The organism is Aestuariivirga sp. (genome assembly GCF_037139295.1).
In the GTDB taxonomy this organism is placed as follows: Bacteria; Pseudomonadota; Alphaproteobacteria; order Rhizobiales; family Aestuariivirgaceae; genus Aestuariivirga.
The window spans coordinates 1-55,095 of record NZ_JBAXGR010000011.1; the positions used below are offsets into that span (position 1 = coordinate 1).

Here is a 55,095-nt window from a genome sequence, read left to right on the forward strand (position 1 = left end):
CCCCTGAACAGCCGGCTGTTCGGCCGGAGCGGGGGCGGGATTTACCGCCGCAGGCGGTTCGGCAGGCTTCGGAGCCTCAGGCGTCACAGCCGGCTGTTCAGGGGCTTTCGGAGCTTCGGGAGCCGGAGCGGTTGCCACCACATCCGGCTTGTGGCCCATCCACTGATCCCGGGTCAGGCCGGCGACGGCTGCCGCCGCAACGATGCCGAGGCTGGTGAGGACCACAATCGGGGTCTTGTTCTGCATGCTTCTTGCGTTCCCAATAACGTCCCGCCCGAGGCGGGTTAGCCCCTTCGCGGGGAGGTTTCCTTGCCCTTCATAAGCCGCTGTTCCCTTTTAGGCAAAGATTTGCGAAGGGAACAACCAGCACGCGGCGGCACAAACCGCAGCGATTCGGACCAGTTCAGGAGACCTTACATGAGCCCAGCCCGTAAACTTTGCGTCTACTGCGGATCCGGCAACGGCCGGAACCCGGCCTACATGGCCGCCGCGCGGACGCTGGGGAAAGCCATGGCGGACGCCAATATCGGCCTCGTCTATGGCGGCGGCAGCCTTGGGTTGATGGGCGAAGTCGCCCGCTCGGTTCTTGAGAACAGTGGCCACGTGACCGGCATCATCCCCGAGTTCCTGGCCAACCGCGAGCGCATGCTGACGGATGTCAACGAGCTCGTCGTCACCGCCGACATGCATGAGCGCAAGATGACCATGTTCGCGCGGTCGTCCGGTTTCGTGGCGCTGCCGGGCGGCCTCGGCACCCTGGAAGAGCTTGCGGAAATCTCGACCTGGGCGCAGCTCGGCCAGCACCACAAGCCGATCACCCTGTGCAACATCGAGAATTACTGGCAGCCGTTGGTGACGCTGCTCGACCACATGCGGGCCGAGCGCTTCATCCGCGAGGGGCTGGAGTTCGGCATGGACGTGGTGAGCAGCGCCGAGGATGTGGTGCCGGCCTTCGAGCACAGGCTCAAGTCGACGCCCGAACTGGTGCCGGACCAGCCGCTGCTCAACAAGATGTGAGGCTCAGGCGGCCTTGCGCCGCCGCCAGTCATCACGGATCGCCGCAGCCGAGAAGATGGCCAGTGCTGACCAGATGATGATGAAGGACACGAGCTTCAGCGGGCTCATCGGCTCGTGGAAGATGAACACGGCCGTGAGGAAGACCAGCGACGGCGAGATGTATTGCAGGATGCCCGCCGTCGAATAGCGGATGCGGCGGATCGAGGCGGTGAACAGGATCAAGGCCGCCGCCGTCATGGCGCCGCAGCCCATCAGCATCAGCGTCGAATAGGCATCGGTGCCGAAATGCGCCTGGCCTTTCGACATCAACCACCATTCGGCAATCAGCAGCGGCGGCGTGACGATGGCCGTCTCGACAAGGAAGCCCTGGGTGGGGCCGACGGGGATCGTCTTCCGCAGGAAGCCATAGAGGCAGAAGGTGGCGGCAAGCATCAGCCCGAGCCACGGCACGTGGCCCAGTGCCCAGGTCTGGATCAGCACTGCGATGGTGGCCATTGCGAGGGCCACCTTCTGGGGCGTGGTGAAGCGCTCGCCCAGGAAGAGATAGCCCATCAACACGTTCAGGAGCGGGTTGATGAAATAGCCGAGGCTCGATTCCAGCGTGCGGCCCGCCTGGATGGACCAGACGTAGAAGCCCCAGTTGAAGACGATGAGGCCGGCGGTGAGCGTGAGGATGGCAAGGTGCTTCGGGTTTTTGACCGCACGCCAGACGTCCTTCCATTGTCCCATGTACCAGACGACCGCCGCCGCGATGGGCAGCGCCCAGACGCCGCGGTTGACCGCGATCTCGATGGGCGAAATGTAGCGGATCTGGCCGAAATAGACGGCCATGCCGCCCCACACGAGATGCGCGCCGATGGCCAGCAGCAGGCCGATTTCGACACTGCTCAGCGAACGGGCGGCGGGTTTCTCATGGGCCACGGTCATGGGGGCCGTTTAGACCCCTCCACTGGTGTGGCGCAAACCCCGGCGGGGCCTTGGCCACATGTGCAGGGTGCATGACTCAGTCCGCCGTCACGCCCTCGCGCACCAGCTTGTAGACCAGCGCATCGGACAGCGCCTGGAAGGAAGCGTCCACGATATTGGGAGAAACACCGACGGTGAACCAGCGGTTGCCCTTGCCATCGCGACTCTCGATCAGCACGCGGGTGGTTGCCCCCGTGCCGCCATTGAGGATGCGCACCTTGAAGTCCGAGAGTTCCATGTCGTCGATGAAGCGCTGGTACTTGCCGAGATCCTTGCGCAGTGCCACGTCCAGCGCGTTGACCGGGCCGTTGCCTTCGCCCGCGTTAAGATAGATCTGGTCGTCGACCTTCACCTTGACCACGGCTTCCGAGATCATCTCCTTGTCGCGCTCCTCGACGATGACGCGGAACGAGATGACATCGAAATACTTTGGCACGCTGCCAAGCGCCCGGCGGGCGAGCAGCTCGAAGGAGGCATCAGCACCATCATAGGCATAGCCCAGCGCCTCGCGCTCCTTCACGTCGCGCAGCAGGCCATCGAGGCGCGGGTCGTCCTTGGAGACTTCAAGCCCGGTGCGCTGGAGCGCCGCGATGAGGTTCGACTTGCCGGCCTGGTCAGAGACCAGCACCTGGCGGCGATTGCCGACCGACTCGGGCGGCACGTGCTCGTAGGTCTCGGGCTCCTTCGCGAGTGCGGAGGCATGGATGCCGGCCTTGGTGGCGAAGGCACTCTTGCCAACGTAAGGCGACTGCTTGTTGGGCGAACGGTTGAGCAACTCATCAAAAGCCCGCGAGATGTGGGTGAGCCGCTGCAGGCGTTCAGCATCGATGCCTGTCTCGAAACGTTCCGCGAAGTGCTGCTTGAGAATGAGTGTCGGGATGATGGACACGAGATTGGCGTTGCCGCAACGCTCGCCGATGCCGTTGAGCGTGCCCTGGATGTGGCGAACGCCTGCATCGACGGCGGCCAGCGAATTGGCCACTGCCTGTTCGGTGTCATTGTGCGCATGAATGCCGAGGTGGCTGCCCGGCACGTGGTTGGTGACGTGGCGGACGATGGCGCCCACTTCGCCCGGCAGCGTGCCACCATTGGTGTCGCACAGGACGACCCAGCGGGCGCCGGCCTTGTAGGCAGCCTCGGCGCAGGCGATGGCATAGGTGGGATTGGCCTTGAAGCCATCGAAGAAGTGCTCGCAGTCGATGAGCACTTCCTTGCCCGCGGCCTTCGCGGCCTCCACCGTCTGACGAATCGACTCGAGGTTTTCCTCGTTGGTGCAGCCCAGCGCCACGCGCACGTGATAGTCCCAGGACTTGGCCACGAAGCAGGCGGCTTTCGACTTGGCCTGCAGCAGCTGCTGGAGGCCGGAGTCATTCGAGACGGAGCGCCCTGCCCGCTTGGTCATGCCGAAGGCGGTGAAGGTGGCGCGCGTCTTGCGCTCGGTGGCGAAGAGTGCCGTATCGGTGGGGTTGCCGCCCGGATAGCCGCCTTCGATGTAGTCCACCCCCATCTCGTCAAGCAGGCCCATCACAACGAGCTTGTCTTCGAGCGAGAAGTCGACGCCCGGCGTCTGCTGGCCGTCGCGCAGGGTCGTGTCAAACAGGTAGATGCGTTCGCGGGCCGGTTTCGGGTTACTCATGACACGTGTCCTGCACTGTTGCCGTCACCCCGGCGAAAGCCGGGACCCCGCTTTTGGCGGCAACCCAGCGGAAAGCTGGGCCCCGGCTTTCGCCGGGGTGACGGAATTTGGGGTGGTTGAGGGTAGGCGCCCCGAAGGAACAGGAGGTCACCGCTTCACCTCCCAGCTGGTCGTGCCGTCCTTGTTATCCTTGATGGCGATGCCCATGCCTGCGAGCTCATCACGGATGCGGTCGCTCTCGGCCCAGTTCTTCGCCTTGCGGGCATCGAGGCGGGCGGTGATGAGGGCATTCACGGCCTCCTCGTCAACCGTAGCCTCCGCCTTGGGCGAGACGAGATTGCCTGAGAAGCCGAGCGCCCTTAGCGTTTCGCCGAGTTCGTTCTGGCGGCCTGGCTTGTCCAGCGCGTGAAGCTCGGCGATGGCCTTGGGCGTGTTGAGATCATCCATCAGGGCATCGAGCACCGAGGCGCCGATCTTCGCCTGTTCGGCGTGAACAAGGCCCGCATTGTTGAAGAAGCTTTCCAGTGTGCGCCAGCTTTCCTCAAGGCTCTTCAGCGTCCAGTCGATGGGCTGGCGGTAATGCGTGCGCAGCATGTTGAAGCGCAGCACGTCGCCCGGCCAGTCTGCCAGCAACTCGTTGATGGTGAAGAAGTTGCCAAGGCTCTTCGACATCTTCTGGCCTTCGACCTGCAGGAAGCCGTTGTGCATCCAGATATTGGCCATGACGGGCGTGCCGAAGGCGCAGCGCGTCTGGGCGATCTCGTTTTCATGGTGCGGGAAGATGAGGTCCAGCCCGCCGCCGTGGATGTCGAAGGTTTCGCCGAGATAGCGGTTGCTCATGGCGGAGCATTCGATGTGCCAGCCGGGACGGCCGCGGCCCCACGGGCTGTCCCAGCCTGGCTCGTCATCAGAAGAAAGCTTCCACAGCACGAAGTCGGCCGGGTTCTTCTTGTGGGCATCAACGGCGATGCGGGCGCCGGCCTGCTGGTCCTCGAGGTTCCTCTGCGAGAGCCGGCCATAGTCGGGCATGGAGTCGACGCTGAACAGGACCTCGCCCGCCGCCTGATAGGCGTGGCCGCGCGTGATGAGCATCTCGATCAGCGTGATCATCTGCGGGATGTTGTCAGTGGCGCGCGGCTGCACGGTGGGTGCCAAGCAGCCCAGCTTCTCCACGTCCGCAAAGAACTGGTTGGCGGTCTTCTCGGTCACGTTGCGGATGGCGTCGTTCAGCGGCAGGCTGGGGAAGTCACGCAGGGCCCGCGCGTTGATCTTGTCGTCGACGTCGGTGATGTTGCGGACATAGGTGACATGCGCCTCGCCATAGACCTGGCGCAGCAGCCGGAAGAGAAGATCGAAGACGATGACCGGGCGCGCATTGCCGATATGGGCGAAGTCGTAAACCGTGGGACCGCAGACATACATGCGCACGTTCTTAGGATCGAGCGGGACGAGCTCTTCCTTGGTGCGGGTCAGCGTGTTGTAGAGGCGCAAAGACATGAGGGTCCTCAAGGCTTGCCGGCCCGGGTACGCTTTGTCTTGAATTCAGGTCAAAGGGCGCCCTGCCAGCGGATGTGAGCTAGCTGCAAATAATGCCGCAGAGGGCGGCGATGGCGGGCTTCAGGGTCATTTCGAGGCGCAACATGCGTCAGGAGGGCCAAAAGGTCAAGGGTTTGGGCATTTTGCGGGCGTGCCATGCCGTTTGCGCCCTATCGGCGCAAGGGCCACATGGTTAATGCTTCGGCCGGGAATCGGGTCGGCAACGTGGCGCAGCAGAAGGTCGGTCAGGCGGGATTGTGGATGGCGGGCTGGCTGACGGCCACGCTGGGCATGACAGTGGCCGGGCGGCAGCTGGCGCAGGAGGTTTCTGTCTTCGAGGTGATGCTGCTCCGGAGCGTCATCGCCACCATCATCCTCACGCCCCTGGTGATGCTGAACGGCGGGCTGAAGAACCGGGTGTCACAGCTGAAGCTGCATGGCATCCGCAACATCGTCCACTACGGCGGGCAATATGCGTGGTTCTCCGCGCTGCTGCTGATCCCGCTGGCCGAGGTGATCGCCATCGAGTTCACCATGCCGCTGTGGATCGCCATCCTTGCCGCCGCCTTCCTCGGCGAACGGCTCTATGGCTGGAAGATCGCGGCACTCATCGTGGGCTTCGGCGGCGTGCTGATGATCGTGAAGCCGGGGCTGACGCTGAACGTGGGCCACCTCGTGGCGCTGTTGGCCGCCCTGCTCTTCGCGGTTTCCGTGACGCTGACCAAATACATCACAAGGCGCGACACGGCACTCACCGTGATCTTCTTCATGTTCACCATGCAGACGGTGATCGGCGCCATCCCTGCGTGGATGACCTGGGTGTGGCCCTCGGCGCAGGCGATGCCCTTCGTGGCGGTGGTGGCGCTGGCGGGAACGGGTTCGCACTATTGCCTATCGAAGGCGCTCTCGCTGGCGGATGCCACCGTGGTGATGCCGATGGACTTCCTGCGGCTGCCGCTGAGCGCGCTGCTGGGCTACGTGATCTACAATGAGGGACTGGACTACTGGTCGCTCGCCGGTGGGGTGATGATCCTCGCGGCCAACACCATCAACATCTTCAAGGCCAGCAGACAATGACCAACGCCGAACATCGGCAGCACCAGATGGGACTTCTGCTCGTCGCCGCGGCGGCGATGTGCTGGTCGACGTCGGGCCTGTTCGTGCGCGGGATCAGCGCCGACCTGACGACCATGCTGTTCTGGCGCGGCATCTTCTCCGGCACCGCGGTGTTTGCGCTGTTCCTGCTGATGGAGCGTGGGCGGAGCCTGGCGATCCTGCGTTCGCTGCGCTGGCCCGCACTCGGTGTGGCACTGCTTTCGGCCGCCGGCATGATTACCGGCATCGGCTCACTGCGCTACACGAGCGTGGCCGATGCCATGGTGATCTATGCGACGGTTCCCTTCATGACGGCGGCACTGGCCTATGTGGTGATTGGCGAGAAGCCGTCACGCTCCACCCTCATCGGCAGCACGGTGGCGCTCCTGGGCGTTGGCGTGATGCTGTGGGGGGCGAAGATGGGCGGCAGCCTGTTCGGCCAGTTCCTCGCCGTGCTGATGACGATGTCCATGGCGGGCTTCACCACCATCATGCGGAAGTACCGCAACGTGCCCATGCTGCCCGCCATGGCGGCGTCCGCCTGGATCTGTTCGTTCGCCTGCTTCTGGTTTGCCGCGCCCATGTCGATCACGCCACATGACTTCCTGCTCTGCGTGGCCTTCGGCATCGTGCAGAACGCGGCGGGCCTCGCGCTCTACACCTTCGGTTCGAAGCGCGTGCCCGCGGCGGAGGCGACACTGCTGGCGGCATTGGAAGTGCCGTTCACCCCGCTGTGGGTGTTCGTGTTCATGGGCGAGACGCCGGCGATCCAGACGCTGGTGGGCGGCAGCATCGTGCTCGCCGCCCTGTTCATGCACATCGTGTCGGAGTTCCGCCGCAGGCCGGCGGCGATGGCGATGCCGGCGTCGGTCTAGGCGAACGACTTGGCGGTCTGGCCGAAGAGGATTTTCTTCTCCTCGTCGGTCATCGGCTTCTGATAGGACGGATTCACCGCCGCATAGACCTTGGCGACCGCAGGCCTGGCCTTGATCGCCTCGAACCAGCGCTTGAGGTGCGGGAACTCGTTCAGGTCCTGACTGTAGCGCTCGTAAGGCACGACCCAGGGGTAGGACGCCATGTCGGCGATGGAATAGTCACCCGCGAGATAGTCCCGGTCGGCGAGGCGCTTGTTCATCACGCCATAGAGGCGGTTCACTTCCTTGGTGTAGCGGTCGATGCCGTACTGTATCTTCTCCGGCGCATAGATGGCGAAGTGCCCCGCCTGGCCCGACATGGGACCAAGTCCGCCCATCTGCCAGAACAGCCATTGCAGCACGTCCGTTCGGCCGCGCAGGTCCTTCGGGATGAAGTGCCCGGTCTTCTCGGCGAGATAGAGGAGGATGGCGCCGGATTCGAACACCGATACCGGCTTGCCGCCGTCGGCGGGTGCCGTGTCGATGATGGCGGGTATGCGGTTGTTGGGGGCAATTGCCAGGAACTCCGGCTTGAACTGGTCGCCCTTGCCGATGTCGACGGAGTGGAGATTATAGACGAGGCCCGCTTCCTCGAGGAAAATCGTGACCTTGTGCCCGTTAGGGGTGGGCCAGTGGTAAAGTTCGATCATGTCCGCTCCGCTCAATCGTAACTGTGAGTGTAACAGTTAGGTCGGGTGCGGAGGGGTTTCAACCCCCGGAAATCACGGTCACCAAAAAGGATGGCCGGGACGAGCCCGGCCATGATGAATGCAGAAATGCTGGGCTGATTATTCCGCAGCCTCGACGATGTCGTCGTCGTCCGTCTTGGGGCGCGAGGCCATTTCCTTCTTGATCTCCTCAGCGACGAGGAAGGCGAGTTCCAGCGCCTGCGCCGCGTTGAGGCGCGGATCGCAGAAGGTGTGGTAGCGGTCGTTCAGGTCCTCGTCACGCAGCGCCCGGAGGCCGCCGGTGCATTCGGTGACGTCCTTGCCGGTCATCTCGACATGGATGCCGCCGGCATGGGTACCCTCGGCCTGGTGCACGCCCATGAAGCGGCGCACTTCGCCCAGAACGGCCTCGAAGGGGCGGGTCTTGTAGCCAGACGTCGACTTGACCGTGTTGCCGTGCATCGGGTCGCAGGACCAGACCACGACCTTGCCCTCGCGCTTCACGGCGCGGATCAAGTCGGGGAGGTGCTTTTCCACCTTGTCGGCGCCGAAGCGCGCGATGAGGGTGAGGCGTCCAGGCTCGTTCTCGGGGTTCAGCTGGTCGATGAGGCGGATCAGTTCATCCGGCTTCAGCGACGGGCCGCACTTGAGGCCGATCGGGTTCTTCACGCCGCGCATGAACTCGACATGGGCATGGTCCGGCTGGCGGGTGCGGTCCCCGATCCACAGCATGTGGCCGGAGGTGGCGTACCAGTCGCCAGACGTCGAATCCACGCGAGTCAGCGCCTGCTCGTAGCCGAGCAGAAGTGCCTCGTGGCTGGTGAAGAAATCGGTGGTGCGCAGCTGCGGTGCGGTATCGGCATTGATGCCGCAGGCGCGCATGAATCCGACGGCTTCCGTGATGCGGTCCGAGATTTCCTGGTAACGCTCGTAGGCGGGCGAATCCTTGAGGAAGTCGAGCGTCCACTTGTGGACATGCTCGAGGTTGGCATAGCCGCCCTGCGCGAAGGCGCGCAGCAGGTTGAGGGTGGCCGCCGACTGGCGGTAGGCCATGATCTGGCGCTCGGGATCGGGGCGGCGGGCCTCGATCGTCTCTTCGGCGCCGTTGACGATGTCACCGCGGTAGATCGGCAGCTCAACGCCGCCGATGGTCTCGGTGGGCGAGGAACGGGGCTTGGCGAACTGGCCCGCGATGCGGCCGACCTTCACCACCGGCTGGCCGCCTGCGAAGGTGAGGACAACGGACATCTGCAGGAAGACGCGGAAGAAGTCGCGGATGTTGTCGGCCGAATGTTCGGCGAAGCTTTCGGCGCAATCGCCGCCCTGCAGCAGGAAGCCCTTGCCTTCGGCCACGCGGGCGAGCTTGCGCTTCAACTTTCGGGCCTCGCCCGCGAAGACCAGCGGCGGATAGCCGGCGAGTTGATCCTCAACCGACTTCAGCTTGGCCTGGTCCTGGTAATCCGGCACCTGCACGACCGGGAAATGCCGCCAGCTGTCAGGTGTCCAGTTCGTCGTCATTTTCTTTACTCCAAAGGGGGACAACCCCCTTACCTATGGTGAAATCGGCTTGGCCTATACACGGCTTGGCAGTAGGATTCCAGCCCAGGCGAACAGGCCAGGTCGGCATGCTGGAATACCTCTACCTTGCGCGATGGGATGATGCCTTCGGCTTCCTGGCCTCCGGCAGCCCGCCGGTCTATGTACGGCTGGTGGGCCTGAATGCCCTGTTTCTGGGGTTCTACGCGATCCGGAAGGCCGCCGGGGCGGCCCCGATGTCTGCCGGCATGTCGCTTTTCGTCCAAGCCGCCGTGCTGGGGGCCAATCTGATGGTGCTTTACCAGCCGGAGGTCGAGAGCTTCCTGGAGGGCCTCAGCTACCGCTATTGACGTGCTCCGCAAAGGCTGCCTCGGCGGAGCCATAGGGCTGCTGGCGGGTGACGTTCCAGTAGCGCAGGTCGGTAAGCGGGATTGCCTTGCCCGTGGCGGTGCAGCGCACGAAATTGCCCTCCCGGACCACCTGGAAATCGGCATCCATGTAACGGATCACGGCCTCACGCCGAGGCTGCTGGGGATCGAGCACATTCATGGCTGCCAGATAACTCTCTTTTGCGCCGTTTTGAAGATGCCAAAATTTTGGACAGGGTGCTGGGCTTGCGTGTAGATTCTACACCATGACCCATGAAAATCTCCTCGATACCTATGCGAAGCTCGCCATCCGGACCGGACTGAACCTCCAGAAGGACCAGCAGCTTGTGATCACCGCACCGCTCGACGCGCTGCCGCTGGTCAGGCGCATCACCGAACAAGCCTACAAGGCGGGTGCGAGCCTCGTCACCACGATCTATGCCGACGACGAGACAACGCTCGCGCGCTACCAGCATGCGCCGCAGGGGGCCTTCGACGTCGCACCCGGCTGGCTGTTCAACGGCATGGCGGAGGCCTTCCGGGGTGGCGCGGCCAGGTTGGCAATCGCTGGCGAGAACCCCGCCCTGCTGTCCGGACAGGACCCCGACAAGCTTTCCCGCGCCAACAAGGCACGCTCCAGGGCCTATCGCCCTGCCCTCGAACTGATCACTGGCTTTGCCATCAACTGGTGCGTCATTGCAGCTGCCACGCCTGCATGGGCCAAGTCAGTGTTCCCCGGCGTCCCTGAGGCAGAAGCGGTCGACCGCCTGTGGAAGGCGATCTTCGCCTGCACCAAGGCTGACCTGCCGGACCCGATCGCAGCCTGGGAAAAGCACAATGCCGATCTTGGTCGCCGCACGGAATTCCTCAACAAGCGACGTTACAAGGCACTGAAGTACAAGGGCCCCGGGACCGATCTCACGATCGGCCTCGCCGATGATCACACGTGGAAGGGCGGCGGCGGCAAGGCACTGAACGGCGTGTTCTGCAACGCCAACATCCCAACGGAAGAAGTGTTCACCGCGCCCCACAAGGACAGGGTGGACGGCATCGTGTGCTCGTCGAAGCCGCTCTCCTACCAAGGTTCGCTGATCGACGGCATCAAGGTGCGCTTCGAGCGCGGCCGGATCGTGGAAATGACGGCGGAAAAAGGCCAGGACGCCTTCCGCAACCTCATCGACACCGATGAAGGTGCCGCACGCCTCGGCGAAGTGGCCCTCGTGCCGCATTCCTCGCCGATCTCGAAGAGCGGCATCATCTTCAACAACACGCTGTTCGACGAGAATGCCGCGAGCCACATCGCGGTAGGCCAATCCTATACCGAGAACATCCGCGACGGCTCCAAGCGCTCGAAGGAAGAACTGGCGGCACTCGGTGCCAACTCAAGCCTCGTTCATGTCGACTGGATGATCGGCTCCGGTGAACTCGATGTTGACGGCATTGCCGCCGATGGCACGACCGAGGCGCTGATGCGCAAGGGCGAGTGGGCGATCTGATGCGCTAAAGTAGGCGGCCCTGCTTGGGGCTGTCCTCCCGCACCTTCACCTCGCCGTCGGCGAATTCGAGGCGCAGTGCCGCGCCCACCTTGACGTCACCGGCGTGATGAACGGGCTTGCCCTTCTCATCCCGCACCAGCGCGAATCCGCGCTGCAGCACGGACTTGTAGGAGAGGCTGTCCGCGAGCTTCGCCACACCATCGAAACGCTGGCGCTGGAAGGCGACGAGGCGTGACAGCGCCTGCGCCGCACGCCGGCCTGAAAGGTCCAGTGAGCGGCGCTCATTGACGATCAGCGTGCGCATGGGGGCAAGCGTGAGGCGCGGCGCCACGCGCTGCAGGCGCGCACCATGCTCTCGCGTATTGGCCTTGAGCGCCTGTGCGAGACGGCCCGAGGCGGAATCAAAGCGCTGGCGCACGAGGGCGAGAAGTTCATCGGGCCGCGGCAGGGCGCGCCCGGCGGAGCGCACGCGGGTCAAGCGTTCATCCATGCCGCGACGAAGCCCGCCCTGCATGCGGGCATCAAGCCGCGCCACCTCGGCCACCAGGTCGGCACGCACGGGAACGGCCTTCTCGGCGGCGGCGGTGGGCGTAGGGGCGCGGAGGTCGGCAGCGTAGTCAATCAGCGTCGTATCGGTTTCGTGACCAACGGCGGAAATGACGGGAATGGCGCTGGCAGCAGCGGCCCGCACCACGATCTCCTCGTTGAAACCCCACAAGTCCTCAAGCGAGCCGCCACCACGCGCGACGATGATGACATCGGGCTTGCGGGCCATGTCGTTGAAACCGGCGATGGCGGCGGCCACTTCCGCCGCGCAGGTGTCGCCCTGCACGCGCACCGGCCAGACAAGCACGTGACGCGGGAAGCGGTCATTCAGGCGGTGAAGGATGTCGCGGATCACGGCACCGGTGGGCGAGGTGACGACGCCGATGACCTTCGGCAGATACGGGATCGGGCGCTTGCGCGCGGCATCGAACAGGCCCTCGGCGGTGAGCTTCTTCTTGCGTTCTTCGAGCAGCGCCATGAGGGCGCCCACGCCCGCGGGCTCGATTGACTCGATGACGATCTGATAGCCCGACTTCATTGGGTAAGAGGTGATCTTGCCGGTGGCGATGACCTCCAGCCCCTCCTGCATCTTGGCGCGCAGGCGGCCGAAGCTGCCGCGCCAGATCACCGCATCGAGCTTGGCGCCCTCGTCCTTGATCGAGAAATAGCAGTGGCCGGAGGAATGGGGCCCACGATAACCCGAGATCTCGCCCCTGACCCGAACATGGCCGAAGGTATCCTCCAGCGTGCGCTTCAGCGCCTGGGCGATCTCCGAGACCGAGTATTCACCGGCATTGGAGCCGCCGCCCTCGATGATCTCGCCGGTTTCCGGGTCGTGGTCCCAGATGGTGGACATGGCAAATTCCGCGCTTTGATTCACGGCCATCAAATGCAAAAAGGCGGGCGAAAGCAAGGATTGGCGCGCGGCACGCGCCAGCGAGGGTGCAGGCATGAACATTCTTCTGATCGGGTCCGGTGGCCGCGAGCACGCCCTGGCCTGGGCCATTTCCAACAGCCCGCTGTGTGACAGGCTGTTCGTGGCACCGGGCAACCCCGGCATCGGCCAGATCGCCCGCAACGTGGACCTGAAGGTGACCGATCATGCCGCGGTGACTGCCTACTGCCGGGCGGAGGCCATCGGCCTCGTGGTGGTGGGCCCGGAGGCACCACTGGTAGCGGGGCTGGCGGATGACCTGGCCGCCGCCGGCATCAAGTGCTTCGGCCCGAAGAAGTTTCCCGCCCAGATCGAAGGCTCCAAGGGCTTCGCCAAGGACATTTGCGCGAAATACAACATTCCGACCGCCGCCTATGGCCGCTTCACGGACAAGGCAGCCGCCCTCGCCTATCTCGATGCCCATGGCGCGCCCATCGTCATCAAGGCGGACGGGCTTGCGGCCGGCAAGGGCGTGACCGTGGCGATGGACATGGTAACGGCGCGCGAGGCCGTGGACGACATTTTCTCAGGCAAGTTCGGCGGGGCGGAATGCGTGATCGAGGAATTCCTCAAGGGCGAGGAGGCCAGTTTCTTCGTGCTCACCGACGGGAAGAACGCATTGCCGCTAGCCACCGCGCAGGACCACAAGCGGGTGGGTGACGGCGACACCGGCCCCAACACCGGCGGCATGGGTGCTTATTCCCCTGCCCCGTGCATGACGCCTGCACTGTGCGAGGAGGCGCTGGAGACAATCGTGAAGCCCACGATCCGCGCGCTTCAGGACATGGGGCAGCCTTACGTGGGCGTGCTCTATGCGGGCCTGATCCTCACCAAGGAAGGCCCCAAGCTCATCGAATACAATTGCCGCTTCGGCGATCCGGAAACCCAGGTCCTCATGATGCGGCTGAAGGATGATCTCGTCACACTGCTTCTCGCCTGCTGCGACGGCACGCTGGACAAGGTTTCCGCGCGTTGGTTCGATGACGTGGCGCTGACCGTCGTGATGTGCGCCAAGGGCTATCCGGGTGATGTGGTGAAGGGCAGCGAGATCCGCGGCCTCGATCGTGCCTCGGCCGTGGACGGCGTCGAAATCTTCCATGCGGGCACCGCCGCCAAGGATGGCGTTATCGTCGCCAATGGTGGGCGCGTGCTGAACGTCACGGCGCGGGGCGCCACCGTGCACGAGGCGCGGGAGCGGGCCTATGCCGCAGTCGACCGCATCGACTGGCCGCAAGGCTTCTGCCGCCGCGACATCGCCTGGCGGGCACTGGCGCGCGAGGACAATCGCTGAACTTTGCGGAATGCGGGGGCGGGTGTAACCTGCCCCCATGAGCACGCTCTTCCCCGGCACGCAGGAATACCGGCACAACCACGCCGGCGTCGAGATTTTCGCGCGCATCGGCGGCTCCGGTCCGCCATTGCTGCTGATCCACGGTTTTCCGCAGACCCATGCCATGTGGCACAAGGTTGCGCCGGATCTCATGAAGCGCTTCACCTGCGTGATGCCGGACCTGCGTGGCTATGGCTATTCCTCCTGCCCGGAAAACGACCCCAAGAACGAAGCCTATTCCAAGCGCGCCATGGCACAGGACCTCGTTTCCCTTATGAAGAGCCTTGGGCACGAGTGTTTCGCCGTGGTGGGCCATGACCGCGGCGCGCGTGTTGCTTACCGCATGGCGCTGGACTCAGCCCAAGCCGTCAATTGCCTCACCGTGCTCGACATCGTGCCAACGCATGCGATGTGGCACAATTTCACGGTACGGCTTGCGATGAAGACTTACCATTGGCTCATGCTGGCCCAGCCGCACCCGCTGCCCGAGATGCTCATCGAGCCGAACCCGGTGGGTTATCTCGACTACACCATCGCCAGCTGGACCAAGTCCAAGGACCTCTCGGCCTTCAGCGAAGGCGCTCTCTCTGAATATCGCATGCACTACGCGACGCCGGAACACATCCACGCCACCTGCAACGACTATCGCGCCGGCGCCACCTATGACCTCGCTGCGGATGTGGTGGACCATGCTGCGGGCCGCAAGATCGCCTGCCCCACGCTGGCGCTGTGGGGCACGGCGGGCATCCCCAGCGAGACCGAAGGACCACTCGAGACGTGGCATGAATGGTGCGAGAACGTCGAAGGCCACGGCGTCGACGCCGGCCACTTCATCTCCGAGGAAAACCCGCACGACTTGCTCGCCACATTGCTCCCCTTCCTGGAACGCCATGCGCATTGACCGGCAGCAGGCCTTTTCCGGCACCACCGCTTCCGACATCGATGCCACTGCGTTGGATGCCTATCTGGCACAGCACATCGATGGCTTTGCCGGTCCATTGACGCTGGCCCGATTCAAGGGCGGGCAATCGAACCCCACCTACAAGCTCTCGACGCCCACAAGCTCCTATGTGTTGCGGCGCAAGCCCTTCGGCAAGCTGCTGCCGTCCGCCCACGCCATCGAGCGCGAGTACCGGGTGACGGAAGCGCTGGCGGGGGCCGGGTTTCCCGTGGCCAGGCCGCTGCACCTCTGTGCCGATGACAGCATCATCGGTGCGCCCTTCTATGTGATGGAACATGCCGAGGGCCGGGTGTTCTGGGAGCCGCATGCGCCGGGCCTTTCGGGGCATGAGCGTGCGGCGCTGTTCGACTCCCTCAACGCCACCATCGCGCAGTTGCACGGGCTCGATCCTGTTGCGCTGGGGCTGGGCGATTTTGGCAGGCCACAGGGCTATGTGGCGCGGCAGATCAAGCGCTGGAGCGAGCAGTATCGCGCGTCGGAAACGGAGACCATCGCGGAGATGGACCAGCTGATCGCCTGGCTTCCGGGCGTATGCCCCGCAGATTCCGGCGGCACAATCGTGCATGGCGATTTCCGGCTCGATAACTGCATCGTCCACCCAACGGAGCCGCGCGTGATCGCCGTGCTCGATTGGGAGCTATCGACGCTGGGCGACCCGCTGGCGGATTTCACCTATCACCTGATGCAGTGGTTCATGCCGGTGTCAGAGACGGGTGCAGGCGTCGGCTCGCTCAAGGGGCACGAGGCCGAACCTGGAATGCCAGTCATTCATACCTATATTGCAGATTACTGCCACCGCACCGGGCGGACTGGCATTCCGGAGCTATCAGTCTACATGGCCTACAACTTCTTCCGGCTCGCGGCGATCCTGCAGGGCATTCTCGGCCGGGTGCGCGACGGCACGGCAGCCAATGCGGATGCCGACGCAATGGCGCGGCAGGTGCGGCCACTGGCCGAAACGGCGTGGACCTTTGCAGGCAAGGCAGGGGCATGAGCGAACCTTCGATCGGATTGGCACTCGGTGGCGGCAGCGCGCGGGGACTGGCGCATATTCCGGTGCTCGAAGTGTTCGATGAACTCGGCATCAAGCCCAAGGTGATTGCGGGCTGTTCCATCGGATCACTTCTGGGGGCGGGCTATGCCGGCGGCATGAGTGCGCGGGAGATCCGGGATCGCGCCGAAATGCTGCTATCGAACCGCATCGGCGCGCTGCGCTTTGCCTTCGGGCAGAGGCGCGTGAACCCATTCGACCTGTTGGCATTGCGCGGCCTCGCCTCGCTGCATGTGCATGGCGAGAAGCTCGCCGGGCTGGTGCTGCCTGAAACCTTGCCGGGTCTGATCGAGGATCTGCCGATCCCCTTCAAGGTGATCGCCACGGATTTCGACGCGATGGAAGAGCGGGTGATCGAGAGTGGCTCGCTGGTCAAGGCGGTGGGCGCGTCGATTGCCATTCCGGGTGTGATCCTCGGCACCCAGTATGACGGACATACCTATGTCGATGGCTGTGTCACCAATCCGGTTCCATTCAACCATGTTCGGGAAGACGTGGACATCGTCATCGCGGTGGACGTGTCAGGCCGACCGCGCGACGCCAATGGCAAGCACCGCTCCAACATGGAGCTGGCCGTGGGGTCGCTTCTCATCCTGTTCAACCAGGTGGCCAGCCTCAGGCGCGAGATCAGCCCGCCGGATATCTATGTACGGCCCGCAATCGACAGCTTCTCGGGCGCCGATTTCTTCCGCATCAGGGAGGTGATCGAGCAGGCGCAGCCGGCCAAGGACCAGCTGAAGCGCGAACTCGAGAAGCGCCTCACCGCCTTGACCTGAAGAAATCCTTCAGCAGCAGCTTTGCCCGATCCTCGCCAAGCCCGCTGTAGACGTCCGGCACATGGTGGCAGGTCGGTTGCGAATAGAATCGGGGGCCCTGATCCACCGCCCCCATCTTCTCGTCACCCGCTGAAAAGTAGAGGCGGCGAATGCGGGCGAAGGAAATGGCGGCGGCGCACATGGCACAGGGCTCCAGCGTCACGTGCAGGTCGCAGTCGACGAGGCGTTCCGATCCCAGGATTTCCGCTGCCGCCCGGATCGCCAGCATTTCGGCGTGGGCGGTCGGGTCCTTCAGTTCCAGCGTGCGGTTGCCGGCGCGGGCGATGACATTACCGGCCTTGTCTGCCACCACGGCACCAACCGGCACCTCCCCCCGGAGGGCGGCGGCTTCGGCTTCCGCGAAGGCGATTTCAAGGGGGGCTGGCAGATTCAGTCGCATCGTGCCAATTGAGGCATTCATGGGTGACGGGTCAAGATGAGCGAATTCGACGGAGAACGCATCGCCAAGGTGATCGCCCGGGCAGGCATCTGCTCGAGGCGGGACGCCGAACGGCTGATCGGCGAAGGCCGGGTGAAGATGAACGGCAAGGTGCTGACCTCGGCCGCCACCAATGTGACGGACAAGGACGTGATCCTGATTGACGGCCAGCCGCTGCCGCAGAAGGAGGCGACCAAGCTGTGGCGCTATCACAAGCCGGGCGGGCTGGTGGTCTCGAACCATGACCCGGAAGGCCGTCCCACGGTTTTCGACAAGCTTCGCTCCCAGCTGCCCCGGGTGGTGTCGATCGGGCGGCTCGACATCAACACCGAGGGGCTGCTGCTGCTGACCAATGATGGCGAGCTGGCGCGCTTCCTCGAACTGCCGGCGACCGGCTGGATCCGGAAGTATCGGGTGCGAGCCTTCGGACACATCGACGAAGCCTCCCTCAAGAAGCTCGAGAACGGCGTCGAAGTCGAAGGCGTGCGCTATGGGCCCATCGAAGCGCAGATTGAGCGCGTGCAGGGTGACAATACCTGGCTGACCATTGCCATCAAGGAAGGCAAGAACCGCGAGGTGAAGCGCATCTGCGAGCACCTTGGCCTGCAGGTGAACCGACTGATCCGCACCGCCTTCGGGCCGTTCCAGCTGGGCGAGCTCGCACGCGGCGGCATCGAGGAAGTGCCGGCGAAGGCAATGAAGTCCTCGATCGGGGACAAGTTCTTCAAGAAGGAAGATGATGCGCATCGTCGGTGGAAAGTTCAAAGGCCATAGCATCGCGCCGCCGCATGGCTCCGCGACCAGGCCGACCAGCGATCGCGTGCGGGAGTCGGTGTTCAACATCCTGGCGCATGGCATCGACGGGCTGGACCTCGAAGGTGCGCGCGTGCTGGACCTGTTCGCCGGCACCGGCGCCATGGGGCTCGAAGCCGTTTCACGCGGGGCCCGCTTCTGCCAGTTCGTCGAGGAAAGCTCGGAGGCACGCGGGCTCATCCGCAAGAATGCCGACGCGCTGGGCGTGATCGGTCTGGTCAAGATCTGGCGGCGTGATGCGACCGATCTTGGCTTCTGCACGCCGCAGCCACGCTTTGACCTCGTCTTTGCCGACCCGCCCTATGGCAAGGATCTGGGGGAGAAGGCGCTGAAATCGCTGGTGGCAGGCGACTGGCTCAACCCTGGCGGCATCATCGTCTTGGAAGAGTCACAAAAGGCCGAGATCAAGGACATTGCCGGGCTTGCGTTGGTCGACGCGCGCGATTACGGCGAGACCAAAATTCGTCTCTACCGTGGAGAAGCTTCGTGAAGATCAAGAAACTGGAGACCTTCTGCAACGAGTTCGTTGGCTTCGTGCGGGCGACAAGCAACACGGGCCACCAGGGATGGGGGCAGGTCTCGACCTATAATTCCGACATCACCTGCGAGATCTTTCACCGCCAGGTGGCGCGCCATGCACTGGGCACCGATGCACTCGACTTCGCCGATACGCTGGCGCTCATCGGCGAGCGCGAACACAAGTATCCGGGATCCTATCTCCGCCGCGCCATGACGGGCCTCGACACCGCCCTCCTCGACCTGCGCGGCAAGCTGGAAGAAAAGCCTGTCACCGTGCTGCTGGGCGGCACGCCCGGCAAGCTGCGCGCCTATGCCTCCTCGATGAAGCGCGACATCACACCGAAGGATGAGGCGAACCGGTTGTGCAAGTTGCGGGATGAGAAAGGCTTCGACGCCTTCAAGTGGCGCGTTGGCGCCGAGTGCGGCCGTGACAGGGACGAGTGGCCGGGCCGCACCGAGGAGATCATCCCCACGGTGTCGCGCGCGCTTGGCGATGGCGTGGCCAAGCTGGTCGATGGGAACAGTTGCTACACGCCGAAGCGGGCGATCGAGGTCGGGCGGCTGTTGGAAGCGGAAGGCATCGGCCATTTCGAGGAGCCCTGCCCCTATTGGGAATTCGCCTGGACCAAGGAAGTGACGGACGCCCTGTCAATCGACGTCACCGGCGGCGAGCAGGACTGCGAGTACACCGCTTGGGAGACCATGATCGACATGCGTGCCGTGGATGTCATCCAGCCCGACGTGATGTACATGGGCGGCATGCTGCGCACGCTGCACGTTTGCAAGATGGCGGAAAGGGCAGGCTTGCCGGTGACGCCGCATGCGGCCAACCTGTCGCTCGTCACCATGTGCACCATGCACCTGCTGCGGGCCATTCCGAATGCGGGCAAGTATCTCGAGTTCTCGATCGAGGAAGCGGATTACTATCCGTGGCAGTACGACATCTTCCTCGGCGAGCCCTATCGCATCGAAGACGGCAAGGCGACGGTAACCGATGCGCCTGGCTGGGGCGTGGAAATCAACCCGGCCTGGCTGGAAAAGGCGCAGTACAAGGTGAGCGAGGTTTAGTTCGCGCGCAATTCATCATGCCCGGGCGAAGACCCGGGCATCCTTCAGGGGCATCGAAAGGATACGCGGGTCAAGCCCGCGCATGATGAACTCATTCCTCATCGCCTTCCGAACAGCTTCTCGATATCGGCAAGCTTCAGCTCGATGAAGGTCGGCCGGCCGTGGTTGCACTGGCCGGAGTTGGGCGTTGCTTCCATCTCGCGCAACAGGGCGTTCATTTCCTCGGGGCGCAGCTTCCTGCCGGAACGAACGGAATTGTGGCAGGCCATGGTGGCGAGCACGTGGTTGATGCGATCTTCGATGCTGGTGGTGACGCCGAGTTCGCTGAGCTCGTCGGCAACGTCGCGGACGATGCCGGAAATATCGCCCTTCCCGATTGCGGCGGGAACTTCGCGGATGATGACTGCCCCGTCGCCGAAAGCTTCAAGCACGAGGCCCCCTTGGGCAAGAAGTTCGGCCGCACCAGCCAGGCGTTCCACCTGTACGGGATCGAGGTCAACCACTTCGGGCACAAGCAGCGGCTGGGTTTCAACACCTCGATCAGCCCGCTCGCGCTTGAGGCGCTCATAGACGAGGCGCTCATGTGCGGCGTGTTGGTCGACGAGGATGAAGCCATCCCTCGTCTGCGCAACGATGTAGTTGTCGTGGATCTGGGCTCGGGCATTGCCGAGGGGATAGTCGGGCTGCGCCACCTGCGGCTCCGTGACAGGCGCAGACGCGGGCGGCATGTTCATGGCGAGAGCCGCCTGCTTCTCATCCTCATCAAAGCCACGGTGATTGAAGGGGCGCGGCATGACTGGCCGGAAGGAGGAGACTGTCTGGCGTGAAAGCCCCGTGTCGGGTGCGCGCTTGCGCCCGAGCGCTTCGCGGATGGCGCTGACGATGAGGCCGCGCACCAGACCGCCATCCCGGAAGCGCACTTCAGCCTTGGCGGGATGCACGTTCACGTCCACCCGCTCCGACGGACAATCGAGGAACAGCACCAGCGCAGGGAACCGGCCCGATGGCAGCACATCGGCATAGGCGCCGCGGATGGCGCCGGAGATCAGCTTGTCACGCACGCTGCGGCCGTTGACGAACATGTATTGCTGGGCCGAGTTGTTGCGCGACCAGGTTGGAAGCCCCGCATAGCCCCGCACGCGAACGGCTTCGCGATCGAGTTCGAAGGGCACGGCATTCTCCATGAACTCCGCGCCGAGGATGCGGCGGATGCGCGCTTCCTCACCCTCATCCTTCGGCACGTCGACGAGGCGGCGCTCTTCGGTGACGAAGGCGAAGCCGATCTCCGGATGCGCCAGCGCCATGCGGCGAACGACTTCCGCTGCCTCTACCGTTTCGGTGCGGTCGGCCTTCAGGAACTTGAGGCGGGCGGGCGTGGCGAAGAACAGGTCCTTTACGTCAATCTCGGTGCCGAAGTTGAGGGCGGCCGGGCGCGGCGGCGTGAGGTGGCCACCCTCCACGGTGATGACATGTGCATCGCCGCCGCTGCGCGGCTTTGAGGAGATTGCAAGGCGGCTGACCGCGCCAATCGACGGCAGCGCTTCGCCGCGGAAGCCGAGGAAGCGGATGTCGATCAGGTCGTCGTCGGAGAGCTTCGAAGTGGCGTGGCGCTCGACTGCAAGAGCCAGGTCGTCAGGCCCCATGCCGATTCCGTCGTCAGAGACGCGGATCAGGCTCTTGCCACCGCCGCGGAAGGCCACGTCGATCTGGCTGGAACCGGCGTCGATGGCGTTTTCGACGAGTTCCTTCACCACGCTCGCGGGGCGCTCGATCACCTCGCCCGCCGCGATGCGGTTCACCGTTCCTTCTGAGAGTCGCCGGATTCGCATGGGGGAAGACTAGCGCGAGAGTGGCCCTGGGCGAAACGGCGCAGGGGAGTTATCCCCCCGCCCGACTTGATAAATCCCCTCTCCCGGTCGGGAGAGAGGAAAATCAGTGGTTACTTCACGCCTTGCGGCTTGCCTACCACGGTGACGATCAGGCGGTCCGGGTGAAGCAGGCGCTTGGCCTGGGCCTTGGCCTGGTCAAGCGTCACCGCCTCCACCAGCGCATTGCGCTTCTCGATATAGTCGATGCCAAGGTTCTGCTGCTGGATGCCGAGCAACTGGCTGGCGATTGCGCTGTTGGATGAGAAGCGCAGGGCATAGGACCCGGTGAGGAAGGTCTTGGCCTCGTCGAGGTCCTTCTGGGTCGGACCTTCCTCCGCATATTTCTTGATTACTGCGCGGGCGGCATCGAGCGCTTCGCCGGCAGACTCGTTCTTGGTCTGTAGCGAGCCGGCGTAGAGGCCGACGCGGCCCATGGGCGAGAGGCCGTAGCTGACGCCATAGGTGAGGCCGCGCTTCTCGCGGATTTCCTCGGACAACAGCGAGGTGAGGCCGCCGGAGCCGAGGATTTCAGACATGACGAAGGCCGGGATGAAGTCAGGATCGTCGCGCTTGATGCCTTCGGTGCCGAAGGCGATGACGCTCTGCGGCATGTCGCGCTCGATGACCTTGAGCTTCGGTCCCGTGACGGGCTTGGCTTCCGCCAACTTCGGCAGGTCCGGGCCTTTCTCGGGCAGGCTGCCGAACACCTTGTCGAGCATGGCGCCGAGTTCTTTCACCGTGATGTCACCCACCACCGCAACCTGCAGCGCGTCGCGGTTGAAGATGCGGCGGTGTGCGCCCTTGAGATCATCCGCGGTGATGGCGGAGATGCTGGCTTCGGTACCTTCGTCAGGGCGCGAATAAGGATCGCCAGGGAGGATCTCGTCCATCCATGCCTGCCAGGCCATGGACTGCGGATCCTGCAGCTTTTCCTTGACGTTCAGCAGGTACTGCTGGCGCATGCGCTCAAGCGGCTCAGCGTCGAAACGCGGAGAGGTGATGGCAAGCTTGAGGAGATCCGTCGCGGTATCGCGGTTCTTCGCCAGCGTCTGGAAGCCGCCCTCGAAGAAGTCACTTCCGGAGTCGAAGGACATGCGGAAGGCGAGTTCGTCACGCTTCTTCTGAAACTCGGAAGAGAGCATCTCGCCGGCACCCTCGTCCATCATGCCGGTGAGGAATTCGGACAGCCCTTCCTTGCCGGCGGGGTCGAACTCGGAGCCGCCACGGAAGGAATACTTCATGGAGAGCAGCGGGATTGCGTGTTCCTCAACCAACCAGGCCTTGATGCCGCCGGGGCTCGTGACCTCCTGGATGGTAAATGCGTTCGCGCTGACCGCCGAGGCAAGGAACAGGCCGAGAAAGAGCAGCAGGCTGCGGATGGATTTTGACATGCTCATCATCTTCGCTCTCACTGGCTCTTCTCCTCCGGCAGCAGAACGCCGGTCACGGAGGCCTTGCGGTCCAGGATGGTGCGGGCCGCCTTGTTGATGTCATCGACGGTAACCGTGCCAAGGTCCCTGTCCCAGTTCAGCACGTCATCGATGGTCTGGCCCGTGGCGAGCGAGACACCGAACATGCGCGCCAGTTTGTCCTGCGAGTCGAGCAGATAGACGGCGCTGGCGATCATGCTGTTGCGGCTGCGGTCGAGCTCCTCCTGGGTGACGCCTTTGGCGACCACGTCGGCGATGATCGCGTCGACTTCCATTTCGACCTGGTCGATGGTCACACCGGGGTTGGGCGAGGCATATACTCCGAAAGTGCCGTAGTCGAGCTGGTCTGAATCGAACCACGCGCCGGAAGAGGCGGCGAGCTTCTTGTCGAGATTGAGCGTCTGGTAAAAGCGGCTCTGGCTGCTGCCGCCGACGATCTCGGCGAGAAGCGACATGGCCAGTTCCTCGCGCTGCGGCAACTGCCGGGCTGACGGGGTGAGGTACTGGCGCTGCCAGTTGGGCGAACTGACCCGCTGGTCCGACATGGTGATGCGGCGCTCGGCATTGGGTTGCGGTTCCTCGGCGCGCACGCGTTCCTGCGTCGGGCGCTTGTTCTTGAGGGGGCCGTAATAGCGTTCAGCGAGCGTCTTCACCTCTTCCGGCGTCACGTCGCCCGCCACAATGAGGATGGCGTTCTCCGGCTCGTAATGCGCGGCATAGAAGTCCATCGCATCCTGGCGGGTCAGCTTCGAGACTTGGCTCATCCAGCCGATCACCGGCTTGCCATAGGGGTGGGCTGTGTACATGGCGGCATCCATCTGCTCGTTGAGCAGACCGCCCGGCTCATTGTCGGTGCGCTGGCGGCGCTCCTCCAGCACAACCGAGCGCTCTGGCAGCACCGTCTCGTCCGTCAACTCCAGGTTCTGCATGCGGTCGGCTTCGAGTTCCATCACCAGCGGCAGGCGGTCCTTCATCACCTTCTGGTAATAGGCGGTGTAGTCCTGCGTGGTGAAGGCGTTCTCGTCTCCGCCATTGGCGCGCACGATGCGGCTGAAGGCGCCGTCAGGATGCTTGGGCGTGCCCTTGAACATAAGGTGTTCGAGGAGATGCGCAACTCCTGCCTTGCCCTGCTCTTCGTCTGCGGCACCTGTCTTGTACCAGACCATGTGGGTGACGACGGGCGCACGATGATCGGGGATCACCACCACCTGCATGCCATTGTCGAGCTTGAAGGAGGTGACGTTGATGTCGAGTGCCAGGGCAGGGCCAGCGATGGCCAGCACGGCGAGAACGACAGGCGTCAGTCGCTTGAAAAGTGTCATGGAACTCCTCGGGAGGTGTTGCGGGCGGCGCGACGGGCGCAGCCGAAGGAAAGCTATTCGTCCTTGAAGATGTTGCCGACGTTCATGAAAGTCCCGTAGTTCGGGTTCTTGGTCTTCTTCTGGTTGATGTAGTAGGCCTGCAATTCCTCGCGCAGCTGCTGGTCCGTCTTGCGCGTGCCGTCAGGGTTGTAAACCGAGATGCCGGCATTGGTGTAGATGGCGTCCTTGCCGTCAGCGGGCTGGGTGGTGACAGCGGCGGTTTTCACGGCAGGTGCCGCAGTCTTGGGTGCGGCGTAGACAGGAGCAGGCGCAGTGGGCGGCGCGGTGAGAGAAGCTGTCTGAGCGGCGGGCGCACTTCCAACGCCCGGATCGGGTGGCGCGGTGGTGGTGCCGGGCGGCGGAAGGCGCAGGTCCGGCGGCATGGTGAGGTCCTGCCGGGCGTTCAGGCTTTCGTTCGGCATTTCCTTTTCAAGGTAACCGCGCATCGAGTTCGAGCAGCCTGCGAGGCTGAGCGCCGTCAGGCATAGCAGCGCGGATACACAGGCACGGTTCATCGAAATACCCTTGTCTAGACGGACCACCTAGTGCCGCTGAAATCAGGCTTTTCCGCGGCGATTGTCGCGCTCGCCCATTACAACGGATTCATACATCAGCATCGCCACACCGGCAACGATGGCGATGTCGGCGACGTTGAACACGTACCAGCTAAAATTCTGATAATGAAAGAGAAAGAAGTCAGCAACCGCCCCCCGGAAAAGGCGGTCGAAGGCATTGCCCAGGGCACCACCAATGACCATTCCGAGCGCCGCCGCCGCCATGGCGTGGCGTGCTCCGCAGGCCCAGATCCAGAGCATGAGGGCGATGCCCAGCGTGAGGGCGATCAGCCATTCCTGCACGTGGGTAGAGAACAGGCCGTAGGACACGCCGGTGTTCCAGACCATCACCAGATCGAAGAAATTGGTGATGCGGACGGGTGCTTTTTCGATGATGCCGTAGACATCCAGCATCCAGTATTTGTGCAACTGGTCGAGGCCGAAGACGATGATGGCGAGACCCAGCGTCAGCGGTGCGAGCGGACCCCAGAGTCTCCACTTCATCAGACGGTCTTTTCGAAACGGACCTGCCACTCACGCACCGCCTCGGCATCACGCGGGGTGATATCCGGGAATTCGGGGTCGCTGCCAACCTCCGGGGTGATCTTCCACGAGCGGGCACACTTCCGGCCTTCGGCTGGTTTGAAGACGACTGCAACGCCTTTCACGGTATCGAGCCGGAACGCATCCGCCGGGCCTTCGCCCGCGATGAGCTTGGCGCCCGAGGTGATGGAAATTTCGGCGAGGTCGACGCCGTCGAGCGCCGCCAGCAGGTCAGGACTCGAAACATACACTTCGGGTGCAGCTTCAAGGGCCGAGCCGATGGTCTTCTTTACCTGGCGCTCGATTTCGAGCGCGCCGGTGACGACCGAGCGGACGTCACGGATCTTGTCCCATTTGGCGGCAAGCTCCGGTGCTGCCCATTCATCCGGGCAGCGGGCGAACTGCATGAGGTGGACGGAGGAGCCCTCTCCGGGGAAGCGCGACAGCCAGACTTCGTCCATGGTGAAGGCCAGCACCGGCGCCCACCAGGTGGTGAGGCAGTGGAACAGCTGGTCCAGCACGGTGCGGCAGGAGCGCCGCCTGAGGTTCGACCAGGCGTCGCAATAGAGCGAGTCCTTGCGGATGTCGAAATAGAAGGCCGAGAGATCGACCGTCATGAAATTGGTGAGCAGCGCGAAGAGACGCTTGTAGTCGAAGACCTCATAGGCCTGGCGCACCTGGGCTTCCAGCTCGTGCAGACGATGCAGGATGTAGCGGTCAAGTTCCGGCATGTCCTTGGCCTGCACGAACTCCCAATCCTGCAGATCGTCCACCGCGCCGAGGATGTAACGCATGGTGTTGCGCAGCTTGCGATAGGCCTCGATGTTGGTCTTGAGGATTTCCGGCCCGAGGCGCAGGTCTTCGGCATAGTCCGCCGAAGCCACCCACAGACGCAGGATGTCGGCACCCGACTGCTTGATGACTTCCTGCGGGGTGACGATGTTGCCAAGCGACTTCGACATCTTGCGGCCGTCCTCGGCGACGACGAAGCCGTGTGTCAGCACTGCGTCATAGGGCGCGCGGCCGCGCGTGCCGCAGGCTTCCAAGAGCGAGGAATGGAACCAGCCGCGATGCTGGTCGGAGCCTTCGAGATAGATGTCGGCCGGCCACTTGAGGTCGGGGCGCTGCTCCAGCACGAAGGCGTGGGTGGAGCCTGAATCGAACCACACGTCGAGAATGTCGCGCACCTGCTCCCACTCGAGGATCGAGCGGTCGTTACCGAGGAAGCGCTGGGCAGCACCCTCGGCGAACCAGGCGTCTGCACCCTCTTCCGTGAAGGCATCCACGATGCGCTGGTTGACCTTCGGGTCGTTGAGGATCTCACCCGTCTCGCGGTTGACGAAGACGGCAATCGGCACGCCCCAGGCGCGCTGGCGCGAAATGACCCAGTCAGGGCGCTGCTCGATCATGGCGCGCAGGCGGTTCTGGCCGCCCGGCGGATAGAACTTGGTCTCGTCGATGGCCTTCAGCGCCACGTCGCGCAGGCCATGGCTCGACATGGAGATGAACCACTGCGGCGTGTTACGGAAGATGATCGGCTTCTTCGAGCGCCAGCTATGCGGATACTGGTGCTTCAAACGGCCGCGCGAGATTAGCGCGCCAGCATCGCTCAGTGCACGGATGACCGCGTCGTTCGCGTCGCCCTTCTCGCCCTTGTCGGTGATGACGCGCTTGCCCGTGAAGCCCGGAGCATCCTTGGTGTAATAGCCGTCGGCATCGACGGTGAAGGGGATGGTGGTCGCGATGCCCTTGTCCTTGAGGTGGGCCTCATTCGCCACCCATATATTGTAGTCATCAGCGCCGTGACTGGGCGCCGTGTGGACGAAACCGGTACCGGTATCGTCTGTAACGTGGTCGCCATCCAGCAACGGCACGTCAAACCCATACCCCAGATGGGACAGGGGATGACTGCATACCAAGCCTTCTAGGCCCGAAACCTTAAAGCCGGTGTCTCGCCAGCTCTCAATCTTAGCTGCCTTTGCGACTTCATCTTGTAGTCGGCCAGCGATCAAGAATTTGTCACCCGGCTTCGCCCAGTTACCTTCCGGAGCCTTCTCAACCTCCATCAAGAAGTATTCAATTTTGGATGAGAACGAAATCGCTCGATTGCCGGGGATAGTCCAAGGCGTCGTTGTCCAGATGAGTACCGAAGCGCCCTTTAGTTGATCTGGAATTTCCTGACGCTCTCCGTTGCGTACGACATACCGAATCGGAAACTTCACGAAGATCGTGTCGGACTGGTAGTCCTGATACTCGACTTCGGCCTCCGCGAGGGCCGTCTTCTCGACCACCGACCACATGACGGGCTTGGAACCACGATAGAGCTGGCCGGACTCGGCGAACTTCAGCAACTCGTTGGCGATCAGCGCCTCGGCGCGGAAGTTCATGGTGAGGTAGGGATTGTCCCAGTCGCCCGTGACGCCAAGCCGCTTGAACTCCTCGCGCTGCACGTCGATCCAGTGCGCGGCGAAGGCACGGCATTCCTTGCGGAAGTCGTTGATGGGGACTTCGTCCTTGTTCTTGCCCTTCTCGCGATACTGCTCCTCGATCTTCCACTCGATGGGAAGGCCGTGGCAGTCCCAACCGGGCACGTAGTTGGAATCGAAGCCCTGCATCTGGCGCGAGCGGGTGACGATGTCCTTGAGGATCTTGTTAAGCGCGTGGCCGATGTGCAGGTGGCCGTTGGCATAGGGCGGGCCGTCATGCAGCACGTATTTGGGGCGCCCTGCCGACTGCTGGCGGAGCGTGTTGTAGAGGTCGATTTCCGCCCAGCGCTTCAGAAGCTCAGGCTCGCGGTGCGGCAGGCCCGCCTTCATGGCGAAGGTGGTCTTGGGCAGGAACACGGTGTCCCGGTATCGGTCGGTCTTCTGCGGCTTGTCGTCGGACATGGGGCTCGGAGGTCCAAATCAAGGGTTTGGGCGGCTTCTAGCAGGTTTTGGGCGGGGATAAAGCGCCTAAGGCTGCCGGACCCTTCTAGCCCGCCGCAGCGTTGCGAGGTGGATATCCCGACGTTCTACCCCCGCTTCGCCCTCGAATCCGCCAGCACGCAGAGCATTTCCCACATGAGGTTCGCCGCCGTCACCGCGGTGATGCCGGTCGGGTCGAAGCACGGGGCCACTTCACAGATGTCGCCGCCGACGAGGTCCTTGCCCTGCAGGCTCCTGACCATGACCTGCACCTCGCGCGGGGTGAGGCCGCCAATTTCAGGAACGCCGGTACCCGGCGCCCAGGCGGGGTCGATGCCGTCGATGTCGATGGTCATGTAGGTGGGGCCGTTGCCCAGCACGTCGTGGATCTTGCCGATGACCGCCTCGCGGCCCATGCGCTCATAATCCTCGAAGGTGATGCAGGTGAAGCCCGCATCCTCGCCCCACTTGATGTCGTCGGGCGAGAAGCGTGAGCCGCGCAGCCCGATCTGGATGGTGCGCTTCGGGTCGATCAACCCCTCCTCCACGCCGCGGCGGAAGGTGGTTGCGTGGTTGATCCTGGTATCGGCCAGCGTGTCCAGCGTGTCGGCATGGCTGTCGATGTGGAAGATGCCGACCGGGCGGTGCTTGGCCACTGCGCGGAGGATCGGCAGCGGCACGGTGTGGTCGCCGCCGATGGTGAGCGGCAAGGCGCCTGCGGCATGAATTTTTGCGAAGAAGTCCTCGATCATGTCGATCGAGCGCAACAGGTCGATGGGGTTCACCGGCGCATCGCCCACGTCGGCCACGTTGCAGAGGTCATAGGGGGCGATGCCGGAGACATTATGCACGCGGCGGATGAGGCGGGAGGCCTCGCGCACCGCGGCCGGCCCCTGGCGCGAGCCGGAGCGGTAATTGACGCCGAGGTCGAAGGGCACGCCGACGAGCGCGATATCGAGGTCAGGCGACACATCATGGCGCTGCGTGCGCATGAAGGTTGCGATTCCGGCAAAGCGGGGCGTGGTGGCGGCATCGACGGGCTGGAAGCGCGGATCTTTCTTCATTATGGGTACCTTTCCAAATGCAGGAGGACGACCTCGTGACCACCACACTACAGACCATTCCGGCCCGCCGCGGCAAGGCCGTTCGCCTCAGCAAGGGGCAATCCGTGAAAGTGATCAACACCCATGGCAACCAGGTGGTGGATTTCTGGGCCTTCAACGCAGGCGACCTGCGCGAGTACCTGGGCATGGAGCATTGCCGCGCCTTCTGGACCAGGCTGTTCCCCATCGAGGGCGACAAGATGATCACCAACCGCCGCCGCCCGATCCTGACCATGACCAAGGACGCGAGCCCCGGCCGGCACGACACGCTGATCGCGCCCTGCGACAACGAGCGTTACGGCCTGCTGGGCTGCACGCACTACCACGACAATTGCCGCGACAACATGCATGCGGGGCTGGCGGAGTTGGGCTTCCACATTCCCTACACGCCCGACTCGCTCAACCTGTTCATGAACATTCCGTGGAAGCCCAGTGGCGACCTCGAGTGGGGCAACTGCCTGTGCAAGCCCGGCGACTATGTTGTGTTCCGCGCCGAGATGGACGCCATCGTGGTGTTCTCCGCCTGCCCGCAGGACATGCTGCCGATCAACAACGGCGTGACGGTCGAGGCGCATTTCGAGGTGCTGAACCAGTAATGTCTTCTCCCGCATCTACAGCGGGAGAAGAAGGGACCCGTTGCGGAACGCAACGGGGAGATGAGGGGGACGCGAGGAGGCGTTTCGGCTGACTTCCCCTCACCTACCCCGACTGCGTCGGGGCCCCCTCCTCTACCTCCTTGCGGGAGAGGACGATCTCACCCCTCCAGCTTCTCGTACACCGCCTTGGACAGCACCATCATCGGGTCGCGCGCCATTTCACCGGCCACCGCCACGGCGAGCTTGCCGTCCTGCCAGGCGCAGGCGATGAGCTTGCCGCTCTCCTGCAGCTTGAGGGCGGTGTCCATGTCGGTGCCGGGCGATGCGAGCACGACGGAGACGCGCTGGCCCTTCTGGTCCTCGTACATCAGCAGGGCGGCGGGACCTTCATCGCCCGAGAGAAGCCGCCCGCCGAGCAGCGTGTAGCCCTGCTCCGTCAGATCCGGCACCTTGAAGGCGGTGCCAACGCGCTTCGACAGCCAGGCCTGCAAATGGTCCTTGTCGGCGCCGGGCACTTCCACCGGGTGACGCACCTCGACGGCATAGACAGAGTGTGCCTCGAGCGCCTGCTGGCCAAGGTCGGCCACCGTGACGGGTGCCGTCTCGCCCTTGAGAAACCAGCCGCCCAGTCCGCCGAACAGGAGCAGCAGCACGGCAGCTGCCATGGCGAGCCATGGCGAGATGCGCGGGTGCGCGGTGCGCTCGCGCAGCGCAGCGGCGAGTTGCTGGGGCACTGGTTCGTCCAACACGCCGTCAAACGCGGTCTTCAGAAATTCGCGCTGGCGCTTCCAGTCGGCCACCTTGCGGGCGGCTTCCGGGTCACGCGCCATGAGGGCTTCCACCTCGGCGCGCTGCTCCGCCGAGAGTTCGCCGTCGACATAGGCGTGGAGCGCCCAGTCTTCCATGTGATCGTTGTGTTCGTTGGTCATTTCACGCGCCTCAGGCCGGTGTAGCCGCGGTCCTCGAGCAATTGCCGCATCTGTTCCCGCGCCCGCGACAGGCGCGACATGATCGTGCCGACCGGCACGCCCAAGATCTCGGAGACGTCGCGGTAGCTCATCTCCTCCAGCCCGACCAGCACGATCACTTCGCGATGCTGGGGCGAGAGACGGTTCAGCGCATCCGATACGGAGCCGGCGGCCAGGCGGTTCTCCTGCTCCGGCGGCACCGCCCCTTCGCCGTCCGCCAGGTCATCCACGGTCTTCACCACGGTGGCGCGGCCACTGCGCCTGATCCCGCTGATGTGAAGGTTTCGCAGCATGGTGAAGAGCCAGGCGCGCAACGGGCGGGAGGCGTCGTAGAGGTGGCTTTTCAGCATTGCCCGCTCAAGGCAGTCCTGCACCAGGTCGTCGGCAAGCGCCGGGTCGCCTGTCAGCGCCCGGGCAAAGCGGCGCAGCACGGGCAGTTCGGCTGAAAGCTGGCGGCGGAAGTCCATGGATGTCCCTTTTGCAGGAGATTACGCCCGGAAAGGGGGGTTATTCCATGAGCTTGGCGAGACGTGCCTAGCCCGTCCACTTCTCCCGCATCGTCACCAGTTCTTCAGCCGCCGTGGGGTGCACCGCCATGGTGGCGTCGAAGTCGGACTTCTTGGCGCCCAGGCGCAGCGAAATGCCTAAGAGCTGGGCCATTTCGCCGGCGTCTGGGCCACAGATGTGGCAGCCCAGCACGCGGTCCGTCTCGCCGTCGACAACGAGCTTCATCAGCATGCGCTCGTCACGGCCCGAGAGCGTGTGCTTCATCGGGCGGAAGCTGGTCTTGTAGATGTCGACCGCGCGAACCTGCTCGCGGGCCTGCGCTTCTGTGAGGCCCACGGTGCCGATCTCGGGCTGCGAGAAGACGGCGGTGGGAATGAGGGAGTGGTCAACCTTCACGTCCTTGCCACCGAACACCGTGTCGGCGAAGGCATGCCCCTCGCGAATGGCGACAGGGGTGAGATTGGCGCGGTTGGTGACATCGCCCACCGCATAGATCGAGGGCACGCTGCTGCGGGAGTATTCGTCGACCTTGATGGCGTAGTGCGGCGTCAGCTCTACCCCCACTTTGTCGAGCCCGAGGTCCATCACATTGGGGATGCGGCCGGTGGCGAACATGATCTGCCCCGCGCCGAAGCCCGTGCCATCATTCAGCGTGACGCGCACGCCGGTGCCCGAGCGCTCGATGGCCGAAACATCGGCCTTTGTGCGGAGCTCGATGCCCTTCTTCTTCATTTCTCCCGCGAGGTGGTTGCGGATGTCGTCGTCGAAGCCGCGCAGGATCTGCTCGCCGCGACAGACCAGCACGGTCTCGACGCCGAGGCCGGAGAAGATGCCGGCAAATTCCACCGCGATGTAGCCGCCGCCGACGATGACGATGCGCGAGGGCAATCGTTCGAGATGAAAGGCTTCGTTGGACGTGATGGCAAGCTCGTGGTCGGGAAGGTGGCGCGGCACGAAGGGCGTGGCACCGGTGGCGACGAGAATGTAGCGCGCGGTCACCTTGCGGCCCGAGGCAAGGCGCACCGTGTTGGCGTCCTCCACCGTGGCGCGCTCGAGGATCAGCTCGGCGCCGGCCCCCTCGAGGTTGCGGATATAGGCCTTGTTGAGGCGGTCGATCTCACGATCCTTGTTCTCGATCAGCGTCGACCAGTCGAAGGTGACCTTGTCGGTGGTCCAGCCGAAGCCCACCGCATCCTCGAACTCCTCGGCAAATTTCGAGGCATAGACGAAGAGCTTCTTCGGCACGCAGCCGCGGATCACGCAGGTGCCGCCGACCCGATACTCCTCGGCCACCGCGACCCGCGCACCATAGCGGGCCGCAATGCGTGCAGCGCGGACCCCGCCGGAGCCCGCGCCAATGACGAAGAGATCGTAGTCGAAGCCGGTCATCCCTTGCGGAACGTCTTCACGCCGTCATCGGTGCCCATCAGCACGATGCCGCAGATGTCGATGAACAGGCCGTGATCAACGACGCCGGGGATCGCCTTCAGCAGGCTGTCGAGCCGGCGCGGCTCCGGAATGTGGCCGATGGTGACGTCGATGATGGCATTGCCGCTGTCGGTCACGAACGGCTTGCCATCCTTGACGCGCAACACCTGCTTGCCCTTGAGATCACAGATGCGCAGCGCGCGATCGATCTTCCAGGCGGTGGCGTTGACGCCGAAGGGCACGACTTCGACAGGCAGCGGGAACTTGCCCAGCGCGTTGACCATCTTCGACTGATCGGCGATCACCACCATGTAGCGCGACGAGGTGGCGACGATCTTTTCGACCAGCAGTGCACCGCCGCCGCCCTTGATGAGCTGGTACTTGTCGTCGAACTCATCGGCACCATCAACCGTCACGTCGAGATGCGGCTGCTTCTCGAGCGTTGTCATCTTGAGGCCGAGGCTCTGGCCCAGCTGGAAGCTGGCACGCGAGGTGGCCACGCACTCGACGTCGAGCCCGCCGCGCACCTTCTCGGCCAGGGCCTCGATGAAGTGGTTAGCGGAGGAGCCTGTGCCGAGACCGACCTTGTTGCCGGGCTTCACATATTCGAGTGCGGCAATGGCCGCGGCTTTCTTCTGTTCGTCTGCGGTCACTTGTTGAGCCCACCCATCAGCATGTATTTCATTTCCAGATATTCCTCGACGCCATGGTGCGAACCCTCGCGGCCGAGCCCTGATTCCTTGACACCGCCGAACGGCGCTTCCGCCGTCGAGATGATGCCCTCGTTGATGCCGACCATGCCGTATTCGAGGCCTTCCGCCACGCGCCAGACGCGGCCGATGTCACGCGAATAGAAATAGCAGGCCAGGCCGAACTCGGTGGCATTCGCCATCTCGATCGCCTGCTCCTCGGTCTTGAACTTGAAGAGCGGGGCCACGGGGCCGAAGGTCTCCTCACGCGCGACTGCCATGTCGGCCGTCACGTCACGGATCAGCGTCGGCTCGAAGAAGTTGCCACCCAGCGACTTGCCGCCGACGATGATCTTGGCGCCCTTCTTGACGGCGTCGTCGATGTGCTCCTGCACCTTGGCGATCGCTGCCTTGTTGATGAGCGGGCCGGTCGTGACACCCTGCTCCGTGCCGTCGCCTACCTTGAGCTTCTTCACGGCCTCGGCGAGCTTCTCGGCGAAGGCATCATAGACGCCTTCCTGCACGAGCATGCGGTTGGCGCAGACGCAGGTCTGGCCGGCGTTGCGGTACTTCGACAGCATGGCGCCCTGCACGGCGGCATCGAGGTCGGCATCGTCGAACACGATGAAGGGAGCATTGCCGCCCAGTTCGAGGCCCACCTTCTTGATTGTGGGCGCACACTGCGCCATGAGCACGCGGCCAACTTCCGTCGAGCCCGTAAAGGTCAGCGCGCGGACGATGGGGCTCGAGGTCATCTCGGCACCGATCTCGCGCGAGACACCGGTCAAGACCGAGAATACGCCGGCCGGAATGCCGGCGCGTTCGGCGAGCTCGCACAGGGCGAGCGCCGAATAGGGCGTCTCGTTGGCGGGCTTGCAGACGAAGGCGCAGCCGGCGGCAAGTGCCGGGCCGGCCTTGCGGGTGATCATGGCATTGGGAAAGTTCCACGGCGTGATGGCGGCGACGACGCCAACCGGCTGCTTGATCACCACCATGCGGGCGGCGGGCCAGGGAGACGGAATGGTCTCGCCATAGATGCGCTTGCCCTCTTCGGCGAAGAATTCGATGAAGGAGGCGCCATAGGCGATCTCACCGCGCGACTCGGCGAGCGGCTTGCCCTGTTCGGCCGTCATGATCTGGGCCAGGTCTTCCTGGTTCTCCAGCATGAGGTTGAACCACTTGCGCAGGATGGCAGCGCGTTCCTTGGCGGTCTTCCTGGCCCATTCCTTCTGTGCGCGCTGTGCGGCCTCGATGGCCACGCGGGTTTCCGCAGCGCCCAGCTTCGGCACCGTGCCGATGACGCTTTCGTCAACCGGGTTGGTGACGTCGATGGTGGCGGAGCCAGAGACCCACTTGCCGTCGATGTAGCATTTGTCCTTGAGAAGGGACTTGTCCTTCAGTAAATCGCGCAGCGCCTGGGTCTTGCGGATATCCATTGAGATCTCCTGTCATTCGGGTGGCGGCCTCTTAGCACGGGGTCCGGCCCGAAACCAAATGCGAGTTTATGGAGGCAGTCTTGCCCGATCGTGCGGTGATTTTCGACCTCGACGGCACCCTGGTGGACACGGCACCCGACCTGATGCGGGCCACCAATTTCGTGCTGGTCGAGATGGGTCGCAGGCCGCTGGAAATGCCGGAAGTCCGCGCCTTCGTGGGCCATGGCGCCCGGGCACTCCTCACCCGCGGCCTTGCCGCAACGGGAGGCCTGCCCGATGCCTATGACGTGGAGGTCGATTACCGGCGCTTCGTCGACTTCTATGCGGCCAACATCGCCCATGGCAGCGCCCCCTTCCCCGGCCTCGTCCGGCTGCTGGAGCGCCTGAAGGACGAGGGCTTCGGGCTCGGCGTCTGCACCAACAAGCTCGAAGGCCTGTCGGTGCAGCTGCTCGACGCCCTCGACCTCGCGAGATATTTCGGCTCCGTGGTGGGCCCTGACACGCTGGGCATCGCCAAGCCGGACCCCAAGCCCTTCTACGAGGCCGTGAACCGCCTCAATCTCGACAGCCCGCGCGCCCTGATGGTGGGCGACAGCGAGACCGACATCCTGACAGCCCGCAACGCCGGCGTGCCGGTGATCGCGGTGCCCTTCGGCTATACCCCGCGCCCGGTGGCGGACTATGGCCCGGACCGGCTGATCACCCATTTCGACGAGGCCTATGACGCCATCCAGGAGCTTTTCGCCGAGGCCTGAAGCGCTCCTTGACTTCGTCGCAGCCTTCCGCCTATACGCTGCTCACCCTAAAAGGCACGGGCGATTAGCTCAGTTGGTAGAGCACTGTGTTCACATCGCAGGGGTCACTGGTTCGAGTCCAGTATCGCCCACCACCCTCCCCTCATAGCCACATCTGACACGGTCCGTGACGGCGCACGCGTGACGTGAGACGTCCGCGCAACAGCAGCCACCCATCGCAATCGTGCCTCAGTTCGTCGATGTGGCAGCGGGCTCCGTGGCGTTGCAGTTCGTAGTGCTGGGTTTCATCTCGGTGGTCCTCAACACGCTGGGAGACCTGGTGGCGGTGGTTCTCGCATGGCGCATCCGGCAGGGTGCTGCGGCGCGGCCCGGGCTGATCTCGCGCCTGCGCCAGTCATCCGGCTGGGCGATGATCGCGTTGGGCGTGGGCCTTTCGCTGGCGCGCCGCCCGGTTCACTGATCCCGCTGGTCTGGTCGGCAAAGGCAAAACCGGACCTGTGCGCCATGGCGCTTCCGCGCGATGCGGCAGGACAGAAGAGGACACTTCGACATGTACATGCCGCCTGCCTTCAAAGTCGATGACCGCAACAGCATCTTCGCTTGCGTGCGTGCCGCACGCCTTGCCAACCTGGTGACAGCGACGGCGGAGGGTCCGCAGGTGTCACCACTGCCGCTGCTGCTCGACGAGAGCGAGGGCGAATTCGGAACGCTTTACGGGCACCTCGCGCGCGCAAATCCGCAGTGGCGCCTGCCGGTGATCGGCGAGGCCGTGGCGGTGTTCATGGGGCTTGACGCCTACATCACGCCTTCCTGGTATCAGACCAAGCAGGAGACCGGAAAGGTGGTGCCGACGTGGAACTACGTGACCGTGCAGGCCCACGGCCCGGTGGAATTCTTTGAGGATTCCGAGCGCCTGCTGGCGGTGGTGACGCGCCTCACCCGGCTTCATGAGGGCGAGCGCGCTCGTCCGTGGGAGGTGAGCGATGCGCCTGCCGATTACATCGCATCACAGCTTCGCGGCATCGTCGGACTGCGGCTGCCCATCGCCCGGCTCGAAGGCAAGAAGAAGATGAGCCAGAACCGCTCGGAGGCCGACCGGCGCGGTGTGGCGCAGGGCCTTGCGGCAAGCCAGCGGCCCGAGGAACGGGCGGCGGCGGAACTCATCCCCACGCGCGACGAGGCATAAAAAAGAAGAGCGGCCCGAGGGCCGCTCTCCATTCAGCAACAGATCTTGGAAGATCACTTCGCGTGGCCGCTGTGGCCCTTGAGCTTGAACGCCAGCATGATCATGATCACGCCTGCCGCAACGGCATAGGCGCCGATCACCCAAATGAGGGCGAGCGCGCTGGTCAGCGGTTCGGCAAACAGGAAGATGCCGAACAGCACCGAGATCAGGCCGTGCAGGATCAGCCACCATTCATTGTCGATCTCCTTGCGGAGACGGATGGCGCCGATGATTTCCATGACGCCGCTGACGATCGCCCAGGCGCCGATGAACCACAGGAGGTAAAGACCCACCAGCACCGGGTTGGCAAAGGCGATGAGGCCCGCCAGAATGCCGAGGATGCCGACAACCGCCAGCCACCAGCGCGGTGCCGGGGTGCCGCCGCCGATGGCAGCGAAGATCGAGAACACGCCATCTACGAACGCATAGGCGCCATAGAGCATGACGAGGCTGAGGATGGTGATGCCCGGCCAGGCAAAGGCCAGCACGCCGAACACGATGGCAGCGACGCCGCGAAGCGCCAGCACCCACCAGTGCTTGGCAAGGCCATGCAGCAGCAGCGCGCCGGCCCCGAGGCCACGCGCATTGGTTACGTTATTGGTCATGAGTCGTCCCTTCTCCACGTTTAAACCCGTGAGAAGATTAGTTCATTTCCGCAACTTCCAGAAAGCAAAAATGCCCGCCGGCGCGCCGGCAGGGCGCGGGGCGGGCAAGTTTCTGCGAAGAAGCTGCCAGACAGCGGCCCGGCATCGGGCGAATGATAGGCTGATTTGGCTGGCCGATGCCAGCGGCAGCGGGGGCATGGTTAAGCGTCTCCACAGGCGCTGACCCCACGTTTTCAAGAGCTTATCAGCCTGTCCCTGGGTCGGCCATGCATTTTGCGAAGGCCCCGCCCCCGCCGGATGCCGGGGACATCGGGCGGGCCAGAGCCAAGACAATCGCCACAGTTGCAGCCCATTCCAATGCGCAACCCCTGGAGCAGGAAATTGCCGATCAAGCCGTGGCGGCGGCCCCATCCTCGATGATCTCGAAGCTGTGCTCGATCATGGCCGTCTTTCCGAACATGGCCGACGCCGAGCAGTACTTCTCCGCCGAGAGGTTCACCGCGCGCTCGACATTGGCCGGCTTCAGGCTGCGACCGGTGACCTTGTAGATGAGTTTGACGTACGTGAAGACCTTGGGGTCTTCGCCAGCGCGCTCGGCTTCGAGCGCGATGTCGAGGCCCGTCACCTTCTCACGCATGCGTTCGAGGATCATCACGATGTCGAAGGCGGTGCAGCCGCCGAGGCCCAGCAGCAGCATTTCCATGGGGCGGACGCCGACATTGCGGCCACCGGACTCCGGCGCTCCATCCATCACCACGGCATGGCCCGAGCCTGATTCACCGACGAAGGCCCGGCCGTCGAGCCACTGAACACGCGCTTTCATGAAACTGTCTCCGATCTCTTTGGCGGCCTTCTAGCGGGAAAGATTGCGCAGGCCAATCACAAGGCGAACAACCGCGCCACGTAGAGGAATCCCTCAGTATCCGCCGTGATGGTGTCCGCCGCAATGGCGGCATCGCCCTCGCCCATCGCGTGGCCGTTCACATCCGCCGCTCCCTGCAACGCAAAGAGCAGGATGGGGCCAGTGTGACTGATCTCCGCCCCGCTCGACAGGATATCGGGCGCAGCCCGCCAACGGCCGCGCCTGGTGAACAGGTTCAGCGCGCGGCACGGGCCTTCGCGGAGGTGGCAGAATGTCGGCACGTCGCACGGGTAAGGATGCGGCACGAAGCGGCGGTGGACGGCGAGGCTGCGGTGGCCCTCGAATGCGAGGTCGAGTCCGTTACCCTCGATCAGGGTGAAGATGCGGTCGGTATCCGGATAGTTTGAGAAGGGCACGTCAGCATCGATGCGGGCGATGGCGAAGCGCCAGCCGAAGTCGTCCACCCCCGGCGGGTCGGAGGCGATGTCCCAAGACACGCCCATGCCATTGCGCCAGCGCCCCTCGACCAGATCGGACTTGCGGATGATCTTCATGTGTCTCCCCTGCCCTCGACAGGCATCCTTCCATGACGCAGTATGCCAACCTTGACGCTGCCCCAGAAGCAGCGCGTTTGCCAGGAGGACAACATGGCGCATGACGCTTCGGCCGGTTCCACCGGTCCGCAGAAACTGGTGATCCGCAACATCGGCCTGCTGCTGTCAGGCGCTATCGAAAACCCCATCCTCGATGCCGACACGGTGGTGGCCGAGAATGGCCGCATCACCGCCATCGGCCGCGCCAAGGATGTCGACCAGGACCACGCAACCCACATCATCGATGCCAATGGCACCGCACTGACGCCGGGGCTGATCGACAGCCACGTGCACCCGGTGGCAGGCGACTGGACGCCGCGCCAGAACCAGGTCGGCTGGATCGACTCCAACCTCAATGGCGGCGTCACCACCATGATCTCGGCAGGCGAAGTGCACACGCCGGGCCGCCCGCGTGATGTCATCGGCCTCAAGGCATTGGCGATCTCTGCGCAGCGGCAATTCGCCAACTTCCGTCCGTCGGGTGTCAAGGTACATGCGGGTGCCCCCTGCATCGAACCCGAGATGGTGGAGCAGGATTTCAAGGACCTCGCCGATGCGGGTGTGACACTCCTGGGCGAAGTGGGCCTGGGCGGCGTGAAGGACGGACCCACCGCGCGGCGCATGGTGGCGTGGGCGCGGAAATATGGCATCCAGAGCACCATCCACACCGGCGGACCTTCCATCCCCGGTTCGGGCCTCATCGACGCCGACGTCGTGCTCGATGCTGACACCGATGTGGTGGGCCACATCAACGGCGGGCACACGGCGCTGCCTGACAAGCAGATCCGCTGCATCTGCGAGGGCTGCAAGCGCGGGCTGGAGATCGTGCACAACGGCAATGAACGCGCGGCAATCTATACGCTGCGTTTGGCGCGTGAGATGAAGGAACTGCACCGCGTCATCCTCGGCACCGATGCGCCGGCGGGCTCTGGCGTGCAGCCACTCGGCATCGCGCGCATGGTGTCGATGCTGTCCTCACTGGGCGAACTTCCCGCCGAACAGGCCATCTGCCTTGCTACCGGCAACACGGCACGCATGCGCAAGCTCGACTGCGGCCTCATCGAAGTGGGCCGCGCGGCGGATTTCGTGTTCATGGACAAGGCACAGCATTCGGCGGGCGAAAACCTGCTGCACTCGATCGAGCTCGGCGACCTTCCCGGCATCGGCATGGTGGTGATCGACGGGCAGGTCAAATGCCAGCGCAGCCGCAACACGCCGCCCGCCACCCGCATTCCGACCATCATCAAGGGCTGAGACACGATCATGACCAAGCACGCCGCCTGCCTTGCACCCGACAGCCACAAGTTCCTTGACCTCTTCCCGGCGGGGGCCGCACTCACCAGGCTCGCCACCGGCTTCATCTGGGCCGAAGGGCCGGTGTGGTTTTCCGAGCTGAACGAGCTGCGCTTCTCCGACATTCCCAACAACCGCATGATGCGCTGGTCGCCCATCAACGGACTCTCGGTGTTCCGCCAGCCGTCGCAGCGCACCAACGGCCACACGCGTGACCGCGAGGGCAACATGATCTCGTGTGAACATGGCGGGCGCTGCGTGAGCCGCACCTATCTGGACGGCCGCTACGAGATGATCGTCAGCCACTGGAACGGCAAGCGGCTGAACTCGCCCAATGACGTGGTGGTGAAATCCGACGGCACCATCTGGTTCACCGACCCCCCCTACGGCATCATCTCGAACCACGAGGGCATCAAGGCCGACAGCGAGATCGGCAACAACAATGTCTACCGCTTCGATCCAGCCAATGGCGAATTGAGCGTGGTGGCCGATGACCTCGACCGCCCGAACGGCCTCGCCTTCTCGCCCGACGAGCAGGAACTCTATATCGCCGACTCAGGCTATGCGCGCGGCGATGGCTTCGGCTTCGAGGAAGGCCGCCCCCGCCACGTGCGCGGCTTCAAGGTGGTGGATGACAAGGTGCTGAAGGACAGCCGCGTCGTCGCCGTCATCGACAACAAGGTGCCGGATGGCTTGCGGGTCGATACCGAAGGCCTGCTGTGGATTTCCGCCGGCGACGGCATCCACTGCTATACCAAAGACGGAGAGCGGCTCGGCCGCATCCTGGTGCCGGAGACGGTCGCCAACCTCACCTTCGGCGGCTTCGGCAAGTCGCGCATGTTCATCACCGCCACCTCGTCGCTCTATGCCATCGAGACGGCGCGAGTGGGAGCACAGTGGCCCTAAAGGCCACTCTACAAAGAAAAAGGGTCCCGCAAGCGGGACCCAGGCAAAGGGAGGAGGCGGGGGGACCCCAGGAAAGGGGGGAACGAAGCGACAGCTAACTTTCTCAGGAGACCCACCCCGCCAGCACGCTGGCCGAAACCACCGTGCCTCTGATGGATAAGCCAGCCTGCCCATGCCTGCTTTGACATGTGTCAAATTTCCCGGCAGGAACGGCGATAACTGCCGCGACATTGGGCCACCATGAAAACCTCTCTCGAACACCTTGAAAAACTGATCGCATTCCCGAGCGTCAGCCGGGACTCGAACCTCGACCTCATCGCCTATGTGCGCGATTTTCTTGGCGGCTTTGGCATCGAAACAATGCTGGTGCACAATGAGGATGGCCGGAAGGCAAACCTCTGGGCCACCATCGGCCCGAAGGACGTGCCGGGAATCGTGCTCTCCGGCCACACCGACGTGGTCCCCGTCGAGGGCCAGGCGTGGTCGTCCGATCCCTTCAAGATGGAAAGGCGCAACGGCAACTACTTCGGCCGCGGCACGGCAGACATGAAGGGCTTCATCGCCTGCTGCCTGCGCGCCGCCGAGATCGCGTCGTCGCGCAAGCTGCACACACCGATCAACCTCGCCTTCTCCTATGATGAGGAGATCGGCTGCGTGGGCGTCAGGCGCCTGCTCGACATTCTGAAGGATGCGCCGGTGAAGCCGCGCCTGTGCATCGTCGGCGAGCCGACGCTGATGCAGGCCGTCACCGCGCACAAGGGCAAGCTCGGCTTCCGCGTGACTGCGCATGGCCTTGAAGCGCATTCGAGCCTCGCACCCATCGGCGTCAACGCCATCTACATGGCTTCCGATCTCATCGGCGCGATCCGCGCCATCCAGACGGACATCGCCGAGAACGGCGTGCGCGATGGCGACTACGAGGTGGCCTACACCACGCTGCACGTTGGCAAGATGCAGGGTGGCGAAGTGATGAACATCGTGCCCAACCGCTGCAGCTTCGATTTCGAGATCCGCTACCTGCCCGAGGACGACCAGCACGCCATCGTGACGCGCATCAAGGCCGCAGCAGAGAAGATCGCGGAAGGTTATCGCGGCGTCTTCGAGCACGCGCGCTTCGAGTTCATGGACCTCCAAAGCTATCCCGCCATGAACACGCCGGTCGACAGCGAGGCGGTGAAGTTCGTCCATGCACTCACCGGCGGCAATTCAACCGGCAAGATCACCTTCGGCACCGAGGGCGGATTGTTCCAGCAGGCACTCGGCACGCCCGCCGTCGTCTGCGGCCCCGGCAACATCGCGGTGGCGCACAAGCCCGACGAACACGTGAGCGAAGCGCAGATGGCGCAGTGCGACCGGATGCTGGAACGGCTGGTGGAGAAGCTTTCGGCTTAGCCCTCTCCTCCCTCTTCATCATGGCCGGGCGTGACCCGGTCATCCTCTTTGGTGGCGACGAAGCGGATGCGCGGGTCAAGCCCGCGCATGATGAACGGGGTGGAGATTGGCAATCACGCCTTCATCCACTTCGGCTGCTTGCCGACATAAGAGTGACGCTCCGGCGCCAGTTCCTTGCGGTTGGCAGAGTCAAAGCTGCCGAGCACCAGCGCCACCACCGGCTTGTCGTCAATGGCGCCAAGCGTGGAGCCGCATTTGGGGCAGAAACTGCGGCTCGAATAATCCGATGAACGCCAGACCGAAGGCTTCGCGCTCCACTGAACCTTCTCCGCCGGAAACTCCACCCAATGCAGCGTCAATGCGCCGGAATGATGCTGGCACATGGTGCAGGAACAGGTGTGCGGCCTGAGCGGCGGCCCTTCCGCCGCAAACCGTATGTGACCGCATAGGCAGCCGCCCTTGTAGGTCCTTGCCATCGCACTCTCCTGTTGATGAGACAAAGATGAGGCAAGTCCGAGCGGGTTTGAAGAGGCTCACGGCAATGTCATCGGCCGCAACAAGCATGCTCTGTTCATCACACGCGGGCCTGACCCGCGTGTCCCCTTCTCCCGCCACAAAGAGGATGGCCGGGTCAAGCCCGGCCATGATGAATGGAAGGGGCCGGGACGGCTTCCTACGGGTCCCCCGGCACGCCGTAGCTCGGCGCCTGGGTGGGATCGATCGCGCGCTGCAGATAGGCGCCCATCTGCGGCTTGTAGTCCTCCCACAACCGGCGGAGCACCCTGATCGGGTTCTCGTCATCCCAGTCAACGCGCAGCGAGACCAGCGGGAAGGCCTGTTCGTGATAGACGATGAGGGCTGCCGAATGCACCGGACCCTCCTCACCACCCGAGTTGTGACCCGCCTCGAGCGCGCGCAGCAGTCGCTCGGCGAGGTGCTGGTCGGCATTGGCGGCAAAGGCATCCGTCATGGTGTTGGGAAGGGTTGCGTGTTTCAGCAGGTTGCCCGCCGCCACACAGTCACGCTGTTCCGAAACGCCATGCGTGCCGAGGATGTGCTTGCCCGACCAGGTGGCGGAGCGGCCCTGATTGTCCACCGCCGTCAGCTGGCGATAATCAATGAAGGGGCGGTCCTTCATCACGGCGGCGATGGCATCGGAGGCACTCAGGCCCTTTTCCATGAAGTCCAGCAGCAGGGGCCCCAGATTAGGGTCGGTGACGTTCTGGGTGGCCACGGCGCCTACCTTCGAACGCGCATGCGGACAGCGCGCGCCCACGGCAATCGACGAGGTGGTGATGGCGACGCCGAAGGCGCCCGACTTGGCGCAGCGGCCGGCGATGGAAAAGGTCATGTGTTCAAATCTCCGTCAGAGTTCCTTCGCCATCTCTTCGAGAAGGCGGCGCTGCAGTTTCTGGAAGTCCTCGCCCGGCTGCTGCTGCCGGGCGTAATCGAGATTGGGATCGACGACCTCCGTGCGATGGCCCGCCATCGCCTCGATCAGCGCATGGCCGCAGAAGGGCACATAGGCTTCGGAATAGCCGCCCTCGTGCATCACCACCACGCGGCCATTGCAGAGGTCACTGGCCGCATCGAGCGTCGTCTGCATGAGATAGCGATAAGTGTCGCTGTGGGCCATCATGCGGGCCAGCGGATCGACGACGCTCGCGTCATAGCCGCAGGCGACGATGATGAGTTCCGGCCGATAGCGCTCCAGCGCCGGCAGCACGATGAGCTCCATCGCATCAACATAGCTCTGGTGCCCGCCGCCGGGCAGCAGCGGCACGTTGATGTTGTAACCCTCGCCCCTGCCCCGGCCGCGGTCCTTCGCGGCACCGGTTTCGATCGGGAAGCAGCGCTCCTGGTGAAGCGAGATGGTGAGCACGTCAGGGCGCTCGTAGAAGATCGCTTCGGTGCCATTGCCGTGGTGCACGTCCCAGTCGATGACGGCGACGCGCGACAGCTTGTGGAGCGCAATGGCCCGCTCGATGGCGAGTGCACCATTGGCGAGCAGGCAGAAGCCCATGCCGCTGTCGGCCAGGCAGTGATGGCCGGGCGGGCGCGACAGCGAATAGGCATTGCGCAATTCACCCTTCAGCACCGCGTCAACCGCCTCCGCCGCGAGCCCGGCCGAAACGCGTGCGATGTCATAGCCGCCCGGGCCGATGGTCGTCTCGAAGCCCAAGTCACCACCGTCCTTGGCACTCAGGTCGGCGAAGCGGTCAAGATAGGCTGCGGTGTGGACGCGAGCCAAGTCCTCACGCGCCAGCATCGGTGCGGAGCGCACGTCCAGCACGTCGGTGAGACCCGAAACATCCATCAGGCTCTTCAGCCGCCGCTTGCTGTCAGGGCTTTCGCAGAAGCCTGAGGCATTGGGCGGCTGCACCCAGCCACCGACGGGGAAGAACAGCGCAAAGGGCTTGCCGAAGTGCCAGAGACACTTCTCGTCGAAGAAAAAGCCGGTGCGGCGGTGCGCCATCAGCAGAGCCTCTTTGCAAGGTAGCGGGCAAAGTCATGGATTTCGCGCTCGAGCCAGCTCAGCGGCCCGCGCGTGGCGTAGGGTGCCTTCGATCCCTGGTAGATGCCTTCAACCACGAACTTGTCCTCGGCATTCACGCGGTCGAAGAAGTCCGCCAACTCCTTCACCCAGGCATCGCGTCCATCGCCCAGCGCCTCGTGCACCTCCGGCGCCAGCGCGATGCCGAAGCGCAGGTGGACATGGCCCGTGCCCTCCGGCCTGAGCGACAGGTACCAGAGGTGATCGGGTGCGAGCACATACATGTGGGTGGGGAAGATGGTGGGCAGGATGGAGGTGAAGCGCTCACTGCCCTTGAGCCTGGTGTTGGAGGGATGCGCGCGGCCATAGCGGGCATTCTCGTCCTTGGTGAAGGTCTGGTAGGTGAAGGCGTCATGCACGGCCTCAGGGAACACAGTGTCCTCCACGGGGAACCACGCACCCACCGTCGCCTTGTGCGCCACGGGCAGGTGATAGCCTTCCATGAAGTTCTCGTTGAGGAGCTTCCAGTTGGTGGCCCAGGTGTGGTCCTGATGGATGACCGGAATGTAGCCTTCCATGCCGTAGTTCGCCACCACAGGCAGCAGCGGCGCCAGCAGGCTGGCGACCGATGGCGCATCGGGATTGAGCGTGACGTAGACCCAGCCTTCCCATATCTCGGTGCGGATTTCCGGCAGGCGATACTGCTTCTTGTCGAAGGTTGGATCGCGGCCGCCCATGTGGCCGGCACCTATGACCTTGCCCTGCGAGTCATAGGTCCATGCGTGATAAGGGCAGACGAGCTTGCGCCCGCAGGAGCCGCGGCCTTCGACGAGCGGCATCATGCGGTGCAGGCAGACGTTTGAGAAGCTGCGCACCACGCCATCCTCGCCGCGGAGCGTCAGCACCGGCTGGTCGTTGATGGAGAAGGTGATGTAGTCGCCGGGGTTGGGAAGGTCCGCCGCGAGGCCGGGGCACACCCATTCCCTGGCGAAGATGCGTTCCTTCTCCAGGTGGTGCACTTCCTCCGAGGAATAGAGGATCGGCGGAATGGTGTCCGCCTGGGAGAATGGCGTGGCCGCCACCGTGGCCAGCGTCTTGAGCGCGCGCTTTACGTCGGGTGGCTGGACCATGCCTGATCTCCTATTCCGGGATGACGGCGGTCACTTCGATCTCGACGAGCCACTCCGGCCTTGCCAGCGCGGTGATGACAAGGCCGGTGGAGCACGGGAACACGCCCTTCAGCCATTTGCCCATCTCGCGATAAACGTCCTGCCTGTAGCGGATGTCGGTCAGGTAGACGACGATGCGGCAGATATGGTCCATGTTGCCGCCCGCCTCCTCCATCAGCATCTTGATATTGGCCATGGTCTTGGCCGTCTGTGCCGAGGCATCGCCCACGTGCAGCGACTCGCGCGTGTCGAGGTCCTGGGAGACCTGGCCGCGCAGGAACACCGTGGCTCCGCGCGCCACGACGCCCTGGCAGAGGTCATTGTCGAGCTTCTGCTCGGGGTAGGTGTCCCTGGTGTTGAAGGGGCGGATGCGCTTGTGGGCGGTCATTTTTGGTTCCTCGTGATTCTGGAGCCTGAGATTACTCTGCGGCCTGCTTGGTGACACCCCAGATGTTATCGGAAAGTCCGCCCGCCTTCTGGGCGAATTTCAGCGCGTGGTTCCAGTCGAAGGTGCGGTAGACGGCGGCTGACTGGGCGAAGGGTGCGGACTGGGCGAAGAGCTGGAAGGTGAGGCGGTGGCCGGCATAGTCCGAGTTCAGCGCATCACGCGCCAGCGCCAGCAGCTTGCGGCGGTCCTCGGCCTGCCACTCGTCGTTCACCGTATAGTATTTGTCCATCCACTTCTTGGTTTCCGGGTGGTCGAACACGGCCGAGTCGGGCGTCACGCAGATCTGGCCGCCGCAGAGTTCGCGCGCGATGTGCATCATGCGCGGCAGGTTGTTGAGCGCGTGGCAGCGGCCGGTGAACAGCAGCGACTGGTTGGGCATCAGGAGGCCATTGGGGCTGCGTTCACCCATGGCGATCGAGGCCGTCAAGTGCGCGTTGATGCCTTCGCGCCAGATGGCGAGCTCGGCCAGCTTCTCCTGCACCGCCTGCTGCTTGTCGAGGCCGGTCTGCCGTGCGTTCCACAGGGCCGCCCCGATGATGAGGTCTGCATAGCTGAGTGTGCGCTGCACGAAGGGGAAGGCCGAATAGCGGTGCAGCGTCTGGCGGATGAAGGCGGCGGCGCGCGTGTGCTGGTAGAAGAGGATGTCCTCCCAGGGGATCAGCACATTGTCGAGGATCATCAGCGTATCGACCTCGTCGAACTTGTTCGACAGGGGATAGTCACGCTCAGGCGCGCGCCCCGTGAAGCCGGTGCGGCAGATATGTTTGACACCCGGTGCATCCATCTTGACGATGCAGCCCAGCGCATATTCCGAGAGCTTGGAGTCGCCCCAGTTGGCAATCGTCGGCTTGAGGAAGGCCTGGTTGGAATAGGCCGCGGCGGTTTCATACTTCGCACCGCGGATGACGATGCCGGCGTCGGTTTCCTTCACCACGTGGACGAGCATGTCCGGGTCCTGGTCCTGCGGGCGCTTGGAGCGGTCGCCCTTGGGGTCGGTGTTGGCGGAGACGTGGAACGGGTCGTTCTTGATGACGAGGTGGATGTGGCGCTCGATGTTCTCGGCGAAGCGCGGGTCGATCTCGTTCAGGATGTCCTTGCCGTCCCACAGCGACCACATCTCGCCGATGGTCTCGTCACCCACGCGGGTGACCACGCCGCCGATGTCATTCATCACGGTATCGACCGCGAGGCGCTTGTCGTCCCAGTCCTTCTTCTCGAAGGGAAGGCGGAGCCCGATGGGAAAACGCTCGCCGTTCTCCTCATAGGTCATGATCTCCTTCGTCTTCTCCTCGTGCTGCATGTCGTAGATGCGGGCACGGATGTCGACCAAAGGCTTGAAGGCCGGATGGCGCGTCACGTCCTTGATGCGCTCGCCATTCATCCACACTTCGCGGCCGTCGCGCAGCGAGTCACGGAATTGTTCGCCAGTCCTGATCATGGTTCAGAGTCCTTCGTGAGTGACGATGCGCCGGAAGGCGCGGTTGCAATAGACCAGCGGGTCGGCGGCACCGGAGTGCGCGGCGACGACGCGGCCGATGAAGATGCGGTGCGTGCCGGCATCGAGCCGGTCATGCGTTTCGCATTCGAAGATGGCGGTGGCATCGGTGACCAGCGGCAGGCCGGTCTCGCCGTCGCGCCAGTCATGGTTGGCAAAATCGAAGGGGCTGCCCTCGCGCGGGCGGCCAGAGAAGGTTTCGGCATAGGCGCGGTGGGCGGCGGACAGCAGGTTGACGGCGAAGACGCCGTTTGCCTCCACCGCCGCCATGGCGGGGCTCTTGCGGTTGATGCAGACGAGGACCAGCGGCGGCTCGGCCGAGACCGAGGACACCGCACTCACCGTGAGGCCGAAGCGGCCGGCGGGGCCGTCGGTCGTCACCACCGAGACGCCGGTGGCGGCCAGTCCCATAGCGGCCAGAAAATCCTCCACCCGTACGGGCGGCTTTGCCATCGCGTTCATCTGCCCGTTCCCTCCGTTCAGATGGCAAAAACTTGACATGGGGCGTGACATCGGAAAAATAGATTATATCGGGCCGTTGAATAGGATTTTGCGATGCTGCGCTATACGCTGCGCCAGATCGAATATGCCGTGGCGATCTGGGACCATGGCTCGGTGGCGGCCGCCTCGGCGCATCTGGGGGTGGCCCAGCCCACGCTTTCGGCCTCGCTCGCCAAGCTCGAGGCGCAGATCGGGCTTCAGCTGTTCATCCGCCACCATGCGCAAGGCGTGAGCCCCTCGCCCGCCGGGCTGCGCTTCCTCGCCGAGGCGCGGAACCTGCTCACCCACGCGCAGGACCTGCAGCGCGACACGGCGGCGGCGGGCACCGCCATCGAGGGCCAGCTCGCACTTGCCAGCTTCGCCACCATCGCGCCGTCCTTCGTGCCGCCGCTGATCAAGGGCTTCATGAGCCAGCACCCGCGCGTCACGATCCGCATGGCGGAGGGAACGCAGGACGAATTGCTGAAGGGCGTGAGGAGCGGCGAGTTCGACCTGGCCCTGCTCTACGACGTCGACATGCCGGAGGACTTCACGGTGACGCCGCTTGCCTCCTTCGCGCCGCATGTGCTGCTGCCGGGCAAGCACAAGCTCACGCGGCTGAAGAACGTGCCGCTGATCACGCTGAAGGACGAACCCTTCGTGCTGCTCGACATTGCGCCCAGCCGCACCTACTTCACGCGCATCCTCGAAGGCGCCGGGATCGTGCCGAACGTGGCCTTCTCGTCCCCCTCACTCGAGGTGGTGCGCGGGCTGGTGGGGCAAGGACTGGGATATTCCATCCTCGTGACCAGGCCCTTCGGCGACCATTCCTATGCCGGAGAGGAGCTCGCCGTGCGGCCCATCGCGGACGAGGTGGCGCGCGGCGTCATCGCGCTTGCGGCGCTGAAACAAATGCGCAAGACACGGCTGGTCTCGGCCTTCGAGGCGCATTGCATCGACTACTTCAGGAATATCAGAACGTGACCCAGCCTTCAGCCACCATTATCGGCGCCGGCATCGTCGGCGTTTCGGCCGCCGCCTTTTTGCAGCGCGAAGGTTACAAGGTGACCATCGTCGACCGCGTGCCGCCGGGCGAAGAGGCGAGCTTCGGCAACGCCGGGGGCCTCGCCTTCGCCGAGATCGTGCCCACCGTGCACCCGCACATGCTGCTGAAGATTCCGGGGTGGCTGATGGACCCCTTGGGGCCGCTCACCATCCGCTGGTCATACCTGCCCAAGGCGCTGCCGTGGTTCCTGTCGCTCGCCCGCAACTCGCTGCCGGACCGGGTGAAGGCGATTACCGCGGCACGTGCCGACCTGGCCATGCGGGTCGTCTCCGACTTCGAGACGCTGCTGAAGGCGGCAGGCACGGCAGACATGATCCGGCTGCAGGATACGCTGCGACTTTACGACAACGAGGCGCAGTATCTTTCGGAGGCGAATGAGCGCGCGGTCAAGAAAGCTTACGGTTACGAGATGAAGCGCCTGTCGGGCGACGAGGCACGCGAGCTGGAGCCGGCGCTGGGCAAGAACGTTCATTGCGGCGTGTTCCACGGCGGCTGGTTCTTCCTCACCAACCCGGGCCGCGCGGTGAAGTCCATCGCGGCGGAGGTGGTGAAGAACGGCGGCACGGTGCTGCAGGACGAGGTGGTTACGCTGGAGCGGGAAGGCAACCGCGTGAGCGCGCTGCGGCTGAAGGATCATGGCCTGCACAAGCTGGACAAGCTGGTGATCTGTGCGGGCGCCTATTCCCACCTGCTGGCGAAGCAGCTGGGCGAGAAGGTGCTGCTGGAGGCCGAGCGCGGCTACCACATGGTGCTGCCGAATTCGGGCGTCAGCCTGTCGCGCTCGCTGACCTATGCGGGAAAGCCCGGTGCGGCGACGCCGATGGAGATGGGGCTGAGGCTCGCAGGCTCGGACGAGTTCGCGGGCCTCGATGCCGCACCCAACTATGCCCGCGCCGATGCGCTGTGGACGAACTTCAAGACTGTGCTGCCGGACCTTCGCGAGCCCGACGCGGAGACGACGCGCTGGATGGGGCGTAGGCCCGGCACACCGGACTCGCTCCCTGTGATCGGTCCGTCGAAAGCCACGGCAAACGTCTGGTACGGCTTCGGCCATGGCCACATGGGGCTCACCTGGGGGCCGAGCACCGGGCGGCTGATCGCCGAGGCGATGACGGGGGCCAAGACCAACATTGACATGGCGCCGTTCCGGGTGGACCGGTTCTGAATTTCCCTAATCCTCTCAAACTCATCATGCCCGGGCCTGACCCGGGCATCTTTTTTGGCGGTGGCGAAAAGGATCGCCGGGTCACGCCCGACGATGATGAGGGTTGGGAGGTGGGGCTTCCCAGTCGAGATGCGGACTTTTTTCCTTGACTTTCAGTAGCACCTATGTTAGGTATGTATTCACTTTCGTGTTTGCTGCTGATTGACATCGTGAATCTGATTTCGCAAGGCCGCCCCGGCCCTGCCCCTCCCGTTCCCCGGCGTGGCCACGCCCCGGAACGCGGGGCGGAGCTTTGCCACGCCACACATCACTTGCAGATCATCATGCGCGGGCTTGACCCGCGCATCCCTTTTGCCCCCACAAAGAGGATGGCCGGGTCAAGCCCGGCCGTGATGGTGCTCACGGCGTGATGATCGGTCAGGTGTGTGGTTCAAGCCTCGTGATCTCCACCTCGCCGCCCGGCGCTTCGGCATACTCGCCGACAGCCTTGCCCATCAGCGCGCGGGCCATGGGGGAGGTATAGGCGATGAGGCCATTCGATGGGTCTGCCTCGTCCTCACCGACGATTGAAAAAGTCTGCTTGCGTCCGTCATCGCGTTCGATTGAGACGCGCGTGGCGAAGCCCACCATCGCGGGCGTCTTCGCAGCCTCCACCAATTGCGCGGTGGAACGCCTGAGGGTCCAGTAGCGGAGGTCTCGCGAGGCTCTGGAAATGGCTGCCTTGTCCTGCGCGTGCTGGCCTTGCGCCAGCAATTTGCGAGACGAGTCGATCTCGGCATCGATGAGGCCCAGGCCGCGCGCAGTCACGAAATTCGGGTTGCTGCTGACCGGACGTTCGGGAAGGTCTTCCGGAACATCATCTTGTTCTTTGACAAAGGCGCGGCTCATGGGTTCAATGCTCTCAACTCACGCATAGGTTTAGCCCCATGAAGACCGAGACGCCACAGCCGATCCACCTCACCGACTACCGGCCGGTGCCTTATCTGATCGATAGCGTGGACCTTGCTTTCCGACTCGAGCCGCAAGCCACGGAAGTGCGCTCACGCCTGTCGCTGCGGCCGAACCCTGCGAGTGCCGAGAAGAACGCGCCGCTGGTGCTGGATGGCGAGCGCATCACGCTCACGTCGCTGGTGCTGGACGGCACCGCGCTGCAGGCTGGTCAGTACGAGGTTGGGCAGACTTCCCTCACCATTTCGTCGGTTCCGCAGCAGCCCTTCACGCTGGAGATCGTGACCACCTGCAATCCAGCCGCCAACACCGAGCTTTCGGGCCTCTATGTGTCGGGTGGCGTGTTCTGCACCCAGTGCGAGGCCGAGGGCTTCCGCCGCATCACCTATTTCTACGACCGGCCGGACGTGATGGCGCGCTACACGGTGCGGATCGAGGCAGACCGCGCGCTTGTTCCCGTGCTGCTCTCCAACGGCAACCCGCGCGAGGACGGCGTGATCGGCGGCACGTCGCGGCACTATGCAGTGTGGGACGATCCCTTTCCCAAGCCATCATACCTCTTCGCGCTGGTGGCTGGGGACTTAGGAGCCGTGCATGACACCTTCACCACCATGTCGGGCCGCCACGTCTCACTCGGCATCTATGTGCTGAAGGGCAATGAGGAGCGCTGTGCGTGGGCCATGGAGTCGCTGAAGGAATCCATGCACTGGGACGAGCGGCGCTTCGGGCGTGAGTATGACCTCGACGTGTTCAACATCGTGGCTGTCCCTGACTTCAACATGGGGGCGATGGAGAACAAGGGGCTCAACGTCTTCAACGACAAGTACATCCTCGCCAACCCCGAGACCGCGACGGATGGCGACTATGTCAACATCGAGGCGATCATCGCGCATGAATACTTCCACAACTGGACGGGTAACCGCATCACCTGCCGCGACTGGTTCCAGCTGTGCCTGAAGGAAGGCCTCACCGTGTTCCGCGACCAGGAGTTCACCTCCGACCTGCGCTCGCGCGCGGTGAAGCGCATCAGCGACGTGAAGACACTGCGCGCGCGGCAGTTTCCCGAGGACAATGGCCCGCTGTCGCACCCGCCGCGGCCTTCGGCCTACATCGAGATCAATAACTTCTACACGCCCACCGTCTATGAGAAGGGTGCTGAAATCTGCCGCATGATGCTGACGCTGATTGGCGATCAGGCCTTCCGCAAGGCGATGGACCTTTACTTCGAGCGGCATGACGGCGAGGCCGCAACCGTCGAGCAGTTCGTGCAATGCATGGCGGAAGCCTCGGGCCGCAACCTCACGCAGTTCTTCACATGGTATACGCAGGCCGGTACGCCCACGGTGACGGCAGAAGGACACTACGACGCTGCCGCGAAGCAATACACGCTGACGCTTGAACAGCAGGTCAAGCCGACGCCGGGACAGGCGGAGAAGCAGCCGCTGCACATGCCGCTGGGGCTTGGCCTTGTCGGCCCTGATGGCGCAGACATGCCGCTGGACCTCGACGGCGTGGGCGCGCTCAACACGCCGGTCATTGAACTGACGGAGCAGCGCCAGACCTTCCGCTTCAACAATGTGAAGTCGCGCCCGGTGCTGTCGCTCAACCGGGGCTTCTCAGCTCCGGTGAAGATGGAGGCCAATCTCTCCACCGCGGATGAGCTGTTCCTGATGGCGCATGATGGCGACAGCTTCAACCGCTGGGAAGCGGGCCAGCGGCTGGGCCGCAACCTGGTGCTCGCATCCTATCGCGGCACCGCCACGGAGGCCGACGTCAGGGCCTATGCGGCGGCGCTGAAGAAGATCATCGACGACCCTGCCGTGGACGATGCCTTCAAGGCACTGATGCTGGTGCTGCCGAGCGAGAGCGAGATTGCCGCCGCACTTGGCGCCGACGTCGACACCGACAAGGTGCATTCGGCGCGTGATGGCCTGCGCACCGCCATTGCGAAGCAGCTCGCCACGGAACTCGACGCGATCTGGCAGCGCACCGGCGAGCCCGGCCCCTATCGCCCCGACCCCGCCTCTACCGCGCGGCGCGCGCTGCGGCAGACGGCGCTGTCACTCATGGTGATGGGCAACGCCAAGCACGGCATCGCGCAGGCCCTCGCCGAGCTCGAGGCAGCTCACAACATGAGCGCCGAGATGGGCGCTCTCGCCGCGCTGATGCAGATCGACTGCCCGGAGCGCGAGGCTGCCCTCGACCGCTTCCACACGCGCCACGCCCATGAGCACCTGCTGATCGACAAGTGGCTGATGCTGAATGCCCAGGCCCAGGGGCCAAACGCCGCTGTGCGGATCGAACGGCTGACGCAGCACCCGGACTTCAAGTGGACGACGCCCAACAAGGTCTATTCCCTGCTTTCGGGCTTCGTGGGGGGCAATCCGGCGGGTTTCAACGCCGAGGACGGCTCCGGCTACAAGGTGATCGCCGACGCGATCCTGAAGCTCGACCCCATGAACCCGCAGGTGGCCTCGCGCCTCGCCACCGGCTTCAGAAGCTGCAAGCTGTTGAATTCGAGTCGAAAATCAGCCGCCCAGGCGGAGCTCGAGAGGATCCTTGCCGAGCCTTCGCTGTCACGCGATGTCTACGAGATCGTGTCGAAGATCGCGAGCTCCTGAATCCCATTCTAAACACTGGACAAATCACCCCCAAATCGAATCAATAGCCGGTGATTCGATCAGTGGTGGCGTCCGTGTTTTCAAAGTCTCCCAGCCGCGGGGTGGCAGGGTTTCAGGGGAAAAGATTGGGCAAGACGCACATCGGCGAGCTGTTCTTCAAGGAGAGGGTCCTCAAGCTCCCTTCGCCGTGGCCCAGCCGGTTCCGCATCACCATCGGCGAGCGCCACCTGCGCCTGCTCATCACCTCGCTCATCATTCTCTTCCTCCTCATGCTCGGCAGTTCGCTGCTGGTGCAGCTGACCGACAGCCGCACCACCCATGTCGCCGAACAGAACAAGCTTTCGGCGCTGCAGGGGCAACTCGTGGCGCAGCACATCAAGGCCGACATGCTGGCGGCACAGGCCGCAGGGCGCACGCCGCCGGTGCTGAGCAGCGACTATCTCCATTCGCTGCTGCCGCCAGAAGCACTGGCCGAGGAGCG

At 64.0% G+C, this 55,095-nt stretch carries 54 protein-coding genes, 1 tRNA gene and 1 pseudogene (1 of these 56 only partly in view); 24 read left to right on the forward strand and 32 right to left on the reverse strand.

Annotated features, from left to right (window positions below; translation table 11 throughout):
- Positions 1–246: pseudogene (locus WCJ41_RS05305) on the reverse strand (hypothetical protein); the annotation flags it as partial.
- Positions 247–417: 171 nt separating this feature from the next.
- Between WCJ41_RS05305 and WCJ41_RS05310 the strand changes: the two are divergent.
- Complete coding sequence (locus tag WCJ41_RS05310; protein ID WP_336904798.1) at positions 418–1,017, forward strand: TIGR00730 family Rossman fold protein; 600 nt, start codon at positions 418–420, stop codon at positions 1,015–1,017.
- Positions 1,018–1,020: 3 nt separating this feature from the next.
- On the opposite strand, the gene rarD is transcribed toward WCJ41_RS05310, so the two are convergent.
- The 3 genes from rarD to cysS form a co-directional block, all read right to left on the reverse strand.
- On the reverse strand, positions 1,021–1,944 hold the full coding sequence (gene rarD / locus WCJ41_RS05315; protein WP_336904799.1) for an EamA family transporter RarD: 924 nt from the start codon (positions 1,942–1,944) through the stop codon (positions 1,021–1,023).
- Between the two features lie 76 nt (positions 1,945–2,020).
- Positions 2,021–3,619 carry a citramalate synthase gene (gene cimA, locus WCJ41_RS05320; RefSeq protein WP_336904800.1) on the reverse strand — a complete coding sequence of 533 codons (1,599 nt, stop codon included), beginning with the start codon at positions 3,617–3,619 and terminating at the stop codon, positions 2,021–2,023.
- Positions 3,620–3,766: 147 nt separating this feature from the next.
- Entirely contained in the window at positions 3,767–5,116 is a 1,350-nt protein-coding gene (cysS, locus tag WCJ41_RS05325; protein ID WP_336904801.1) for a cysteine--tRNA ligase, read from the reverse strand.
- A 195-nt stretch (positions 5,117–5,311) separates the two neighbouring features.
- Between cysS and WCJ41_RS05330 the strand changes: the two genes are divergently transcribed.
- Positions 5,312–6,232 carry a DMT family transporter gene (locus WCJ41_RS05330; RefSeq protein ID WP_336904802.1) on the forward strand — a complete coding sequence of 307 codons (921 nt, stop codon included), beginning with the start codon at positions 5,312–5,314 and terminating at the stop codon, positions 6,230–6,232.
- Positions 6,229–7,125, forward strand: coding sequence for a DMT family transporter (locus WCJ41_RS05335; RefSeq protein ID WP_336904803.1), 897 nt, complete (start codon positions 6,229–6,231; stop codon positions 7,123–7,125). The genes WCJ41_RS05330 and WCJ41_RS05335 overlap by 4 nt, the downstream gene beginning before the upstream one ends.
- Here the strand turns inward: WCJ41_RS05335 and WCJ41_RS05340 are convergent.
- A complete protein-coding gene (locus tag WCJ41_RS05340; protein ID WP_336904804.1) occupies positions 7,122–7,814 on the reverse strand; it encodes a glutathione binding-like protein in 693 nt (230 codons plus the stop codon). The genes WCJ41_RS05335 and WCJ41_RS05340 overlap by 4 nt on opposite strands.
- A 138-nt stretch (positions 7,815–7,952) precedes the next feature.
- A complete protein-coding gene (locus tag WCJ41_RS05345) occupies positions 7,953–9,350 on the reverse strand; it encodes a 3-deoxy-7-phosphoheptulonate synthase class II (protein ID WP_336904805.1) in 1,398 nt (465 codons plus the stop codon).
- Between the two features lie 107 nt (positions 9,351–9,457).
- Here WCJ41_RS05345 and WCJ41_RS05350 point away from each other — a divergent pair, with 107 nt between their 5' ends.
- Positions 9,458–9,718 carry a hypothetical protein gene (locus WCJ41_RS05350; protein WP_336904806.1) on the forward strand — a complete coding sequence of 87 codons (261 nt, stop codon included), beginning with the start codon at positions 9,458–9,460 and terminating at the stop codon, positions 9,716–9,718.
- On the opposite strand, the gene WCJ41_RS05355 is transcribed toward WCJ41_RS05350, so the two are convergent.
- Positions 9,702–9,917 (reverse strand): DUF2093 domain-containing protein, encoded by a 216-nt coding sequence (locus WCJ41_RS05355; protein WP_336904807.1) that lies wholly within the window; start codon positions 9,915–9,917, stop codon positions 9,702–9,704. The genes WCJ41_RS05350 and WCJ41_RS05355 overlap by 17 nt on opposite strands.
- Positions 9,918–10,002: 85 nt before the next feature.
- Here WCJ41_RS05355 and WCJ41_RS05360 point away from each other — a divergent pair, with 85 nt between their 5' ends.
- Entirely contained in the window at positions 10,003–11,232 is a 1,230-nt protein-coding gene (locus tag WCJ41_RS05360; RefSeq protein ID WP_336904808.1) for an aminopeptidase, read from the forward strand.
- Between the two features lie 4 nt (positions 11,233–11,236).
- Here WCJ41_RS05360 and xseA read toward each other — a convergent pair whose 3' ends face one another.
- Positions 11,237–12,634 carry an exodeoxyribonuclease VII large subunit gene (xseA, locus tag WCJ41_RS05365; RefSeq protein WP_336904809.1) on the reverse strand — a complete coding sequence of 466 codons (1,398 nt, stop codon included), beginning with the start codon at positions 12,632–12,634 and terminating at the stop codon, positions 11,237–11,239.
- Positions 12,635–12,728: 94 nt separating this feature from the next.
- Here xseA and purD point away from each other — a divergent pair, with 94 nt between their 5' ends.
- Genes purD through WCJ41_RS05385 form a run of 4 tightly spaced genes read left to right on the forward strand, consistent with a single transcriptional unit; the run spans position 12,729 to position 16,830 of the window.
- Positions 12,729–14,003 (forward strand): phosphoribosylamine--glycine ligase, encoded by a 1,275-nt coding sequence (gene purD, locus WCJ41_RS05370; protein WP_336904810.1) that lies wholly within the window; start codon positions 12,729–12,731, stop codon positions 14,001–14,003.
- A gap of 37 nt (positions 14,004–14,040) precedes the next feature.
- On the forward strand, positions 14,041–14,943 hold the full coding sequence (locus tag WCJ41_RS05375; RefSeq protein WP_336904811.1) for an alpha/beta hydrolase: 903 nt from the start codon (positions 14,041–14,043) through the stop codon (positions 14,941–14,943).
- Positions 14,933–15,997 carry a phosphotransferase family protein gene (locus WCJ41_RS05380; RefSeq protein ID WP_336904812.1) on the forward strand — a complete coding sequence of 355 codons (1,065 nt, stop codon included), beginning with the start codon at positions 14,933–14,935 and terminating at the stop codon, positions 15,995–15,997. The genes WCJ41_RS05375 and WCJ41_RS05380 overlap by 11 nt, the downstream gene beginning before the upstream one ends.
- Positions 15,994–16,830, forward strand: a complete 837-nt coding sequence (locus WCJ41_RS05385; RefSeq protein WP_336904813.1) for a patatin-like phospholipase family protein — start codon at positions 15,994–15,996, stop codon at positions 16,828–16,830. The genes WCJ41_RS05380 and WCJ41_RS05385 overlap by 4 nt, the downstream gene beginning before the upstream one ends.
- Here WCJ41_RS05385 and WCJ41_RS05390 read toward each other — a convergent pair.
- Complete coding sequence (locus WCJ41_RS05390; protein ID WP_336904814.1) at positions 16,814–17,290, reverse strand: nucleoside deaminase; 477 nt, start codon at positions 17,288–17,290, stop codon at positions 16,814–16,816. The two genes, WCJ41_RS05385 and WCJ41_RS05390, sit on opposite strands and share 17 nt — an antisense overlap.
- A gap of 15 nt (positions 17,291–17,305) precedes the next feature.
- Here WCJ41_RS05390 and WCJ41_RS05395 point away from each other — a divergent pair, with 15 nt between their 5' ends.
- The 3 genes from WCJ41_RS05395 to WCJ41_RS05405 are packed head-to-tail and all read left to right on the forward strand — an operon-like array spanning position 17,306 to position 19,708.
- Positions 17,306–18,082, forward strand: a complete 777-nt coding sequence (locus WCJ41_RS05395) for a pseudouridine synthase (protein WP_336904815.1) — start codon at positions 17,306–17,308, stop codon at positions 18,080–18,082.
- Entirely contained in the window at positions 18,048–18,611 is a 564-nt protein-coding gene (gene rsmD / locus WCJ41_RS05400) for a 16S rRNA (guanine(966)-N(2))-methyltransferase RsmD (protein ID WP_336904859.1), read from the forward strand. The genes WCJ41_RS05395 and rsmD overlap by 35 nt, the downstream gene beginning before the upstream one ends.
- Positions 18,608–19,708 carry a mandelate racemase/muconate lactonizing enzyme family protein gene (locus WCJ41_RS05405; protein WP_336904816.1) on the forward strand — a complete coding sequence of 367 codons (1,101 nt, stop codon included), beginning with the start codon at positions 18,608–18,610 and terminating at the stop codon, positions 19,706–19,708. Before rsmD ends, WCJ41_RS05405 begins: the two co-directional genes overlap by 4 nt.
- A 98-nt stretch (positions 19,709–19,806) precedes the next feature.
- Here the strand turns inward: WCJ41_RS05405 and mutL are convergent, their stop codons facing one another.
- The 7 genes from mutL to speB form a co-directional block, all read right to left on the reverse strand.
- Entirely contained in the window at positions 19,807–21,537 is a 1,731-nt protein-coding gene (gene mutL / locus WCJ41_RS05410; RefSeq protein WP_336904817.1) for a DNA mismatch repair endonuclease MutL, read from the reverse strand.
- Between the two features lie 110 nt (positions 21,538–21,647).
- A complete protein-coding gene (locus WCJ41_RS05415) occupies positions 21,648–22,967 on the reverse strand; it encodes a pitrilysin family protein (RefSeq protein ID WP_336904818.1) in 1,320 nt (439 codons plus the stop codon).
- A 17-nt stretch (positions 22,968–22,984) separates the two neighbouring features.
- Positions 22,985–24,328 carry a pitrilysin family protein gene (locus WCJ41_RS05420; RefSeq protein WP_336904819.1) on the reverse strand — a complete coding sequence of 448 codons (1,344 nt, stop codon included), beginning with the start codon at positions 24,326–24,328 and terminating at the stop codon, positions 22,985–22,987.
- Between the two features lie 53 nt (positions 24,329–24,381).
- Positions 24,382–24,882, reverse strand: a complete 501-nt coding sequence (locus tag WCJ41_RS05425; RefSeq protein WP_336904820.1) for a hypothetical protein — start codon at positions 24,880–24,882, stop codon at positions 24,382–24,384.
- A 42-nt stretch (positions 24,883–24,924) separates the two neighbouring features.
- A complete protein-coding gene (lspA, locus tag WCJ41_RS05430; RefSeq protein ID WP_336904821.1) occupies positions 24,925–25,425 on the reverse strand; it encodes a signal peptidase II in 501 nt (166 codons plus the stop codon).
- On the reverse strand, positions 25,425–28,352 hold the full coding sequence (ileS, locus tag WCJ41_RS05435) for an isoleucine--tRNA ligase (RefSeq protein ID WP_336904822.1): 2,928 nt from the start codon (positions 28,350–28,352) through the stop codon (positions 25,425–25,427). Before ileS ends, lspA begins: the two co-directional genes overlap by 1 nt.
- 125 nt (positions 28,353–28,477) lie before the next feature.
- A complete protein-coding gene (gene speB, locus WCJ41_RS05440) occupies positions 28,478–29,434 on the reverse strand; it encodes an agmatinase (RefSeq protein ID WP_336904823.1) in 957 nt (318 codons plus the stop codon).
- Between the two features lie 35 nt (positions 29,435–29,469).
- Between speB and WCJ41_RS05445 the strand changes: the two genes are divergently transcribed.
- Complete coding sequence (locus tag WCJ41_RS05445; RefSeq protein ID WP_336904824.1) at positions 29,470–30,069, forward strand: urea carboxylase-associated family protein; 600 nt, start codon at positions 29,470–29,472, stop codon at positions 30,067–30,069.
- 158 nt (positions 30,070–30,227) lie between these two features.
- Here the strand turns inward: WCJ41_RS05445 and WCJ41_RS05450 are convergent, their stop codons facing one another.
- The 5 genes from WCJ41_RS05450 to WCJ41_RS05470 form a co-directional block, all read right to left on the reverse strand.
- A complete protein-coding gene (locus WCJ41_RS05450; RefSeq protein WP_336904825.1) occupies positions 30,228–30,998 on the reverse strand; it encodes an anti-sigma factor in 771 nt (256 codons plus the stop codon).
- Complete coding sequence (locus WCJ41_RS05455; protein ID WP_336904826.1) at positions 30,995–31,504, reverse strand: RNA polymerase sigma factor; 510 nt, start codon at positions 31,502–31,504, stop codon at positions 30,995–30,997. Before WCJ41_RS05455 ends, WCJ41_RS05450 begins: the two co-directional genes overlap by 4 nt.
- Before the next feature lie 67 nt (positions 31,505–31,571).
- Positions 31,572–32,933, reverse strand: a complete 1,362-nt coding sequence (gene gor, locus WCJ41_RS05460; RefSeq protein WP_336904827.1) for a glutathione-disulfide reductase — start codon at positions 32,931–32,933, stop codon at positions 31,572–31,574.
- On the reverse strand, positions 32,930–33,625 hold the full coding sequence (gene rpiA / locus WCJ41_RS05465) for a ribose-5-phosphate isomerase RpiA (protein ID WP_336904828.1): 696 nt from the start codon (positions 33,623–33,625) through the stop codon (positions 32,930–32,932). Before rpiA ends, gor begins: the two co-directional genes overlap by 4 nt.
- Complete coding sequence (locus WCJ41_RS05470) at positions 33,622–35,097, reverse strand: NAD-dependent succinate-semialdehyde dehydrogenase (RefSeq protein ID WP_336904829.1); 1,476 nt, start codon at positions 35,095–35,097, stop codon at positions 33,622–33,624. Before WCJ41_RS05470 ends, rpiA begins: the two co-directional genes overlap by 4 nt.
- An 80-nt stretch (positions 35,098–35,177) precedes the next feature.
- Here WCJ41_RS05470 and gph point away from each other — a divergent pair, with 80 nt between their 5' ends.
- The 4 genes from gph to WCJ41_RS05490 all read left to right on the forward strand — a co-directional run bounded on the left by gph (position 35,178) and on the right by WCJ41_RS05490 (position 37,038).
- A complete protein-coding gene (gph, locus tag WCJ41_RS05475; protein WP_336904830.1) occupies positions 35,178–35,852 on the forward strand; it encodes a phosphoglycolate phosphatase in 675 nt (224 codons plus the stop codon).
- Between the two features lie 58 nt (positions 35,853–35,910).
- Positions 35,911–35,986, forward strand: a tRNA-Val gene (locus tag WCJ41_RS05480).
- An 89-nt stretch (positions 35,987–36,075) separates the two neighbouring features.
- Positions 36,076–36,312 (forward strand): hypothetical protein, encoded by a 237-nt coding sequence (locus tag WCJ41_RS05485; protein ID WP_336904831.1) that lies wholly within the window; start codon positions 36,076–36,078, stop codon positions 36,310–36,312.
- A 90-nt stretch (positions 36,313–36,402) separates the two neighbouring features.
- The gene (locus WCJ41_RS05490; RefSeq protein ID WP_336904832.1) at positions 36,403–37,038 is read left to right on the forward strand and encodes an FMN-binding negative transcriptional regulator; all 636 of its coding nucleotides are present in this window, start codon (positions 36,403–36,405) and stop codon (positions 37,036–37,038) included.
- Between the two features lie 53 nt (positions 37,039–37,091).
- Here WCJ41_RS05490 and WCJ41_RS05495 read toward each other — a convergent pair whose 3' ends face one another.
- The 3 genes from WCJ41_RS05495 to WCJ41_RS05505 form a co-directional block, all read right to left on the reverse strand.
- Positions 37,092–37,682 carry an HdeD family acid-resistance protein gene (locus WCJ41_RS05495; protein ID WP_336904833.1) on the reverse strand — a complete coding sequence of 197 codons (591 nt, stop codon included), beginning with the start codon at positions 37,680–37,682 and terminating at the stop codon, positions 37,092–37,094.
- 388 nt (positions 37,683–38,070) lie between these two features.
- Positions 38,071–38,505 (reverse strand): OsmC family protein, encoded by a 435-nt coding sequence (locus WCJ41_RS05500; protein ID WP_336904834.1) that lies wholly within the window; start codon positions 38,503–38,505, stop codon positions 38,071–38,073.
- 56 nt (positions 38,506–38,561) lie between these two features.
- A complete protein-coding gene (locus WCJ41_RS05505) occupies positions 38,562–39,098 on the reverse strand; it encodes a HutD family protein (RefSeq protein ID WP_336904835.1) in 537 nt (178 codons plus the stop codon).
- A gap of 93 nt (positions 39,099–39,191) precedes the next feature.
- Here WCJ41_RS05505 and WCJ41_RS05510 point away from each other — a divergent pair, with 93 nt between their 5' ends.
- From WCJ41_RS05510 to argE, 3 genes are all read left to right on the forward strand, one after another.
- Positions 39,192–40,391: an amidohydrolase family protein gene (locus tag WCJ41_RS05510; RefSeq protein WP_336904836.1), complete on the forward strand. Its 1,200-nt coding sequence runs from the start codon at positions 39,192–39,194 to the stop codon at positions 40,389–40,391.
- A gap of 9 nt (positions 40,392–40,400) precedes the next feature.
- Positions 40,401–41,336, forward strand: a complete 936-nt coding sequence (locus WCJ41_RS05515) for an SMP-30/gluconolactonase/LRE family protein (protein WP_336904837.1) — start codon at positions 40,401–40,403, stop codon at positions 41,334–41,336.
- A 240-nt stretch (positions 41,337–41,576) separates the two neighbouring features.
- A complete protein-coding gene (gene argE, locus WCJ41_RS05520) occupies positions 41,577–42,728 on the forward strand; it encodes an acetylornithine deacetylase (RefSeq protein WP_336904838.1) in 1,152 nt (383 codons plus the stop codon).
- Positions 42,729–42,841: 113 nt separating this feature from the next.
- Here argE and WCJ41_RS05525 read toward each other — a convergent pair whose 3' ends face one another.
- The 7 genes from WCJ41_RS05525 to WCJ41_RS05555 all read right to left on the reverse strand — a co-directional run bounded on the left by WCJ41_RS05525 (position 42,842) and on the right by WCJ41_RS05555 (position 48,796).
- Entirely contained in the window at positions 42,842–43,204 is a 363-nt protein-coding gene (locus tag WCJ41_RS05525) for a GFA family protein (RefSeq protein ID WP_336904839.1), read from the reverse strand.
- Positions 43,205–43,401: 197 nt separating this feature from the next.
- Entirely contained in the window at positions 43,402–44,079 is a 678-nt protein-coding gene (locus WCJ41_RS05530; RefSeq protein WP_336904840.1) for a DUF1028 domain-containing protein, read from the reverse strand.
- 15 nt (positions 44,080–44,094) lie between these two features.
- The gene (locus WCJ41_RS05535; RefSeq protein ID WP_336904841.1) at positions 44,095–45,204 is read right to left on the reverse strand and encodes a class II histone deacetylase; all 1,110 of its coding nucleotides are present in this window, start codon (positions 45,202–45,204) and stop codon (positions 44,095–44,097) included.
- Positions 45,204–46,352 carry an SRPBCC family protein gene (locus tag WCJ41_RS05540; protein WP_336904842.1) on the reverse strand — a complete coding sequence of 383 codons (1,149 nt, stop codon included), beginning with the start codon at positions 46,350–46,352 and terminating at the stop codon, positions 45,204–45,206. The genes WCJ41_RS05535 and WCJ41_RS05540 overlap by 1 nt, the downstream gene beginning before the upstream one ends.
- Positions 46,353–46,362: 10 nt before the next feature.
- Positions 46,363–46,779: a RidA family protein gene (locus WCJ41_RS05545; RefSeq protein WP_336904843.1), complete on the reverse strand. Its 417-nt coding sequence runs from the start codon at positions 46,777–46,779 to the stop codon at positions 46,363–46,365.
- Positions 46,780–46,810: 31 nt separating this feature from the next.
- A complete protein-coding gene (locus tag WCJ41_RS05550) occupies positions 46,811–48,277 on the reverse strand; it encodes a 4-hydroxyphenylacetate 3-hydroxylase family protein (protein WP_336904844.1) in 1,467 nt (488 codons plus the stop codon).
- Between the two features lie 3 nt (positions 48,278–48,280).
- The gene (locus tag WCJ41_RS05555) at positions 48,281–48,796 is read right to left on the reverse strand and encodes a flavin reductase family protein (protein ID WP_336904845.1); all 516 of its coding nucleotides are present in this window, start codon (positions 48,794–48,796) and stop codon (positions 48,281–48,283) included.
- Between the two features lie 93 nt (positions 48,797–48,889).
- Here WCJ41_RS05555 and WCJ41_RS05560 point away from each other — a divergent pair, with 93 nt between their 5' ends.
- Entirely contained in the window at positions 48,890–49,798 is a 909-nt protein-coding gene (locus tag WCJ41_RS05560) for a LysR substrate-binding domain-containing protein (RefSeq protein WP_336904846.1), read from the forward strand.
- A complete protein-coding gene (locus WCJ41_RS05565; protein WP_336904847.1) occupies positions 49,795–51,045 on the forward strand; it encodes an FAD-binding oxidoreductase in 1,251 nt (416 codons plus the stop codon). Before WCJ41_RS05560 ends, WCJ41_RS05565 begins: the two co-directional genes overlap by 4 nt.
- Positions 51,046–51,462: 417 nt before the next feature.
- Here the strand turns inward: WCJ41_RS05565 and WCJ41_RS05570 are convergent, their stop codons facing one another.
- A complete protein-coding gene (locus WCJ41_RS05570; RefSeq protein ID WP_336904848.1) occupies positions 51,463–51,933 on the reverse strand; it encodes a GreA/GreB family elongation factor in 471 nt (156 codons plus the stop codon).
- Positions 51,934–51,971: 38 nt separating this feature from the next.
- Between WCJ41_RS05570 and pepN the strand changes: the two genes are divergently transcribed.
- The gene (gene pepN, locus WCJ41_RS05575) at positions 51,972–54,614 is read left to right on the forward strand and encodes an aminopeptidase N (protein ID WP_336904849.1); all 2,643 of its coding nucleotides are present in this window, start codon (positions 51,972–51,974) and stop codon (positions 54,612–54,614) included.
- A 125-nt stretch (positions 54,615–54,739) separates the two neighbouring features.
- Positions 54,740–55,095, forward strand: partial view of an ATP-binding protein gene (locus WCJ41_RS05580; RefSeq protein WP_336904850.1) — the 5' portion only. Its footprint extends 1,951 nt past the window's final position; only the first 356 of its 2,307 coding nucleotides appear in the window; it begins with the start codon at positions 54,740–54,742; its stop codon lies off the right edge, out of view.

Excerpts from the sequence above, each read along its gene's own strand:
- WCJ41_RS05310 (WP_336904798.1), top strand. The coding sequence starts at position 418 with ATGAGCCCAGCCCGTAAACTTTGCGTCTACTGCGGATCCGGCAACGGC.
- rarD (WP_336904799.1), bottom strand. The coding sequence starts at position 1,944 with ATGACCGTGGCCCATGAGAAACCCGCCGCCCGTTCGCTGAGCAGTGTC.
- cimA (WP_336904800.1), bottom strand. The coding sequence starts at position 3,619 with ATGAGTAACCCGAAACCGGCCCGCGAACGCATCTACCTGTTTGACACG.
- cysS (WP_336904801.1), bottom strand. The coding sequence starts at position 5,116 with ATGTCTTTGCGCCTCTACAACACGCTGACCCGCACCAAGGAAGAGCTC.
- WCJ41_RS05330 (WP_336904802.1), top strand. The coding sequence starts at position 5,312 with ATGCCGTTTGCGCCCTATCGGCGCAAGGGCCACATGGTTAATGCTTCG.
- WCJ41_RS05335 (WP_336904803.1), top strand. The coding sequence starts at position 6,229 with ATGACCAACGCCGAACATCGGCAGCACCAGATGGGACTTCTGCTCGTC.
- WCJ41_RS05340 (WP_336904804.1), bottom strand. The coding sequence starts at position 7,814 with ATGATCGAACTTTACCACTGGCCCACCCCTAACGGGCACAAGGTCACG.
- WCJ41_RS05345 (WP_336904805.1), bottom strand. The coding sequence starts at position 9,350 with ATGACGACGAACTGGACACCTGACAGCTGGCGGCATTTCCCGGTCGTG.
- WCJ41_RS05350 (WP_336904806.1), top strand. The coding sequence starts at position 9,458 with ATGCTGGAATACCTCTACCTTGCGCGATGGGATGATGCCTTCGGCTTC.
- WCJ41_RS05355 (WP_336904807.1), bottom strand. The coding sequence starts at position 9,917 with ATGAATGTGCTCGATCCCCAGCAGCCTCGGCGTGAGGCCGTGATCCGT.
- WCJ41_RS05360 (WP_336904808.1), top strand. The coding sequence starts at position 10,003 with ATGACCCATGAAAATCTCCTCGATACCTATGCGAAGCTCGCCATCCGG.
- xseA (WP_336904809.1), bottom strand. The coding sequence starts at position 12,634 with ATGTCCACCATCTGGGACCACGACCCGGAAACCGGCGAGATCATCGAG.
- purD (WP_336904810.1), top strand. The coding sequence starts at position 12,729 with ATGAACATTCTTCTGATCGGGTCCGGTGGCCGCGAGCACGCCCTGGCC.
- WCJ41_RS05375 (WP_336904811.1), top strand. The coding sequence starts at position 14,041 with ATGAGCACGCTCTTCCCCGGCACGCAGGAATACCGGCACAACCACGCC.
- WCJ41_RS05380 (WP_336904812.1), top strand. The coding sequence starts at position 14,933 with ATGCGCATTGACCGGCAGCAGGCCTTTTCCGGCACCACCGCTTCCGAC.
- WCJ41_RS05385 (WP_336904813.1), top strand. The coding sequence starts at position 15,994 with ATGAGCGAACCTTCGATCGGATTGGCACTCGGTGGCGGCAGCGCGCGG.
- WCJ41_RS05390 (WP_336904814.1), bottom strand. The coding sequence starts at position 17,290 with ATGAATGCCTCAATTGGCACGATGCGACTGAATCTGCCAGCCCCCCTT.
- WCJ41_RS05395 (WP_336904815.1), top strand. The coding sequence starts at position 17,306 with ATGAGCGAATTCGACGGAGAACGCATCGCCAAGGTGATCGCCCGGGCA.
- rsmD (WP_336904859.1), top strand. The coding sequence starts at position 18,048 with ATGCGCATCGTCGGTGGAAAGTTCAAAGGCCATAGCATCGCGCCGCCG.
- mutL (WP_336904817.1), bottom strand. The coding sequence starts at position 21,537 with ATGCGAATCCGGCGACTCTCAGAAGGAACGGTGAACCGCATCGCGGCG.
- WCJ41_RS05415 (WP_336904818.1), bottom strand. The coding sequence starts at position 22,967 with ATGTCAAAATCCATCCGCAGCCTGCTGCTCTTTCTCGGCCTGTTCCTT.
- WCJ41_RS05420 (WP_336904819.1), bottom strand. The coding sequence starts at position 24,328 with ATGACACTTTTCAAGCGACTGACGCCTGTCGTTCTCGCCGTGCTGGCC.
- WCJ41_RS05425 (WP_336904820.1), bottom strand. The coding sequence starts at position 24,882 with ATGAACCGTGCCTGTGTATCCGCGCTGCTATGCCTGACGGCGCTCAGC.
- lspA (WP_336904821.1), bottom strand. The coding sequence starts at position 25,425 with ATGAAGTGGAGACTCTGGGGTCCGCTCGCACCGCTGACGCTGGGTCTC.
- ileS (WP_336904822.1), bottom strand. The coding sequence starts at position 28,352 with ATGTCCGACGACAAGCCGCAGAAGACCGACCGATACCGGGACACCGTG.
- speB (WP_336904823.1), bottom strand. The coding sequence starts at position 29,434 with ATGAAGAAAGATCCGCGCTTCCAGCCCGTCGATGCCGCCACCACGCCC.
- WCJ41_RS05450 (WP_336904825.1), bottom strand. The coding sequence starts at position 30,998 with ATGACCAACGAACACAACGATCACATGGAAGACTGGGCGCTCCACGCC.
- WCJ41_RS05455 (WP_336904826.1), bottom strand. The coding sequence starts at position 31,504 with ATGGACTTCCGCCGCCAGCTTTCAGCCGAACTGCCCGTGCTGCGCCGC.
- gor (WP_336904827.1), bottom strand. The coding sequence starts at position 32,933 with ATGACCGGCTTCGACTACGATCTCTTCGTCATTGGCGCGGGCTCCGGC.
- WCJ41_RS05470 (WP_336904829.1), bottom strand. The coding sequence starts at position 35,097 with ATGGATATCCGCAAGACCCAGGCGCTGCGCGATTTACTGAAGGACAAG.
- WCJ41_RS05490 (WP_336904832.1), top strand. The coding sequence starts at position 36,403 with ATGTACATGCCGCCTGCCTTCAAAGTCGATGACCGCAACAGCATCTTC.
- WCJ41_RS05495 (WP_336904833.1), bottom strand. The coding sequence starts at position 37,682 with ATGACCAATAACGTAACCAATGCGCGTGGCCTCGGGGCCGGCGCGCTG.
- WCJ41_RS05500 (WP_336904834.1), bottom strand. The coding sequence starts at position 38,505 with ATGAAAGCGCGTGTTCAGTGGCTCGACGGCCGGGCCTTCGTCGGTGAA.
- WCJ41_RS05505 (WP_336904835.1), bottom strand. The coding sequence starts at position 39,098 with ATGAAGATCATCCGCAAGTCCGATCTGGTCGAGGGGCGCTGGCGCAAT.
- WCJ41_RS05510 (WP_336904836.1), top strand. The coding sequence starts at position 39,192 with ATGGCGCATGACGCTTCGGCCGGTTCCACCGGTCCGCAGAAACTGGTG.
- WCJ41_RS05515 (WP_336904837.1), top strand. The coding sequence starts at position 40,401 with ATGACCAAGCACGCCGCCTGCCTTGCACCCGACAGCCACAAGTTCCTT.
- argE (WP_336904838.1), top strand. The coding sequence starts at position 41,577 with ATGAAAACCTCTCTCGAACACCTTGAAAAACTGATCGCATTCCCGAGC.
- WCJ41_RS05525 (WP_336904839.1), bottom strand. The coding sequence starts at position 43,204 with ATGGCAAGGACCTACAAGGGCGGCTGCCTATGCGGTCACATACGGTTT.
- WCJ41_RS05530 (WP_336904840.1), bottom strand. The coding sequence starts at position 44,079 with ATGACCTTTTCCATCGCCGGCCGCTGCGCCAAGTCGGGCGCCTTCGGC.
- WCJ41_RS05535 (WP_336904841.1), bottom strand. The coding sequence starts at position 45,204 with ATGGCGCACCGCCGCACCGGCTTTTTCTTCGACGAGAAGTGTCTCTGG.
- WCJ41_RS05540 (WP_336904842.1), bottom strand. The coding sequence starts at position 46,352 with ATGGTCCAGCCACCCGACGTAAAGCGCGCGCTCAAGACGCTGGCCACG.
- WCJ41_RS05545 (WP_336904843.1), bottom strand. The coding sequence starts at position 46,779 with ATGACCGCCCACAAGCGCATCCGCCCCTTCAACACCAGGGACACCTAC.
- WCJ41_RS05550 (WP_336904844.1), bottom strand. The coding sequence starts at position 48,277 with ATGATCAGGACTGGCGAACAATTCCGTGACTCGCTGCGCGACGGCCGC.
- WCJ41_RS05555 (WP_336904845.1), bottom strand. The coding sequence starts at position 48,796 with ATGAACGCGATGGCAAAGCCGCCCGTACGGGTGGAGGATTTTCTGGCC.
- WCJ41_RS05560 (WP_336904846.1), top strand. The coding sequence starts at position 48,890 with ATGCTGCGCTATACGCTGCGCCAGATCGAATATGCCGTGGCGATCTGG.
- WCJ41_RS05570 (WP_336904848.1), bottom strand. The coding sequence starts at position 51,933 with ATGAGCCGCGCCTTTGTCAAAGAACAAGATGATGTTCCGGAAGACCTT.
- pepN (WP_336904849.1), top strand. The coding sequence starts at position 51,972 with ATGAAGACCGAGACGCCACAGCCGATCCACCTCACCGACTACCGGCCG.